Origin of the sequence: uncultured Mobiluncus sp. (assembly GCF_947087965.1) — a bacterium.
Classification (GTDB): domain Bacteria; phylum Actinomycetota; class Actinomycetes; order Actinomycetales; family Actinomycetaceae; genus Mobiluncus.
The window spans coordinates 403,701-459,815 of record NZ_CAMUES010000001.1 but is presented as its reverse complement, the minus strand read 5'-3'; the positions used below and the strand labels follow the sequence as shown (position 1 = coordinate 459,815).

The 56,115-nt window shown below is 57.4% G+C and carries 57 protein-coding genes and 1 tRNA gene (2 of these 58 running past the window's edge); 15 read left to right on the top strand and 43 right to left on the bottom strand.

All coding sequences use genetic code 11. The annotated features are described in order from the left end of the window. The 16 genes from Q0V70_RS02040 to Q0V70_RS01970 form a co-directional block, all read right to left on the bottom strand. Positions 1–40, bottom strand: the beginning of a protein-coding gene (locus Q0V70_RS02040; protein WP_297587743.1) for a hypothetical protein. Its footprint begins 185 nt before the window's first position; 40 of the gene's 225 nt are visible here — the first part of the coding sequence; it begins with the start codon at positions 38–40; its stop codon lies beyond the left edge, outside the window. Beyond that, on the bottom strand, positions 37–1,968 hold the full coding sequence (locus Q0V70_RS02035; RefSeq protein ID WP_297587740.1) for a hypothetical protein: 1,932 nt from the start codon (positions 1,966–1,968) through the stop codon (positions 37–39). Before Q0V70_RS02035 ends, Q0V70_RS02040 begins: the two co-directional genes overlap by 4 nt. Continuing rightward, positions 1,965–4,301, bottom strand: a complete 2,337-nt coding sequence (locus Q0V70_RS02030; RefSeq protein WP_297587737.1) for a hypothetical protein — start codon at positions 4,299–4,301, stop codon at positions 1,965–1,967. Before Q0V70_RS02030 ends, Q0V70_RS02035 begins: the two co-directional genes overlap by 4 nt. A gap of 140 nt (positions 4,302–4,441) precedes the next feature. Continuing rightward, positions 4,442–4,747: a hypothetical protein gene (locus Q0V70_RS02025; protein ID WP_297587734.1), complete on the bottom strand. Its 306-nt coding sequence runs from the start codon at positions 4,745–4,747 to the stop codon at positions 4,442–4,444. Continuing rightward, on the bottom strand, positions 4,744–5,136 hold the full coding sequence (locus Q0V70_RS02020; RefSeq protein ID WP_297587731.1) for an HK97-gp10 family putative phage morphogenesis protein: 393 nt from the start codon (positions 5,134–5,136) through the stop codon (positions 4,744–4,746). Before Q0V70_RS02020 ends, Q0V70_RS02025 begins: the two co-directional genes overlap by 4 nt. A gap of 23 nt (positions 5,137–5,159) precedes the next feature. Next, entirely contained in the window at positions 5,160–5,651 is a 492-nt protein-coding gene (locus Q0V70_RS02015; RefSeq protein ID WP_297587729.1) for a hypothetical protein, read from the bottom strand. Beyond that, positions 5,623–6,015, bottom strand: coding sequence for a hypothetical protein (locus Q0V70_RS02010; RefSeq protein WP_297587727.1), 393 nt, complete (start codon positions 6,013–6,015; stop codon positions 5,623–5,625). The genes Q0V70_RS02015 and Q0V70_RS02010 overlap by 29 nt, the downstream gene beginning before the upstream one ends. Beyond that, complete coding sequence (locus tag Q0V70_RS02005) at positions 6,012–6,320, bottom strand: hypothetical protein (protein WP_297587725.1); 309 nt, start codon at positions 6,318–6,320, stop codon at positions 6,012–6,014. Before Q0V70_RS02005 ends, Q0V70_RS02010 begins: the two co-directional genes overlap by 4 nt. A gap of 2 nt (positions 6,321–6,322) precedes the next feature. After that, on the bottom strand, positions 6,323–7,927 hold the full coding sequence (locus Q0V70_RS02000) for an HK97 family phage prohead protease (RefSeq protein WP_297587723.1): 1,605 nt from the start codon (positions 7,925–7,927) through the stop codon (positions 6,323–6,325). Further along, positions 7,914–9,023, bottom strand: coding sequence for a phage portal protein (locus tag Q0V70_RS01995; RefSeq protein ID WP_297587721.1), 1,110 nt, complete (start codon positions 9,021–9,023; stop codon positions 7,914–7,916). The genes Q0V70_RS02000 and Q0V70_RS01995 overlap by 14 nt, the downstream gene beginning before the upstream one ends. Positions 9,024–9,027: 4 nt before the next feature. Next, complete coding sequence (locus Q0V70_RS01990) at positions 9,028–9,261, bottom strand: hypothetical protein (protein ID WP_297587718.1); 234 nt, start codon at positions 9,259–9,261, stop codon at positions 9,028–9,030. An 8-nt stretch (positions 9,262–9,269) separates the two neighbouring features. Further along, on the bottom strand, positions 9,270–10,670 hold the full coding sequence (locus tag Q0V70_RS01985; protein ID WP_297587715.1) for a terminase large subunit domain-containing protein: 1,401 nt from the start codon (positions 10,668–10,670) through the stop codon (positions 9,270–9,272). Then, on the bottom strand, positions 10,633–11,001 hold the full coding sequence (locus tag Q0V70_RS01980; protein ID WP_297587712.1) for a hypothetical protein: 369 nt from the start codon (positions 10,999–11,001) through the stop codon (positions 10,633–10,635). Before Q0V70_RS01980 ends, Q0V70_RS01985 begins: the two co-directional genes overlap by 38 nt. A gap of 112 nt (positions 11,002–11,113) precedes the next feature. Continuing rightward, entirely contained in the window at positions 11,114–11,416 is a 303-nt protein-coding gene (locus Q0V70_RS09635) for an HNH endonuclease (protein WP_366126460.1), read from the bottom strand. Further along, entirely contained in the window at positions 11,413–12,267 is an 855-nt protein-coding gene (locus tag Q0V70_RS01975; RefSeq protein ID WP_297587710.1) for a hypothetical protein, read from the bottom strand. Before Q0V70_RS01975 ends, Q0V70_RS09635 begins: the two co-directional genes overlap by 4 nt. Next, positions 12,264–12,524, bottom strand: coding sequence for a hypothetical protein (locus Q0V70_RS01970; RefSeq protein ID WP_297587708.1), 261 nt, complete (start codon positions 12,522–12,524; stop codon positions 12,264–12,266). Before Q0V70_RS01970 ends, Q0V70_RS01975 begins: the two co-directional genes overlap by 4 nt. Positions 12,525–12,556: 32 nt before the next feature. Between Q0V70_RS01970 and Q0V70_RS01965 the strand changes: the two genes are divergently transcribed. Together Q0V70_RS01965 and Q0V70_RS01960 are read left to right on the top strand one after the other, a co-directional pair. Further along, positions 12,557–12,943, top strand: a complete 387-nt coding sequence (locus Q0V70_RS01965) for a hypothetical protein (RefSeq protein ID WP_297587706.1) — start codon at positions 12,557–12,559, stop codon at positions 12,941–12,943. 3 nt (positions 12,944–12,946) lie between these two features. Further along, the gene (locus Q0V70_RS01960) at positions 12,947–13,381 is read left to right on the top strand and encodes a hypothetical protein (RefSeq protein WP_297587704.1); all 435 of its coding nucleotides are present in this window, start codon (positions 12,947–12,949) and stop codon (positions 13,379–13,381) included. Here Q0V70_RS01960 and Q0V70_RS01955 read toward each other — a convergent pair. Further along, a complete protein-coding gene (locus Q0V70_RS01955) occupies positions 13,378–13,584 on the bottom strand; it encodes a hypothetical protein (protein ID WP_297587701.1) in 207 nt (68 codons plus the stop codon). The genes Q0V70_RS01960 and Q0V70_RS01955 overlap by 4 nt on opposite strands. Before the next feature lie 102 nt (positions 13,585–13,686). Between Q0V70_RS01955 and Q0V70_RS01950 the strand changes: the two genes are divergently transcribed. Then, complete coding sequence (locus tag Q0V70_RS01950; protein ID WP_297587809.1) at positions 13,687–14,025, top strand: helix-turn-helix domain-containing protein; 339 nt, start codon at positions 13,687–13,689, stop codon at positions 14,023–14,025. Here the strand turns inward: Q0V70_RS01950 and Q0V70_RS01945 are convergent. Together Q0V70_RS01945 and Q0V70_RS01940 are read right to left on the bottom strand one after the other, a co-directional pair. After that, a tRNA-Met gene (locus Q0V70_RS01945) sits at positions 13,985–14,058 on the bottom strand. The two genes, Q0V70_RS01950 and Q0V70_RS01945, sit on opposite strands and share 41 nt — an antisense overlap. 153 nt (positions 14,059–14,211) lie before the next feature. Then, positions 14,212–17,571, bottom strand: coding sequence for a UPF0182 family protein (locus Q0V70_RS01940; RefSeq protein ID WP_366126477.1), 3,360 nt, complete (start codon positions 17,569–17,571; stop codon positions 14,212–14,214). Between the two features lie 247 nt (positions 17,572–17,818). Here Q0V70_RS01940 and Q0V70_RS01935 point away from each other — a divergent pair, with 247 nt between their 5' ends. Then, entirely contained in the window at positions 17,819–18,520 is a 702-nt protein-coding gene (locus tag Q0V70_RS01935; RefSeq protein WP_297587695.1) for a hypothetical protein, read from the top strand. Positions 18,521–18,547: 27 nt separating this feature from the next. Here the strand turns inward: Q0V70_RS01935 and Q0V70_RS01930 are convergent, their stop codons facing one another. After that, positions 18,548–20,107, bottom strand: a complete 1,560-nt coding sequence (locus Q0V70_RS01930) for an ATP-dependent helicase (protein WP_297587692.1) — start codon at positions 20,105–20,107, stop codon at positions 18,548–18,550. 174 nt (positions 20,108–20,281) lie between these two features. On the opposite strand from Q0V70_RS01930, the gene Q0V70_RS01925 reads away from it, so the two are divergent. Next, on the top strand, positions 20,282–21,298 hold the full coding sequence (locus Q0V70_RS01925) for a hypothetical protein (protein ID WP_297587689.1): 1,017 nt from the start codon (positions 20,282–20,284) through the stop codon (positions 21,296–21,298). Here the strand turns inward: Q0V70_RS01925 and Q0V70_RS01920 are convergent, their stop codons facing one another. Further along, complete coding sequence (locus Q0V70_RS01920; protein WP_297587686.1) at positions 21,299–22,816, bottom strand: zinc-dependent metalloprotease; 1,518 nt, start codon at positions 22,814–22,816, stop codon at positions 21,299–21,301. It lies immediately after the preceding gene. An 18-nt stretch (positions 22,817–22,834) separates the two neighbouring features. On the opposite strand from Q0V70_RS01920, the gene Q0V70_RS01915 reads away from it, so the two are divergent. The 5 genes from Q0V70_RS01915 (at position 22,835) to Q0V70_RS01895 (ending at position 26,224) form a co-directional block, all read left to right on the top strand. Beyond that, positions 22,835–24,052, top strand: a complete 1,218-nt coding sequence (locus tag Q0V70_RS01915) for a PDZ domain-containing protein (protein WP_297587683.1) — start codon at positions 22,835–22,837, stop codon at positions 24,050–24,052. A gap of 12 nt (positions 24,053–24,064) precedes the next feature. Continuing rightward, positions 24,065–24,838, top strand: a complete 774-nt coding sequence (rph, locus tag Q0V70_RS01910) for a ribonuclease PH (RefSeq protein WP_297587680.1) — start codon at positions 24,065–24,067, stop codon at positions 24,836–24,838. Continuing rightward, positions 24,835–25,530, top strand: a complete 696-nt coding sequence (gene rdgB, locus Q0V70_RS01905) for an RdgB/HAM1 family non-canonical purine NTP pyrophosphatase (protein WP_297587677.1) — start codon at positions 24,835–24,837, stop codon at positions 25,528–25,530. The genes rph and rdgB overlap by 4 nt, the downstream gene beginning before the upstream one ends. Before the next feature lie 225 nt (positions 25,531–25,755). Continuing rightward, positions 25,756–26,025: a hypothetical protein gene (locus Q0V70_RS01900; protein ID WP_282921871.1), complete on the top strand. Its 270-nt coding sequence runs from the start codon at positions 25,756–25,758 to the stop codon at positions 26,023–26,025. Between the two features lie 34 nt (positions 26,026–26,059). Next, complete coding sequence (locus tag Q0V70_RS01895) at positions 26,060–26,224, top strand: hypothetical protein (RefSeq protein ID WP_297587674.1); 165 nt, start codon at positions 26,060–26,062, stop codon at positions 26,222–26,224. Between the two features lie 18 nt (positions 26,225–26,242). Here Q0V70_RS01895 and murI read toward each other — a convergent pair whose 3' ends face one another. From murI to Q0V70_RS01875, 4 genes are all read right to left on the bottom strand, one after another. After that, positions 26,243–27,052 (bottom strand): glutamate racemase, encoded by an 810-nt coding sequence (gene murI / locus Q0V70_RS01890; RefSeq protein WP_297587671.1) that lies wholly within the window; start codon positions 27,050–27,052, stop codon positions 26,243–26,245. A gap of 18 nt (positions 27,053–27,070) precedes the next feature. Then, a complete protein-coding gene (locus tag Q0V70_RS01885) occupies positions 27,071–27,889 on the bottom strand; it encodes a DUF2017 family protein (protein ID WP_297587668.1) in 819 nt (272 codons plus the stop codon). 15 nt (positions 27,890–27,904) lie between these two features. Further along, positions 27,905–28,207, bottom strand: a complete 303-nt coding sequence (gene clpS, locus Q0V70_RS01880; RefSeq protein ID WP_282921874.1) for an ATP-dependent Clp protease adapter ClpS — start codon at positions 28,205–28,207, stop codon at positions 27,905–27,907. Positions 28,208–28,279: 72 nt separating this feature from the next. Continuing rightward, on the bottom strand, positions 28,280–28,429 hold the full coding sequence (locus Q0V70_RS01875) for a hypothetical protein (RefSeq protein ID WP_297587665.1): 150 nt from the start codon (positions 28,427–28,429) through the stop codon (positions 28,280–28,282). Between the two features lie 150 nt (positions 28,430–28,579). On the opposite strand from Q0V70_RS01875, the gene Q0V70_RS01870 reads away from it, so the two are divergent. Continuing rightward, entirely contained in the window at positions 28,580–29,917 is a 1,338-nt protein-coding gene (locus Q0V70_RS01870; RefSeq protein ID WP_297587662.1) for a nicotinate phosphoribosyltransferase, read from the top strand. Here the strand turns inward: Q0V70_RS01870 and Q0V70_RS01865 are convergent. From Q0V70_RS01865 to Q0V70_RS01855, 3 genes are all read right to left on the bottom strand, one after another. Next, positions 29,914–30,222, bottom strand: a complete 309-nt coding sequence (locus Q0V70_RS01865; RefSeq protein WP_282921877.1) for a DUF3039 domain-containing protein — start codon at positions 30,220–30,222, stop codon at positions 29,914–29,916. The two genes, Q0V70_RS01870 and Q0V70_RS01865, sit on opposite strands and share 4 nt — an antisense overlap. Positions 30,223–30,421: 199 nt before the next feature. Then, the gene (locus Q0V70_RS01860; RefSeq protein ID WP_004008105.1) at positions 30,422–30,706 is read right to left on the bottom strand and encodes an HU family DNA-binding protein; all 285 of its coding nucleotides are present in this window, start codon (positions 30,704–30,706) and stop codon (positions 30,422–30,424) included. A 218-nt stretch (positions 30,707–30,924) separates the two neighbouring features. Beyond that, positions 30,925–31,896 (bottom strand): diaminopimelate dehydrogenase, encoded by a 972-nt coding sequence (locus Q0V70_RS01855; RefSeq protein ID WP_297587660.1) that lies wholly within the window; start codon positions 31,894–31,896, stop codon positions 30,925–30,927. A 288-nt stretch (positions 31,897–32,184) separates the two neighbouring features. On the opposite strand from Q0V70_RS01855, the gene Q0V70_RS01850 reads away from it, so the two are divergent. After that, positions 32,185–33,573, top strand: a complete 1,389-nt coding sequence (locus tag Q0V70_RS01850) for a sodium-dependent transporter (protein ID WP_297587658.1) — start codon at positions 32,185–32,187, stop codon at positions 33,571–33,573. Positions 33,574–33,618: 45 nt separating this feature from the next. Here Q0V70_RS01850 and Q0V70_RS01845 read toward each other — a convergent pair whose 3' ends face one another. The 11 genes from Q0V70_RS01845 to sucC all read right to left on the bottom strand — a co-directional run bounded on the left by Q0V70_RS01845 (position 33,619) and on the right by sucC (position 47,265). Continuing rightward, the gene (locus Q0V70_RS01845; RefSeq protein WP_297587655.1) at positions 33,619–34,251 is read right to left on the bottom strand and encodes an ABC transporter ATP-binding protein; all 633 of its coding nucleotides are present in this window, start codon (positions 34,249–34,251) and stop codon (positions 33,619–33,621) included. Between the two features lie 9 nt (positions 34,252–34,260). Then, entirely contained in the window at positions 34,261–35,469 is a 1,209-nt protein-coding gene (locus Q0V70_RS01840; protein WP_297587653.1) for an ABC transporter permease, read from the bottom strand. Then, positions 35,466–36,869, bottom strand: a complete 1,404-nt coding sequence (locus Q0V70_RS01835) for an ABC transporter permease (RefSeq protein WP_297587652.1) — start codon at positions 36,867–36,869, stop codon at positions 35,466–35,468. Before Q0V70_RS01835 ends, Q0V70_RS01840 begins: the two co-directional genes overlap by 4 nt. Before the next feature lie 240 nt (positions 36,870–37,109). Beyond that, positions 37,110–38,327, bottom strand: a complete 1,218-nt coding sequence (locus Q0V70_RS01830; RefSeq protein WP_297587650.1) for an NADP-dependent isocitrate dehydrogenase — start codon at positions 38,325–38,327, stop codon at positions 37,110–37,112. Between the two features lie 129 nt (positions 38,328–38,456). Then, a complete protein-coding gene (locus tag Q0V70_RS01825) occupies positions 38,457–40,358 on the bottom strand; it encodes a long-chain fatty acid--CoA ligase (RefSeq protein WP_297587647.1) in 1,902 nt (633 codons plus the stop codon). A 51-nt stretch (positions 40,359–40,409) separates the two neighbouring features. Further along, positions 40,410–40,772, bottom strand: a complete 363-nt coding sequence (locus Q0V70_RS01820) for an intracellular motility protein A (protein ID WP_297587645.1) — start codon at positions 40,770–40,772, stop codon at positions 40,410–40,412. A gap of 92 nt (positions 40,773–40,864) precedes the next feature. After that, positions 40,865–42,709, bottom strand: coding sequence for a bifunctional phosphoribosylaminoimidazolecarboxamide formyltransferase/inosine monophosphate cyclohydrolase (locus Q0V70_RS01815; protein WP_297587642.1), 1,845 nt, complete (start codon positions 42,707–42,709; stop codon positions 40,865–40,867). A 115-nt stretch (positions 42,710–42,824) separates the two neighbouring features. After that, positions 42,825–43,469: a phosphoribosylglycinamide formyltransferase gene (gene purN / locus Q0V70_RS01810; RefSeq protein WP_297587640.1), complete on the bottom strand. Its 645-nt coding sequence runs from the start codon at positions 43,467–43,469 to the stop codon at positions 42,825–42,827. Further along, the gene (locus Q0V70_RS01805) at positions 43,466–44,884 is read right to left on the bottom strand and encodes a DUF6350 family protein (protein ID WP_297587637.1); all 1,419 of its coding nucleotides are present in this window, start codon (positions 44,882–44,884) and stop codon (positions 43,466–43,468) included. Before Q0V70_RS01805 ends, purN begins: the two co-directional genes overlap by 4 nt. A 281-nt stretch (positions 44,885–45,165) precedes the next feature. Further along, positions 45,166–46,089 (bottom strand): succinate--CoA ligase subunit alpha, encoded by a 924-nt coding sequence (sucD, locus tag Q0V70_RS01800; protein WP_297587635.1) that lies wholly within the window; start codon positions 46,087–46,089, stop codon positions 45,166–45,168. 15 nt (positions 46,090–46,104) lie between these two features. Then, positions 46,105–47,265 carry an ADP-forming succinate--CoA ligase subunit beta gene (gene sucC, locus Q0V70_RS01795; RefSeq protein WP_297587633.1) on the bottom strand — a complete coding sequence of 387 codons (1,161 nt, stop codon included), beginning with the start codon at positions 47,263–47,265 and terminating at the stop codon, positions 46,105–46,107. A gap of 164 nt (positions 47,266–47,429) precedes the next feature. Between sucC and ppk2 the strand changes: the two genes are divergently transcribed. Further along, positions 47,430–48,416, top strand: a complete 987-nt coding sequence (gene ppk2, locus Q0V70_RS01790) for a polyphosphate kinase 2 (RefSeq protein WP_297587806.1) — start codon at positions 47,430–47,432, stop codon at positions 48,414–48,416. Positions 48,417–48,460: 44 nt separating this feature from the next. Here the strand turns inward: ppk2 and Q0V70_RS01785 are convergent, their stop codons facing one another. The 4 genes from Q0V70_RS01785 to Q0V70_RS01770 form a co-directional block, all read right to left on the bottom strand. Next, positions 48,461–51,085 carry an ATP-dependent helicase gene (locus tag Q0V70_RS01785; protein WP_297587628.1) on the bottom strand — a complete coding sequence of 875 codons (2,625 nt, stop codon included), beginning with the start codon at positions 51,083–51,085 and terminating at the stop codon, positions 48,461–48,463. Further along, the gene (locus Q0V70_RS01780) at positions 51,082–52,218 is read right to left on the bottom strand and encodes a sialidase family protein (RefSeq protein WP_297346028.1); all 1,137 of its coding nucleotides are present in this window, start codon (positions 52,216–52,218) and stop codon (positions 51,082–51,084) included. Before Q0V70_RS01780 ends, Q0V70_RS01785 begins: the two co-directional genes overlap by 4 nt. Before the next feature lie 102 nt (positions 52,219–52,320). Next, the gene (locus Q0V70_RS01775; RefSeq protein WP_297346027.1) at positions 52,321–53,022 is read right to left on the bottom strand and encodes a response regulator transcription factor; all 702 of its coding nucleotides are present in this window, start codon (positions 53,020–53,022) and stop codon (positions 52,321–52,323) included. 40 nt (positions 53,023–53,062) lie between these two features. Further along, entirely contained in the window at positions 53,063–54,322 is a 1,260-nt protein-coding gene (locus tag Q0V70_RS01770) for an ATP-binding protein (protein ID WP_297587626.1), read from the bottom strand. 113 nt (positions 54,323–54,435) lie between these two features. Between Q0V70_RS01770 and Q0V70_RS01765 the strand changes: the two genes are divergently transcribed. Together Q0V70_RS01765 and Q0V70_RS01760 are read left to right on the top strand one after the other, a co-directional pair. Further along, positions 54,436–54,939, top strand: coding sequence for a PspC domain-containing protein (locus Q0V70_RS01765; RefSeq protein ID WP_297587623.1), 504 nt, complete (start codon positions 54,436–54,438; stop codon positions 54,937–54,939). A 6-nt stretch (positions 54,940–54,945) separates the two neighbouring features. Further along, positions 54,946–56,115, top strand: partial view of a DUF3488 domain-containing protein gene (locus Q0V70_RS01760; protein ID WP_297587621.1) — the 5' portion only. The gene runs 744 nt beyond the window's last position; the window shows 1,170 of its 1,914 coding nt (coding positions 1–1,170); it begins with the start codon at positions 54,946–54,948; its stop codon lies beyond the right edge, outside the window.

Here is a 56,115-nt window from a genome sequence, read left to right as displayed (position 1 = left end):
CGCCTGGTTTGAAGATTGGCGGGGTTTCGTCTTCGTTCATTGTTTCCTCCTTGCTTGAATCATGTAATACCTTGCTAGCCAGGTGTAGGGCGTGAGCCGGTTTTCTATGGCATAGATACGGTGTTCTGAGACGTGGTGGTCGAACTCGACTTTCACGTGGTCAAACAACTGGGTTATAACGCTGCGTAGCGGGGCTTTCAGTGCGTTTACCTGCACACTGTTCACGTTCAGAGTGCTCGGTTCGGCGATTACTGGGCGGGCTAGCACATAGTTTGCTAGGGCTTGCGCGCCCTCGGGGGTGGCTACAGTGGCGGTGAATTTTTTGGCTTGCGCCCCGTATGTCTCTAGCGCCGCTAGGGATGTGGCGGTGTAGGTCGTGGTGCTGTCTGACCAGTTTCCCCCGTCGCTGGAAGCTGTGTGGTTTTCTACCTTCACCTGTGAGAGTTCCTCAGCGGAATCAAAGGTAGGGGTCACGTCGAGGTAGTACCAGGGCGCTTCTTTCTTATCCCTGTATCGGTCGGTAAAAAGTGGCGGCTGTTTTGGTGCTGGGATTGCCCAGGCGGTCTTTATCGGGGGCTCACCTAAGATTGCTCCGTCTAGGGGCGATTCTCCGATGGTGAAAAGCGGTTGTAGCGGGCGGGGATCACCTACTGCTAGGTAGTCTTGGTCTAGGTGGGATTTGCCGATGGTGAAGCCAGCAGTAGCACCGGGGGGTGTATCTGCGGGGTCGGTCAATATGGGGGCGATGCTCGCGCCTTGGGGTGCGATGCGGTGCGCGTCTAGGGGCGATTTTCCGATGACGAACCAGGGAATAGGGTTGTGCGGCATAACGTCGCTATCGGGGGTAAAGATCAGTTTTCCGTCTGGCTGTGTCCACCACGCGCCTCCTACTGATGCGATTGCTGCATCGAGGTGGGCTGCTAGTGACGCTTCCATCACGGTAGCCGATAGCAAGTTATTTACTGCGGGAGGTGTATCAATAACTTCGTATGAAGCTGCTTCGCCAATCAGTCGGTCTAGGCGTTCTTGGAGGGTTTCCCCGGATTTGCGTACCCCGTAGCGGGTAGTGTTTGCGAGAATACCCACGATGTCCACGGCTTCGAGGGTACAAGTTGAATATTTGCGTATGTGTCCTTTGCGTGGCTCGTATTTCATTTTTCGCAAATATCCCGTGAAAATTAGAGCACGCGTGAGCCGGTGGTAGCAGCGGATGTGTAGCCCGTGTCGTAGCCAAAGCGCGCGGGGGTCGATGTTTTTTAGAGTGACGGTGAGTGTCCCAGCTTGGGCAACAGGTAAAACGCCTTGTGATGCCGCGCCACGCCGGATTTCTAGGCTCATGGCAGGACCGCAAATGTCGCGCCATGCCAGTTCGGGTAATCCTTGGGGCAATCGGTCTTCATCTAGGCGAGACTGGCCAATGCGGAATCCCTGCGAGTACACCGCACCGCCACCAAGGGGGTCTTGCCCTATCTTAGATTTCCCGATGCGGAAGGCCGGGGCGTGTGTAGGTGCCTCAATTTCTAGCCCGATGAGGTCATAGGGCAATGGCTGTGATTTTGAGGGTTGGTCACACAGCAGTTCCAGCGAGGTTACTTGGATAGTCTTAGCGCCGCTTATTGTCAGCGCCACTGGCAGGATAGCCAGAGTTTTTAATATCAACTGATTTCGACCAGGCTCAAGTATCGCGAGGTCTTCCCCGAAAGAGACTTGTACCACGCGTGGCGCGGGCGGTTCTGCTGGTTCTGGTTGTGGTTCGCCCTCTGGTGGTTTGGGTAGATCCACGGGTTCGGCTGACATTGTGAGTTTCAGGGTGTGCAGTGTGCCGGGGCGTAAAAGGTCGAAGGGCACTGTAACGGTAGGCTCGGTGGTGGCGGTGAACACGCCGCTAGGGAAAAACCTGGTGTCTTGCAGGCCGTGCCACTGGTCGAGGTCTGTAGGCAGGATAGGGGCGGGGTGGTAGCGTCTCATCGGCCTACCCCGTTAACTTCGTGGTATTGATTGAGCGCGTCAGCCACCAGGCGGCCAACCTCCATAGTTGGAGTTAGCGCGGAAACGTTGATGGTGATGTTTTGCCGGGGCTGCGTGGCGATTCCGGCGTAGGCAAGGCGGGGCGCGGCGGGGCTGCTGAAGGCTTGCCCGGCAACATCGGCGGCTACATCATTTAGCAGGTTGCCTAGTTTGTCTCGCTGCGAGGCTATGCCGTTCATTAGGCCGGTCATGATCCATTTGCCCGCTGGCACCAGCAGCGCGAGGTCTTTGCTTTTAGGTCCTTTATGCGCGGCTATCCAGGAGGCTATACCACTGACGAAAGATTTGACGTTCTCGAAGCCTGATTTTATGCCGTTGATGAATCCGTCCATGATAGCGCGGCCTGGGGCGATGAGGATGCCAGCCAGGTTGCCGATAGCGTCCAGGATTTTTTTGCCAAGACCCTTTACCCACTTCATGACGTTGGCGATACCGTCTTTCACGGTTTTCACCATGTTGGCGAAGGCTTTTTTGATGGTGTTCACCAGGGTCATAAAGGCTGTTTTTAGGACGGAAACTATTGCCTTGAACGAGTTTATGAACGTGTTTTTGATGGTGTTCAGCACTGAGACAACGATTCTTTTCATCGTGTTCCAGATGGTCACAAACAGTGTTTTTATAGCGTTCCAGGTCTTATTCCACAGGGCTTGCGTTGAGGTGAGCCACTTTGTAAAGAATGCTTTGAGCGCGTTCCAGATGCCAAGCGCGAAGGCTTTTAGCGCGTTCCACAGCGTAGTAAAGAACACTTTGATGGCGTTCCAGACTTTCTGCCAGATGGTTTGCAGGGCTTTCAGCCACGCGGTGAAAAGGGTCTGGAGCAGTTTCCATATCATTTGCGCGAAGGCTTTTAGCGCGTTCCACACAACGGTGAAAACGGTTTTTATGATGTTCCAGACCGTTTTCCAGTAGTTCAGGACGAAGGTCAGATAGGCGGTGAAAACGGCCTTTATTACTTCCCAAGTGGTCTTAAAGAAAGCAACGATAGCGTTCCATATGACTTGCACCGCTTCGCGGATTGCGTTCCAGGCCGCGATAACGGCGTTCCTGAATCCTTCGTTAGTGTTCCAGGCGTAGATGAGCGCGGCAACCAGCGCGGCAATAATCGCGATGACCAGGCCGATAGGGTTAGCGGCCATGGCGGCGTTCAATGCGAGTTGCGCGATTCTCACGCCTTCCATCACGATTTTTACCCCAGCAAGACCCGCTGAAAACGCCTTGATGCCTCCTGATAGGGCAAGCATCGCGGCGGCGGCGGCTCCGAAAAGCGCAGGGTGCTGGGTTATAAGCCCAGTGAGTTGCGTTAGCGCTGGCATTAGCAGTTGTACAATCTGCGAGATAATTGGCGCAATTGCTGCCAGAATCGCACCTAAAAGCGGTAGCAGCGTTTGCAACCCTGGCAACATTACGGTTATTACCCAGTTCGCTAGTTGCATCGCTACGGGTTCCAGGTTCGTTGCCAGGGTGTTCGTGATCTTCTCTAGTACGGGCATTCCCTTAGTCGCTATGAGCCCTAAGATTTTAGCGACTGCTGGCAGTAGAGCGGTTCCAATTTTCGCTTTGATGTTTTCTAGCGAGGCTCCTAAAACCTGCTGCTGGTGTGCCAAGGTGTCGGATTCGCGGGCGAAGTTCCCGTGAGCATCGGCGGTTTGCTTCATAATGAGCGAAAGCGTTGCCGCCTGGTTGGCTTCGGTCGATAGCGAGCCGCCTACCTTTTCAAAGCCTAAAGCGGCCGCTTCAGCGTCAATCTTTGATTGATTCAGGGAGACACCATAGCGTTCGATTGGATCGCGTTCACCCTTCAAGGCTGATGATAGGGCTTCCACGGCTTCACGGGTCGAGCCGCCAAACATACTAGATAGGTCTGCACCGAGTTTGATTAGGTTGTTCGTTTTCGGTGCGAGTTCCTCCATGGCGGTTCCACCATTTTTGAGCTGCGTACCAATCAGAGTGCCTAACTCGTTGAACTCGTTGCGTGTGAGCCCTACGGAGGTTGCCGCGCCTTTCGCCCAGGTGTGCATTTGCGAGGCTGAGCCCTTGAAAACTGTGTCGATTGCTCCCACGGACTGCTCAAGGTCGCCTGCTGAAGATACGGCGGATTTAGCCAGCGCGGCAACCCCTACCCCGGCTCCTGCCATGGCTAGGCCAACCGCTTTACCGGCTGAGGCAATTTTAGAGAACTTGCTGGATATTCCAGCGTGCAGACTGTTTAATTCCTGCTTGGCTTTGCGCGCGGATGCCAGAATCTCAATGGTGATGGTTGGCCTGGATGCCATGGGGAGTTACCTCCTTTCATTTGCTTGGTTAATTGCGTTGATTAGCGCATTTCGCTCCATGAGCGTTAGCCGGTAGTAGTCTCTTGGGAGTATGTGGATGATGAGCGCGAGACTAGCCCACTCTTCCGCATACCCCTTGGCTATTCCCCCGCTTGCTCTATGTCTGCTGGATGCTTGGCGAGGTATTGGGCTATCTTTTCCGTTTTCTCGCCTCTGTCTGTCCAGGTAGGCAGGTCTTGATAGATAAGCTGGGTGATTTCGTCAATGCTTAGCTGTTCTATGTCGCTCATCTCAACTTGCAGACCGAGACGCTTGGCGATGACGTAGCCGAACGCGCACATGGTGCGCACATCCGCGTTAGATTCGTCTTGGAAGTCTGCGAGTTTCTTGCCTGAGTACTTTTCTATTGCGGCGATTTCACCGAGTGTCAGGTTAGTGATGTTCATGATCCGAGTTCCTTTCTTAGGATTCGCTTGATTTCAGTTTCATAGATGCGGGAGGCTCTCCATGAGGTAGCCAGTTTGGCTTTTTTTACGAACCGTTGAGCGCGTTGGCGCTTCGTTCCGTAGTTCACGAAGGGCGCGTAATGCCGGGGTCTGCGTCCACCGATTTTCACGCGGGCTTTCCGCGCGGTGTTAGCGGTAGTTACGGTGCCTTTCAACGTGCCTGTTCTGACCGGGGTTACTTGTCGAAGGTTTCTAGCGCCGACGTCAGCGATTTCTTGTAGCGGACCTTTCAAGGCATCGAGAGAGCCAACTGTTTTTTTCATCTGGGTCATAGCCCTCGAAAGACCTTCGATTTTCACCCCGGTTTCAGTAATCGTGGATTTAGCCATGATTACGGCCTATCTGATGTCGGTTAGGACGAGCTAGAACCGCTAGCGGGTTTAGCGCCTTCTTTGTCCCATCCAGCCCCGGTAACGGCTTTGCCGGTGGTGACTTTTTCCGGCGTGCCTTCAATGACCCATTCGCCATCAAAGTCAAAGGATTTGTTACCGGCCGCGCCACCAATCTTAGGCTTGGCTCCGACGGTGACTTTCCCGGTGAAATGCGGCTTGTCCGCTGTCGGGGTGGCGTTACCCCAAGGTGCATAGGTGAAGGGCACGGTTTCCCCGGAATGCTCCCAGATGAAGCTCCAGAAGGATTTAGGATCTGTGGACTGGATGGCCTTGAACTTCAAGGAGTAGGAGGCGGTAGCGCTTCCGTTTGCAGCATCGGCAAAGGTCACACTATCTTTGTCTGCCTTGCCGGGCTCAATAGCGCATTCGGAGCAGTCAGCCCAATAGTCGGTACCGTCCACGCTGAGCAGTAACTGGTTACCTTTAATCTGAGGTGAGGATTTGTAGGTCATTGGTTTTTTTCCTTTCGTATTCGGAGGTTACAGTGAGTTCGTAAGCGAGTAATTGTTGGCTGTCTGGCTGGGAGATGATCAGATGCCCTTGAGTGTTTATTTCCAGGTTTCCTAGCGCGTCAAGGGTGGCGTCTAGGAGCCTGTCGAGATTCGCTACTTGAATCCCGAAGTCAGCAGCATAGGCAACCAGCAGCGTTAGCTTGAACGACAGGGAGAGAGCTCCGAAGGTTTCGGCTTCTTCCAGCCGTGGCGCGGTATCGATAACGATGCAAGGGGCTTCAATTCTTTCCGGCGGGTAGGGGTACACCCTTACCTTGGAAGTCTCCAATAGCTCCTTGAGGTCTTGCCTGGCTTGGGCAATCATGCCATCACCACCTTTAGGAAGGGCGCAAGAATTGCCTTCGCGGGGGCTAGCGGGTCCAGCCGGATTCTTACGGGGCTTGCCCCGTCCAAATCCCCAAAGGCTTTGATGCCGTTGGGGGCTGAACGGTGTCCGTAAAGGTCAGCGGCCGTCTCAAGAATCGCCCTGTCGGTTATTACCTCGGGGATTTTTTGCGCGCCGATGATTGCGGTCACCATGGCTTCCGCTTCGGTGATGACCTGAGTTAGCACCTCAGCGGGCGCGCTTGTCCCTCCGAGGTGTTCACTCAAAGACTGTGGCGTTACCATGTTTAGGCCCCGGCGGTTCCAGTAAGCCCGGTAACAGGCACCAGAGCATTCGGCATTTCGGGCGCAAATGCGCCGTAGAAGTAGACGCTGAAATCTTTGGTCAGGTTCAGAATGTTTTCATCTTGCAAACGCACCAAAGACGACACATAGGAACGGATAGCAAGGCTATTAGCGAAAACTGCGGCGGCGGCTGTGGCATCGGTGTCGAGTTTAACCGGAATGTTCAACAGGTTTCCTTGCAACCCGGCAACATTCATGGTCCCAACCGTGTTAGCTCCGGTGTTGTTTAGCGCCAACAATGGGCGACCATCGGCGGCGGTCAAGGTGGCAAGATGCTTGAAAACTGTTGCATCAACAATAAGTTTTTCAAGCCCCAAGCCCTCTTGCTCAAAGATTTGCGCGGCATCAACAAGCATGGAAACCCAATCAGAATATTTGAGGTTAGCCAAGGTTTTGCCAACGATTTTGCCCTCCCCGGCGGCTTGCGTTGTCACGGTGGATTCATAGACTTCATGGAAGGATTGGCGGGCGCGTTTCCCGGCGGCAATCGCCATGGCGCGTAAATGATGATCAAGTATGCGCACATGGCCGCGTTCAATCTCTTGGCGTGAAAGCGTGGTTGCCCCGCCGAAAGTCTCAATGTCGCAAGTCTTGGTTTCAACCGCAACATTGCCCATTGCGAGCGCGTCACCTTCCTTGGCTTGCTTGGCAACTCGCACGGTATTGGTTTTAAGTTGCGCATATTCCAAGGTGAAACCCTCGTTTGGAAGGCTACCGGTGGAAAACTCTTTACGGATGCCCGCGCCTTGGTCAACAATTCGAGTCAAGTCGCCTACCCATTGCGGCAAAACAACGTTATCAGCCGATGTTCCCCCGCTATAGGCGCGTTTATTCAACTCTCCAAGCATTTTGGCATCGTCTTGATTGCCGTACTTCACAATAGATTGCAAAAGGGTTGCGGCGCTTCGAGTGTCAACCGGGTTAGCGGTTTCCTTCAGCCAAGGTTTGCCGGTTTGGATTAGGTTTACCGAGCGTTCCAAATCGGCAATGTTTTCTTTCAACTCGTTTAACTCCACGTTATCCGGCGGTTCCGGGGCAGGCGGAGTGGTTTCGGTTTCATTTTTTTTGGTATCCACGGTAGTTTTTCCTTTCTGTCGAACATTGGTTACTGTGGCATCGTCATAAGCGGGGAAAGGGGTCAGGGACACCTCACGAACTAGGGCGCGGGTAACGGTGCGATGCAACCCGTCTTCGGCGTTCGCATCTTCATAGCTGAGCATCTCGAAACCGATGGAGAGACCGGAATAAACACCTGAGCGGGTGAGCTCCAGGGCTTCATTGCCGCGCTGAGTGTTAGCCACTTTCGCTCGGATTTCCCAGCCGTTTTCGCTGTCAGAGCCTTCCACGGTTCCGATGGCGTTCCGGTGCTCGGTGAGCAGCTTGCAGCCCTGCTTGGGTACCTCGATAGCGCCGGGCGCGAAAGTCTCGAAATAGCCTTCGAGAATCTTCTGCTCACGGTTGAAAGGAACCGCGATTCCGCTAATGGTGCGTTCACCATCGGCGGACGTGCTGCGGATCTCGATGCTGCGGATTTCAAGCGTTTCCAAGGCTCATTCCTTCCATTTCTTGCGGTTGCGGTGTTTCGTCGAGCGGGTCAAGGCCTTCAATCTCCCTAACCTCATTCACGGTGAGGAACCCAGCCTTGATCGCAATTTGATGCGCCTGGTAGCGGGTCAAAGTATCAGCTCGCAGTAGCCCTTCCAGGTTGAAACGCGCGGTTTGCCCGCGTGGCAAAAGGTCTGTCAGAGCGGCTTCAATCTCCCGAAGGTAAGCGGTCAAAGTCCACTTGACCAGCTGCAGATCTTCCTGTTGGGAATTTGCGTAAGTGGTGGATGAGCCTTCAAGCGGGGCAAGCATCAGGCGGGCGGGGATTCCGAAAAGCCTAGCAATCTGTGTGACATTGAAGTTTTGATTGTCCAACAGTTGCATCTCTGAAGGTTTGAGGTAAAGCATTTCAAAATGTGTGCCTTTGCCCAAAACGGCGGTGCCATTGCCTAAAGACTGGTGTTCATTCCATTCTTTCTTCAACTGGTCGGCTTGGTCTTGCGTTAGGGACTGGTCAGATGTCAACAGGCCGCGCGGGATACCCTGTGTGAATTTGGATGCGTAATCGGCCAGCGTTAGCGCCCCGCCAATCGAGCGGGCGGCGGCTTGAATCGGCCCCAATCCCTCAATCTCACCTGCCACGGTCATAAGTTTCAGGTGAATAATCTGTTTTGAGTTATAAAGGCGGCCCCGATAGGCGAAATCAATAATGCCGGTTTCATGGTCTTGTTTCGGCTGAACTTCCAGGGCGGGAAGCACATCAAGGTTAATGACTTCCCCGGTTGGTTCACAGGTAACAAGCCAATAAGCATTCCCGCGTTGTGCCAAAGATTGCACAGTTTGGACGATGAAGGCGGTTTGCGTTTGATGAATGTTAGGGCGGCGGATAAGTGAAGGCGCCGGGGTTAGCGGCTGATTGCCGCGCCACGCGTCAATTGTTAGTTGCTTGGCGGCGGTTTCGATGATGAAAAGGCACCGGTAAACGGCTTCAAGGTTCATGGCCTGCCGGGGAGTTACTGCCACAAGGGCTTGCCGCGCGGGTGGCTGAACCGCTGGATTAGTGGCGGCTTCACGCTTAAACCATTTCGCAATGTTCACGCCTTTAGCGTGGCGGATGCCCGTTACTTTTAACCGTGCGTCCGGCGTGTCGCGTGTCGTGGCGGGCTTTCCAGTTCATCGCGGCGATTCGGGCGGTGCGCCGTCCTGGATGCGCGCGGGCTTCATGTTTCATAAGCGCGGTGTAGGCACGTTCCTTGCTCAGCTCCAATCCACCAGTCCAACCGCAGGTGCATTTCGGTATATGAGAAAAGTCTGATGAATCAATCCACTTAGTCATTGTTCCTCCTAGAAAAACACTTGCGGGCTGGAACTGAAGTATTGCGCTCCGTATGCCGCGCCTATAGCGGCTTTTAGTGAATCTATTGCCCCCGTGGAATGCCTGGCTGAGAATGCCAAGCCACCCGCTACTGGCTTTTGAACTGCGAACCCCATAGCGGTTTCGATTTCCTCGTTTCCCTCGTGCGTGATTGCTGCGTCCGTGATGCGAGCCAAGAAGTCAGCGCAAGCGGTTTGGTATTCACGGGGTCGCAAGGCGTAGATTTCCAGACCGCTTTCCTGTAGTTGCGCGGTCACGGGGCGGTTAGTCCCGGAATCGTCAGCGACGATGACGACCGCTAGGCGGCGCTGTAGCTGCGTAACGATTTCGGGCACCCACGCAGCGCCAGCGCGGGTAAGCGCTAGGTGCAGATGCGGCTTATCATTCCGCATCCAAGCGAGGTAAACAGTCGCGCCGGATCTGTCATCCGCGATGTCATAACACAACGCGCAACCAGAAGGCGGGTTGATTGGATCTACTTTGAGTTTTCCCCATGCTTCCAGGTCAATAACCGAGGTGGTAGCGGATGTTGGCCAAAGATTCAGATAGGAGCGCCTCCACAGATGCAGCGGATTGTTCTTTGCTTCTGCTCTGAGTTTCCACGGCTCTTGAGTAATCCCGATAGCGGGATGAAAGCTAAGCGTCTCATCACTGTAGGGGTCAGCGGCGGCAGTTTCCTCATCCGCTGACCATTCAAAGAACGCCATAGTAGAAGCCGGGTCATTCACGGATTCCCGGCCGCGCTCCACCAAATCCTTCAACCACTCCGAACGGGTATCACCGGCGGTGGAAATAATCCAGACCTGGGATTCAGGCAAGGTGATTCCCACGGGGCTAAACGAAGCCATCAGGTCATCGCCCTCTGCCTGGTTGAATGCCCAAGCCTCATCAACTACCACCAAAGGTGAAGTTTTCCCGTGGATACCTTCAGGGGTAGGCGCGAAAGGCTGAATCAAGGAATCAGTTTTGAGGAACTTCAACTGCTCATTGCCCGTGCCTTCCAGGAGTTTGACGCGGTTCTTGCCGGTAGCTGCTAGGGGCTTGGCTAATTCCTTCCATTTTTCCACCGCGTCCTTGCGGGTCTGAGCGGTGTAGAACACGGAGCAACCGGGCTTTGATTGAGCGGTAGCGCTCATTAACGCCTTAATCATGGTGGTTTTGCCTGCTTGCCTAGGCACCGTGACAACAACGGTTTGATAGCGTGAGCGTTCATGGTGCGAGGCTTGCCGCTCTAGCCCTACCTGGCAGACGTACTGCTGCCACGGCATTAGCGGCGTGTTCAGAAAACGGGCTTGTAGGGCAACCGCTTTCCAGGTTGAGGGGTTTTCAAGGTTACGCTGGGTTGCGAACTTCGGTTTGGGCATTTGCATCGTTCATTAGCTCCTCTAGGAAACGGTCATAGGGGTCTGCCTCGGCCGCTACTTCCTTGACTGGCAGAGTGGCTAGCAGTTCTCGGAAATGCGTCATCATGTTGGTATGGGCGATAGTCATTCTTGGAGCGGCAAAAGCCACATCGAGTTCATGAGCCAGGCTGTAGAGCATCTGGATTTCAGCCGCGTGAGCTTCCAGCTCTGCCTGGGATAGTCCTAGTGATTGGATCTTGGCATCTGTTGCTTTCACCATTGCTTTTCTGGGGTAAAAGGTTTCTTCAAATCCCGGTAGCTCAGGTTGCCAGATTTCAACCTTCTGGTTTTCGCTCATAATCCTTGCCTTTCCGCATTTTTCGGTTTCTCTTTTCTTGGTTTTCCCCGTTTTTTCCAGAGCCTTAGTAAATAAATGAAAATGGGGGGGCGGGTCTGCCTGGGGGCGTTCATCAAAAAATCCCGGCAGGTAGCAGCGTTGCGTCTCCGTTGGTGGCTCTGCGTGGTCGGCGTTTAGCGCCTCTTGCGGCGTTACAGCCTAGGTGGCAGGGTCGGAGATTTTCGATACTGTCAGTCCCACCACGAGACCGGGGCACTAGGTGCTCAAGGCTCAGCCGCTTTGGGTGGTTGTGCCCATAGAGCTGCTCATTGGAATAGGCCAAATCAATCGGCTCTTTACAGTAGGTACAGCGTAAGCCGTACACAGAGACTGCCAATCTAGCCAGGTCTTTGACCTTCCTTCCACCCCAACTCATGACTTCACTCCGGCAAGCAGTCGATTGATATAGACACGGCCCCAATCGGCAGGGTCTACATCAGGCGGGCATGGATGCTCACGTCTAAACTCAGCAGCGGCAAGCTGTCTATCTTCCCGGGTGCGCCGCTCTAGTTCAGCCCAGTTGCGCCTGGCTCGCTCATTCTCATAGGCCTTACGCTGCGCTTTGGTCCACCTCTTGCGTGTATCATCACTGTTGCGGTTGTCCTGTATTGGATGGCAATGTGGACACGTATCGCTATCTTTTAGATAGCCGTGGTCACAGAGCAGAGCGTCAGCATCTTCCATTGTTTCTTCCTTTCCTACAGCCCAGGCGGGCGGGGGTGTCGTGGTGTGTATCTCTCTCTCAGCGCTGGGCGCTGAGAGAGATACACTGTTAAGGTCAGCACTCAGTTCCGTATGGCGTGACCTGCGGATATTAGCGTCTTGCTTTTTCAGCAGAGCCAGCCTCCGGGCTGTAGCCTCCCGGCGCGCGGCCCATGCCGCTTGTCCTTGCTTCCATGCTTGGCGCACTAGGTCGAGTAGGACATGGCGCATTATCTGTACGTGTCCAGGTTTCGGCTTGCCTTCCTCGATAAGACCACGCTGCCAGCGGATTAGCCCTAGTCCCTCCAGAATGTATAGGCAGCGTGCTGTCCATTTCTCCGATAGCCCCGCCGATTGCGATACCTGCCAGACGGTGACATCCAGCCCTTTGCGGGTATGCCGGGCTACGAGCGCCCCGAGCGTGGAGCGCACTCCCTGCCATTCAGCACCTGCCAGAGCACCCCAGCCACCACGAGCCAGAGAGCGGTACAGCACGGGTAAAGGGGTTTCAGCCGTTAGGCTCATTTGCGGCCTCCATCTTTCCATCCGGCCTTTTTCAGGCACAGGCCTACAAGGTTTTCTGAATTGGAGATTTCCGAAGCTGCAAATTCCAGATTTTCCAAGGCATCTATCTCATCGGGAAGAATTTTGCTGAAATGTGTTTGAAGTCTGTAAAGCGATTTGCTTATTTTTCCGAGATTCTCAGCTACAAGCGCAATGGCGGCAAGGATATCTATTTCATATCTTTGCTTGCTCCATGGAATTTTTTCCATTACAGCCACCAGCTCTCAATGAACGCCTCTGAGGCATTGATTTGGACGCGGATTCGCTTGAAATTGCGATGGAGATTCGCCGTGAAATTGCTGGTAGGTATTTGCTCCAGGATTGCAGTCATTGCTTCCACTTTTTCGCGGCATTCTGCCAAAGTTGTAGCCAGTCTCTCAACGGTGTCGGCGGTCAGTTGCTGCATGATGCCTCCCTGGAATCCATTGCTGAATCCATCGCATCATTAACGCAATCAAGCGCCAATCTGCACCTTTCGACTGTTTCCGGGGATTCCAGCCGTTTTGCCTGCTCAATTGCAGCATCGACATTGCGCGCGGCAAGCCTCAAGGTGTTAGCGGTGCGCACAGCGGCAATCGATTTGAAAATTGGTGATCTGGATTCACTCACAGTGTTTTCCTTTCCGGGTAGCCTTTGATTTATGGGATTTCTGAAAGATTTTCGTGAAGAATGGGCCAAAGCGAGCCAGCAAGCCGATGAAAAGGCGAAAGCGAAAGCGCGAGAGCGTGGGGCGCGCCCTATTGACTGGAATACCTGGGATTCGGGCAATTACGTGGCCGGGGTGACCTTCAGGCAGAAAGAGATCAAAATTCTGCTTGCCAGCGAGGGAATGCGGGGCGACCCCGGGAAAGGCCAAGCTTTTTACCTTCAAGGGATTATCCAACCGGAACCGACCAATCGGCATGACCCCGGCGCAATCGCGTGCAAGGCCTCGGGAATAAGATTCGGGTACATCCCAAAGGAGCATCAAGCGGCGATACGGGCGCGTACTCCTAAAGGGAATGGATGGAGCGCTAAAGCCACCTTTGCCTTTTGGCCAAAAGAGGGTACCTGGGTAGCCAAATACTGGGTCTAGCACGATACGCCGCCTAAATTTATCGGCACCCCGGCCTCACGAAGCCGGTCGATATCCTCAAGCTTCCAAGGTGTGTGCCCGCGCATTCGCCTATTGAGCCAGGACTGCCGGATGCAATGCTCACGTGCAAATCTGACCTGAGATTGACCGGTTTTAGTCAAATAGGCTTCCATCTCGGAAATCACCAGCGCATTTAAATTCATGCCCTTAGCTAATCATTTTAGGATTAGCTTAGTCAAACGACACACCGAGGGGTTTAATCATTGAGATTTACAAGCTAGTCATTTTTTGATTAGAATGGGTACATGAGTATCACGCAAATCGCACCATCTACCTTGAACACTGCTGACGTAGTTGCTTCAAATATTCGTGCCGAAGCTTCACGCTTGGGGTACACCCAGATTGAATTCGGGCGTGCACTTGGGATTAGCCAAAATCAGATTACCCGCCGGTGGAAGGGTCAGATTAAATGGCAGCTTGATGAGCTGGATGCTGTTGCTGCACTTCTTGGACTTACAGTAAACGACCTAATAACCCCACCTAGAGGCGGTCTAGGGTATGAAAAGGGCCCCGGTGCAAAAGCACCGGAGCCCTTCGGAGCAGTAGCGGGGGCCGGATTTGAACCGACGACCTCCGGGTTATGAGCCCGGCGAGCTACCGAGCTGCTCCACCCCGCGTCAAGCGACCCGTACACTTTACCAGTTCTGAGGTTTTACCTCAACTTGGAGGGCGTCACGGGTCGAGGTCACAAGCCCGTTGCGGCACTTTCCGGGGCCGCTGGAGGTTTTCCGCGGCCGGCCCTTACCGCGTCAGCTAGCGGATTTCCGGGGTTACGGACGGACACTGGCTGCTGCGGTGGATTTCGCCTGGGGACCAGCCGCGGAAGCCTTCACCTTGGGACTGGTCGCCGGGGTCGCTGCGCCGCTGGGCTGGGTAGTCGGCTGGACGCTCGGCTGAGCACCGGGCGTGTCGCCGGGATTCGCCGGCTGGGTCGCATCGGGAGCCTCCGGCAGTCCGCCGCCGAAGGTCAAAGCCTGCTGCAGCTGTTGCTTCAGCTCGGTTTGGGCCTTGCCGTAGGCTTCCCAATCGCCCGCTTTCATGGCTGCATCCGCGTCGTCCATCGCCTTGCGTGCGCCCTGTAGAGCCGCCTGGAGCTGCTGCTGCGGCGTCAAACTCGGTTCGGCAGGGTTCTCGCCATTGCCCTCAGCACCAGCTCCTGGCACCTCATTTTCGGAAGTCTGCACCCCGGCGTCTCCGCCGAAGAGCTGATCGAGGGAAGCCTGCAGAGTCGGGGCGAATCCAATCTTGTCACCGAACGACGTCAACACGAAGCGCAGCAACGGATAGGTGGTACCGGATTGGGCCTGGACATAGACCGGCTGGACATACAGCAGCCCCCCGCCGACCGGCAAAGTCAGCAAGTTGCCGCGAACGACCTCGGTAGACTGCTGGGACAGCAGGTTCAAGGTCTGCGAAACCGTATCGGTGGTCTTGAACTTGTTGGACACTTGGCCCGGACCGGGAACTGCCAGGTCCGAAGGTAGGGACAGCAGCCGTAGCTTGCCGTAACCGTCACGTACCTTGCCGGGCTCTGACCCCGTTTCCGAGTCCACCGTCAAATACCCGGTCAACACGTTTCGGTCTGACTGACCGTAGGGAATGTAGGTCGAATACAGCGAGAACTCGGTCGATTCCTGGCCGGGAGCTTTCATGGTCAGGTAGTAGGGAGGCTGCAGCGCCGACAGGACGGTTTGCGAACCTTCGTGAGTCGGGTCGTCAGGCAGTTTCCAGAAGTCAGAACCGGAATAGAACGAACGCGGATCGGTCGTGTGGTAGCGCGCGATGAGGTTTCGCTGCACCTTGAACAGGTCCTCGGGATACTTAAAGTGCGCCATCAAATCGCCGGAAACCGAACTCAGCGGCTCAATCTGGCCGGGGAACACTTTGCCCCAAGCGTTGACGATGGGGTCTTTCGCATCCCACTGGTACAGGTGAACCGAACCGTCATAGGCATCAACCACGGCTTTCACGGAGTTGCGCATGTAGTTCACGCTGTTCATGACTTGGTAGCCGGAGCCGATGTTGCGCGAATCGGAAATGGAAGCGTTCAAATCCATGTGGTTTGAATACGGGTAAGAGTTCGAGGTCGTGTAACCGTCAACAATCCACACCACCCGTTTCGGCGTTTTCGGGTCACCATCCATGTCCACGACCGCGGGATACGCCCGCGAATCCAAGGTCAGGTAAGGGGCGACTTTCGCCACGCGCTGTTCGGGGGAACGGTAGAACAGGATTTGCGAGGAGTTATTGACCTGTTGAGAAAAGAAAATCTCGGAGGAGCGGAACTTGAGGGCATACATGAGCCTCTCCCACAAGTTACCCACACTCGGCCCGCCTTGACCCGCGAAAGTGTTGTTAACGCCCTTGTCCTGAGTGACATCTGAGGGGTAATCAAACTCCCGTTTCGGGGCACCCTTCGGCGCACCCACGATGGAATAGTCCGGCGAGAACTGGCCGAAGTAAATCCGCGGCTCATATTCACCCAGCTCACCTTGGGAGGGGATACCTTTTTCCCAGAAGGCCGGGGAACCGTCCCCTTCAACCTTAGAACCGTAAGCGGTGACGACCCCGAAGCCATGGGTGAACACTGTGTGCTGGTTGACCCAGGACTTTTGGGAATCACCCAACTGGTTCGTGTCCAGCTCACGCACCGCAATCACGGTATCTTGCGGCTTGCCGTCAATGGTGTAGCGGTCCACCGCCAGGTTGGAGGCGAATCGGTAGTATTGCCGGTTTTGCTCCATCTGGCCAAAAGTGCGGGACACGACCGAAGGGTCCAGCAGACGAATCGAGGCGGTAGACTCGCTGTCCGACCGGAGCTGGCCGGCAGTAGCTTCCGTGGTCGCTTTATAGGTTTCTTCCTTGACGTCAGCGATTCCGAAGGCGTCACGAGTCGCTTTGATGTTGTTGGCGATGTAGGGCGCTTCGAGTTCCTGTGCGGACGGATCGACTTGGAACCGCTGCACCAGCCACGGGTAAAGGCCACCCACCAGTAGCGAGGACAGCACCATGACACCGACCCCGGTAGCGGGAATGACCCAAGACTTCCGAAAAGCCCCGATGATGAACAACACAGCAATGACCAGGGAAATCCCTACCAAAATGTTCTTGGCAGGCAGAACGGCATGAATATCGGTGTAGGACGCCCCCGAAAACTTATCGTGCACCCCCAGCAGCAGCACGAACCGATCCAGGTAGTAGCGCAGGCCGATAATAGCAGCCAAGATAGCCAGTAAAACCGAGATGTGAATCCGGGTGCGGTTGGGAATCTCAGCAATTTTTGTGGACAGGTTGCCCTGCAGGTAGTAGCGGGCCAACGTAAACAGCCCGGCGGTCACCACCACGTAGAACAGCAGGGTGGTCAGCTCGGAAAACACCGGCAGAGAGAACACAAAGAACGAGGAATCCCGAGCGAAAACGGGATCCTTAACTCCAAAGTCACTCCGGTGGAACCACGCGGCAAAGAGCTCCCACTGCGAAATCAACGGGGTAGCCACCATCAGACCCACCACCAGAGGTAAAACCACAATCAGGAACTTGCGCCACGGCTGCAAAGTATCGTGCAGGGCTGCCACCGCGGGACGCTCGGAGCGACGGGTAGCCCGCCGGAATTCTTCTTCCAAATCCGCCGTGTCAAAGACCGTGTCGAACTCGGCGTCCAGGTCAATAATCTTTTCCGAATCGGAGGGCTTGTCAGCGCCTTTACTATCAGCCGACTTTTCCCCAGGATAGAGTGTTTCGTCACTTTGCTGATCCGGTTTTTTCTGTTTAGCGGAATCCGGGGTCGTTTTTTCGCCCTCACGCTGAATCTTGCGTTTCGCGCCGCGGCGTTTCTTAGCTTTGCTGCGCTGCGAGGCATCGGGGCTCGCCTTCGCTGCAATCAGCAAGTTCACCCAGGTCACCACGGCCGCCAGCAGCATCGCCACAAACACCAAGCCAATGCGCCAACCCCAAGCCGTCAACACCACAGAAATCCGACCGAGCTGCTGATACCAAGCCAGTTCCGCCCAAACTTTGGACATGACACCCACCACGGCGATAAGCACCACGATGATTGTGATGACTATCCCCAAAGTCTTGGTTCCGCCCTGGGGGCCGGGATTTGCCCCACCAGCGGCGGGACGGGGCATACGGGGCGGCTGCACTCCGCCCGGACCACGCGAGGCACCTCCCGGAGGACCAGCGAAAATATTGCCAAAGAACGAACCGTTAGAGGGATGCCCTGTACTCACTTAACACCTCAGTTTCGAATTTGTACTTAGGTGCCATCTTTCCACAAAACCCCGGTGTTCTTCCATTCGGGAAGTTTTTATCCCCAGTCCCCGCTCGCCTAGCTAGTTCCCCGAAGTTTCAACTTTTGATGAGATAATAGAAATCATGAGTGAACCAAGCAACCCTTTGACGAATTTTCCCGGCGGAACCGTAATGGGGATGTCCTTTACCCCGGATGGAAGCGCCAGCCCGAACCCTACCGGGGACGAGCCCACGCCCTCCGCGTCTGAACAGGTTCCTGTCCCGGCTGAGATTCCCGCGATTGTGCGGGTGGTATGGGAGATTGATGCCCACGCCGAGCCGCTGACAGAGCTGCAAACCGGTCAACTCTTTACTTTGCACAAGACCGGGGAGGCCGCCGATATGCTGACGGGACACGCCCCGGATGAGCTGGTCGCCGCCATGCACGAAACCGCCGCGTCAGACCCCGAATCGTTGACGGCACTACCTTTCCAGCTACCCCATGACGATGGTTTGGATTTCTTAGCCCAGCTGGGACGCGTGGTGTGGAGCGATGAAATCGAAGGCGTGGCCGTACTCTACGAAACGGACGCCATGGTGACCGCCGAAGACATGGCTAGCGCCCCCGCTGACCCCCAGGAACGGCAAGCCTTCCTAGAGAAAAAGACGGCAGGTCAGGAACGATCCCGTTTTGTCGTGGCCGCCACCCGCACCGAAGCCTGGTCAATCGTTCACCCGCACTTCGACACCGACCCGGAGCACATTGAACAGGGTCCGGCTTTGGTCGCGGACTTGCTGCAACTCATCACCAACGGCATGAACGGCGAACCGACCCCTGCCTCTTGACCTGCACTAACGCCAATCAAACCCGGTCTAGTGCCTACCGGAACGCCGCAGCATTTCACTGCGGCGAGGCCAAAATGGCGCCAGGAAACGGCACGCCTCGCGTTCTCGGGCGGCTCCGTCGCGGCGGGCTTTGGCAAAAGACACGATGAGCCGGCTACGCGCCCGTGTCACCCCTACGTAGCACAGGCGGCGTTCTTCCTCGATGGCAGCGGCGGTTTTGGCCAGGCTAATGGGCAGCAGCCCTTCGCTGGCTCCCGCCAGAAACACCGCTTCCCACTCGAGACCTTTTGCCGAGTGTAGGGAAGCTAAGGTCACACCGCCGGGTTCTTCGTCCTCCGTCTGCGTCCCGCTATCCGCGGTTTCTCCTGCAAGTTTCGTGACCTGGTCCTTGATTACGAATGGAATTCGTTTCGCCCCCAAAGCCACCCCGAACAGCGCGGCTTGGGCGTTGGTGCGGAACAGCACCGCAATCTGGCTGGGCTTCAGGCCCTCCGCCAGCAGGTCTTGAATGCGGTGCGCGATTTCCCTCGCCTCGGTTTCGTCGTCCGGCGCCGCGAACCAAGACACCGCCGGGCCGGATTCGCGTTGAGACACCAGCCGGACGGTACCGCCCAAAGGTTTGCCGTCCGCCCCTTTTGCCTGGGATAGAACCTGATTCGCCAAGTTCACAATCTGGGGGGTGGAGCGATAGTCCCGGATTAGTTCCACGACTTTCGCCTCGGGATAGGTCTGGGTGAACTCGGTCAAGTATTCCGGGGTGGCGCCAGCAAAAGAGTAGATGGTTTGCGCCGCGTCCCCCACCACCGCCAGGTCGCGGCGGCGTCCCAACCAGCTCATCAACAGGTAGTTCTGTAGCGGGGAAACGTCCTGATATTCGTCCACCACGAAATAGCGGTACTGGTTGCGGATTGCCCGCGCCACGTCCTCACGCTCGTCCATCATGCCCGCGCACAGCAGCAAAATATCTTCAAAATCCAGCTGTTCCGCCGCTATTTTCGCATCCTCATAGGCGTCCAGCAGCTCCGCAACCCGCTCGGTACTCAAATCGGCTACGGCTTCGCGCCCTGCCGCTCGTGCCGCCGCGGCGTAATGCGGCGGATCCACCAGCGACACCTTCGCCCACTCGATTTCCCCGGCAAGCGCCCGTACCTGCGCTTTTCCGAGATTCAGCCCCAATCGCATCCCCGCCGCCGTCACCAGGGTCGCTTTCAGTCCGGTCAGGGTCGGCATGGTTCCGCCCATGACCTGCGGCCAAAAGTGCTTGACCTGCGCCAGCGCCGCGGAGTGGAAGGTGCGCGCCCAGACTTGCCCCACCCCCAGGCCTTCCAGTCGGGTTTTCATCTCTGTAGCGGCTTTTTGGGTAAACGTCAGCGCTAACACGTTTTCGGGATCGACCTGCCCGCTGCGCACCCCGTAGGCAATGCGATAGGTAATCGCCCGGGTTTTCCCGGTGCCCGCCCCCGCCAGCACACACAGTGCCCCGTGCTGATGCTGGGCGACCTCGCGCTGCTGTTCGTCCAGTTCATCCAGCAGTTCGGCGGCACTCAGTTCCGCACTGGGCGACGCGGCGTAGCGTTTGGCGTTCACGGTTACCTCCCCTCGATTCCGCGTTTCATTGCTCCCCCAAGTTTCCCACGCAGGGCAACACGGCACGAAACCGGGGTCCTGTCCAGCGCGGATACGAAGTTATCCACAAGCAGCAAAGTGTTATTTGAGTTTATTATATATCTTTTGAGATGCTTTGAATAGAGGTGAGAGATTATGAAACTAAATGAGGGTATTCACTTGGTTAAGCTACCCGATGGTTCAGTCGAGCTGTGCGCCGGGCTGGAAACCATGTTTTGTTTTCCGCAGTGTTCCGAAAAGGAGTTCCAGCTACTGCAACGCCTGGTGGCGGGCTGTACCCGCCCGGACTTGTCCGACTTTGCCAAAGCCTGCCGCATTCCCTTGACCAGAGTCTCGGAAATCCTGCGAGCCTTGGTTGACGTCGAGCTGCTGCAGTTGCGCAGCCCCCGTCTGCACGGCGGACCCGACGACGGTTTTTGGTCACGAGCGGGGGGCGCCAAGATGCGTCGCGCCTATCGGAATCGTCAGGAACTGAGCGTTTCTCTCAATCGGGCCGACCGCATGGCTCAGCTGCTGGCTCTAGAACTGGGCGCCGCCGGTATCGGCAAGATTCAAGTCCCCGCCACCACCCGCAGCCCCGAACCGGACTTGGAAACCGCCCTTGACACGCGGCACACCACGAAAGACCTGGTAGAACAGCGCCTGCGACACGCCGCGGTCACAACCCGACGCATCCCAGCTGACTTGGCGATACAGTTCAGCTGGGGTATTCCCGACCCGGTGGCGACGCAAAAAGCGATGCAGGCCAATCAACCATTTCTGGCGGTGGTGGCAGGTCATGATTTTGTCGAGGTCGGGCCGCTGGTTGTGCCCGGTTTGACCCCGTGCACGTCCTGTATCGCCCTGCACCAGGCCACCGAAGTGGCACACCTGGCAGAACGCGCCGCAAACCTGCACTGGGCAGCGTTTCCGCGGGTGGAAACCGCGTTGGCAGGCGCGGGTGCGGCGATTGCAGCGGTGCAAGCCTTGGCATTCTTAGATTGCCGCGCTCTGCACCCCGGTGATGTCACGCGTATCTCGGTGGACGGAATCGTCACCACGCGACACTTCGAGGCTCACCCGGAATGCGACTGCAGTTACCTTCCGGTCGAACTTGATGTTCCCCCGGAGCCAGCGTTTGCGAAGCGAGCCCGCGCGGTTACAGCCGCCTGATTAGGCGCCAGGAGTGGGATTATCCGGACCGTCCGGGCCTGTCCCCGGTTGACCGGGACCGTCGGGCGAATCGGCATCGGGACGGTCTTGTGACACCTCCGCATCACCTTCCGAATCAATGCCGGGCTCCAACCCTTTGGCGTATCCCAAAGTCCCTTGTAGCATAGCCTCCAAATCAGCTTCCAGCTGGTCTTTCGGGCCTTCTCCGGCCAGGCGCGCCACGAACTCGTCCGGGGCATCAAAGTCACTTTCCTCCGGTAGCAGGTCCGGGTGATCCCACAAGCCTTCCGCGCCGGCTTCGCCGAGCTTGGCCACCAGTTTGGACCACAAGGCGCTGGCTTCACGCAGTCGTTTGGGTCGTAGTTCCAAGCCGATGAGCGCGGCGAACGCTTTTTCAGCCGGTCCTCCGGTGGCGCGGCGCCGATTCATCATCTCTCGCAAGGCTCCCATCTGGGGTAACGTCCCTGCCAAACAGCGCGTGGTCACCATGTCGACCCAGCCTTCCATAATCGCCAGCAGGGTCTCCAGGCTTTGTTTTGCGGCGGTTTGGTTATTGGTCTGACTGGGAGTCAGCACCCCTTGCGCGATGAGTTTGTGCAGGGCGTCTTGATCCATCGGGTCCAGGCCCTGCAGGGCTGATTCCATCGCTTGTAAATCGAAGCTGATGTCCCTGGCATAGTCCTCAATCGCCTTGGTGACATGCATCCGCAGCCACGGCACGGCGTGATAAAGCCGCACATAGGCGGCCTCGCGAGTCGCCAGGAAGGACAGTACCGGCTCAACTTCCAGGCTAATGTCGGCAGCGAACTTTTCCACGTTTTCCAGCACTATTGCCGCTTGATTCACCTCTGCAACCGGCAGCCCGATGTCGGTCGAGCCAAAGCTCTCGGCCGCCAAGCTTCCCCAGGCCTGGCCAAACTGTAGCCCGAACAGATTTGAACTCAAAACCCCCAGCAGGGAGTCCAAGTTTAGCGACGCCGGATTGCCGTCCTTGGAAAACAGCCCCATCAGCTGTTGCAGTTCGGGCGGTCCGGAAGAAATCTCGATGTGTAAGTCGCCGTCCGCAATATGCGCAGACAACGCCTGTTTCATGGACTCGGACGTTTTGGCAGCCACCGGGGTAACCAAAATTTTCCAGACTTCGGACGAGGCGTCCAGCCACTTCGGTGCAGATAAGGCGGTATAGCTGGCAGGCGGCGGAGTGAGCGAAGTGACCGGGTCTAGGCGCAAATTCGCTTGAGACAGGGCTTGACGCACCCGGTCGGCATCAGCGGCAGTCACCACCCGGGTTGCACCGCCCAGACGCCCCAGGGCAGTCATACGTGCCAAGTCCCAGTTCACCGGCTCATCAGAGCTGGACAGTAAGGACTGTAGCGGGAAAGCAAAAATACCCTCCCCTCCGGAAAACGCCGAGAACGGGGTGCCGGAACGGAGTTTTTCCTCCATCTCGCGGGCTTTTTCCTCGCCAAAGACCTGGCGCAGCATTTCGGCCCAGTCAGGCATCTCACTTTCATCCATGAGACTATAGTATCCGTGATGAACACCGATGCGCTGGATAAGGGAGCGGATACGCCTCCCCCCAAAGATTCGCTGACGCTCGAATCCAAAACTGATTCGCTGCCAGAAAACCCCGCTGACGCGCCCGCTTGCCCCCGCTCCCGATGGTCTTTGAGCCGTTGGGTCCTGAGCTTTGCCCTCATCGTCCTGGGCGGGTATTTTCTGTTCCTTCATTCCTATCCTGTGGTCATCAACTATCCGGGACCGACCTTTGACGTGCTAGGCAAGGACGATAAGCAAACCCCCCTCATCGAGGTAAAAGGCGCGAAAACCTATCCAGACAACAACGGAGAACTGCGCATGACCACGGTTTCCTCCCTGGGAGGACCCGGCTCGATGGTCAGCGGTTGGGACCTGATTGTGGCGGCGTTTAGCCCAAATACCACCATCTTGCCCGAAGAACTGGTCTATCCACGCAATGTCTCCAGCAAAGACATTAAGAAGCTCGGGGTGCAACAGATGGACCAATCCCAACTCTCCGCCGAAGCGGTGGCGCTGGAATCCTTGGGGTACGACGTGAACATCACCTGGTCTGTCGCCGAGATCGCCAAAGACTCGCCCGCGGCCGGCATTTTACGTAAGAAAGACGTGTTGCAAACCATTGCCCGTCCCGGTCAAGCCCCGCTGAAGGTCCATACTGTTGAGGACTTACGCAAGTTCTTGGACACAGTGCCGAGCGGCGACACTGTTGAACTCGGTATCATCCGCAACGGCGAGGCCCAGACTGTGAGTATGAAAACTGCTCCTGTCAGGAAAGCGAACGGAAAAATCGGGAAAGGCTCACAGCTCAGCATCTATTTAGCTTCGGACGTGGACGTTCCTCTGGACATCACTTTTCACCTCCAAGACGTGGGCGGGCCTTCTGCGGGCACCATGTTTGCCCTGGGAATAGTGGAGCAGCTCACACCCGAACACCTGACCGGGAAATCGGTGATTGCCGGGACCGGGACTATCGATCTGGCCGGTAAAGTCGGCCCCATCAGCGGAATTGAGCAAAAGATGGCGGGGGCAAAGGCTGACGGAGCCAAGTTTTTCCTGGCCCCGTCAGAGAACTGCAACGAAGTTGTGGGCAACATCCCGAAAGGACTGACGGTAGCGAAAATCGGGACGTTTTCCGAAGCACTGGACGCGTTGCAAAAGATACGCGACGGAAAGACCTCTGAACTGTCCCAATGCACTCTCCCGACTCAGAAATAATAGACTGGGATTATGACTGAGATGATTGAGCGTGCAGACGGCCGCCGGGTGGACCAGCTCCGCGAAGTGACTCTACACATGGATTGGGTCAGTGCCCCGGAAGGGTGCGTGTTGGTATCTTGCGGGAACACCCGAGTGTTGTGTTCGGCCAGCTTGACGGAAGGGGTTCCTCGATGGCGCAAGGACTCTGGTTTGGGCTGGGTCACGGCTGAGTACGCCATGCTCCCCCGCGCTACCGATACTCGCAATACCCGCGAGTCGGTCAAGGGGAAAATCAGCGGGCGCACATCAGAGATTTCCCGGCTCGTTGGACGGGCGCTGCGTGCTTCGGTGGATTACACCGCGTTGGGTGAGAACACGATTGCGATAGACTGCGATGTTTTGCAAGCCGATGGGGGCACTCGCACCGCCTCGATTACCGGGGCTTGGATTGCCTTGCAGCGCGCCATTGCCGTGGGCAGGGACGACGGTTTTATTCCCGGCAATCCCACACGCGACTCGGTTTGTGCCATTTCCGTGGGGATCATTGATTCCACGCCGCGCCTGGATTTGCCCTACGAGGAAGATTCCCGTGCCGAAACCGACATGAATGTGGTGATGACCGGCTCAGGAACTCTGGTGGAGGTACAGGGAACCGCGGAGGGCGCGCCGTTTAGCCGCGCCGAGCTGGACGCTTTATTGGATTTGGCCCAGGCCGGTTGCCGTGATTTGACCAGATTGCAGCGCGCGGCAGTAGACAGCGCGCCCGGTGCGGTATTGACGCTAACAGATGGAGTAATCGCGTGAGTATTTTGACTTCTGTGCCGGATTTACGGGATAAGGACGCTCAGAAACTGAAAGTGCCGCCGGAGGCACAGGTGGTGATGGCTACGGGCAATGCCCACAAGGTTCGGGAAGTAGAAGAGATCTTGCGTCCCTTGGTGCCGAGCCTGCACCCGGGGGGAATCGTCGCCTCGGGTACGCTGGGGGCTCCTGAACCGCGCGAGGACGGTACCTCGTTTTCCGCCAACGCCTTGATTAAGGCGCGTGCCCTAGCCAGTCTGGTGGACGTGCCGATTCTGGCTGACGATTCGGGTTTGAGCGTGGACATTTTGGGCGGCGCCCCCGGAATTTTTTCGGCTCGATGGTGTGGACACCACGGGGACGACCGGGCCAACCTGGAACTGCTGTTGAACCAGCTGCAGGACATCGATGATGGCTATCGCACGGCGGCATTCATCTGTGCCGCGGTGCTGTTGGTTCCGGGAGGCGGAACATACCTGGGAAACGGGGTTATGGGCGGACGCCTGGTGCGCAAGCCGAAGGGCAAAAACGGTTTCGGATACGACCCGATTTTTATGGCGGACGGCCAGGATGTCACCAATGGTGAACTCAGCCAGGAGACCAAGAACACTATTTCGCACCGCGCCAAAGCCTTCATTCAGATAGCTCCACAGCTCGAAGCCATGCTGGGAATCCGCACCCGAATCACCCTGTGATTGCACTGCGAGGTCAGGGAAAGCACTACGCTGCGGAACACAAAAAACACAATCACCTCCATTGTCCTGACAAAGTCTGAAAATCGCCTGAAGGGATGGGGAATTTTTCTTTAATTTTCCCCCGAAGTCTAGCCTTTCGCGGGGCGAAATGGCACAATAGTCAGTGAGAGCAAAGGATTGCCCTCGCGGAGTTGTTTAACTTCGCCAGAGTTTCAGGAGGAAAAAATGCTTTCAACTGATGTAGTCGGGGCTCTGAACCCCGCATTGACGAATCAGGCTTTTACGCGCCCTGCCCCGGAGCCGAGCGCGAAAGCAGACAAGCCAGAACCCATCTCGAACACCTCGAAAACCGAGGCTGCGGCTACTGGTACTCACGGTGCGTTGAACGGCAATGTTGCTGAGTTCAAGCCCGTCGTTGGCGCCTCGCAACCGACCCACGCGGATCTGCCCCACACCTACAAGTCATCGAATTCAAACCTCGATGTCATGCTGTGACGGCTCTCCAACGTACTAAGGAAAGGATGGAGCCATGAACCCGATTTCTGGTGCTGCGCCGATTATGGACGCAGAAACGATGAAAGCCCTGATGGTGACCGCGGTCGCCGCTCAGACAGCCACCGCGACGAAAGCTGCTACGGCAGCCGCTGCGCTAAAGGTAATGAATCCACAAGGCAGTCTCGACGTTTACGCCTAAGGGTCGGTAATCTGATTCTCACACGCGTTCGACCGCGGTGACCTCTGGTCCCAAGAATCTGCGAGCCAGCCGCGTGAAGGTTTGTGTGTCCCCCGTTGCCAAGAACTGGTAGCGGGGGTTTGGTGTACCTGCGCAATCCTCAGTATTCAACCAGTCTTTGTCCAACAGCTGACGATAGACATCATGGGCGGTTTCCTCGGCAGAAGAAACCAGAGTCACCTCCGGTCCCATAACGTAGCTGATGACACCGGAAAGCAGCGGATAATGGGTGCAGCCCAACACCAGGGTGTCCACCCCGGCATCGCGGATTGGTTCCAAGTATTCTCGCGCTACCGCTAGCAATTCCGGACCCGAGGTAATGCCGCGTTCCACGAAGTCCACGAATGCCGGGCAGGCTTTCGCGCTGACCTGCACTTGCTGATAGGCGTGCAGGGCGCGTTGATAGGTTTCGGTTTCAATAGTGGTGTGGGTGGCGATGACCCCGATATGTCCGTTCCGGGTAGCGGACACGGCGCGATGCACGGCGGGTGAAATGACCTCCAGGACGGGAATCCCCAGGGCATCATACTTTGAACGCGCCGCAAATACCGCCGTAGCCGAAGCCGTATTACAGGCGATAACCAGCATTTTCACCCCACGTTCCACGAGTTTGTCCATGACGTTCAGGGATAATTCTTTGACTCGTTCCACGGGTTTAGTGCCGTAGGGACTGTTGGCGGTATCCCCGATATAAATCACAGATTCTCCGGGTAACTGGTCGATGATAGAACGAGCCACGGTCAGCCCGCCCAGCCCGGAATCAAAAATCCCAATGGGTGCGTTATTCACTATCAAATCCTTTGTGTTTCAACCGTCAACGGCATGCATCAACGTTTCCAGCCACCATGACAAAGCATTATAGATGCTGGCTATGGTGATTTCGTAAGCCGTGTAAACCCCTGCCTCCGAGTCAGATTCAGCCATCAGCTCGACTTCTTCGGCCCTAGTGTCGTTATCGATATCCAAGGACCACCCCAGAGCCAGTCGCGCATCGTTAATGGCGGTAACCCACACTTTCAACGTCTCCGGTTTCACCACCACCGCACCATCGCCGTTGGCGGCCCACCGCAGACTATCGGCGACCACTCGCATGGAGGCAGCCTTTTTCGCCGCCAAGTCCGGGGTGGTCAAGGCGCGCAGTTCCGCCGCTTCCTCCGGATCTTGGCTCATCGGGCGCAAGATTGCCGCAATGTAGGGGTTTGCCGGGCACGGACGCGGACCCAGGGGGTCAAAGTCCAGCGCCGCCAAGGTTTGGTCATCGGTCATGCCCCGTGAGTTCGGTTCAAAGCCAGTGTTTCCTCGCTGGGGAGCGGCGGGTTCAGAAGTGTGTTCGCGGGGCTGTTCAGGTTCCGTCTCCGAGTCCTCGCTCGCGCTGTGCATTTCAGGACGGGACGAGATAGAAGATACCGTGTCCACGCCCAGGAGCTTCTCAAACATGAGAGTGTGCTCTTTCGGGGAGCTCGGATCCAGGTCCACCCCCATCATGTCCAGGACGTCGCGCTTTTCTTCGGCCTCCATCGCGTCAGCCAGTTCCTCGAAAATCCCCGCTAGCAAGGCCGCCTCATGCGGTTCAACCCTGCTGAACCACCCTTCTGAAGGCACGTTCAGCGCTGCAAATGCACGCATCGTGTCCGACTCCCCTCAATCGGCTTCCTGTTCGAGCGTCGCCCAAAGACCGTATTCGCTCATGGCCAACACATCGGCCTCCATTTGTTCACGGGTTCCGGCACTGACTACCGCCCGACCGTTAAAGTGAACTTCCTTCATCAGCCGCTCAGCGCGCTCGTGCGAGTACCCGAAATAGGTTTTAAACACCCACGTCACATAGCTCATCAGGTTCACGGCATCATTCCACACCACCGTGTTCCACTGACCGGGAAGCACCCGGTCCAGCTGGGCGACCGAGGACGGAGCGTATTCGGTACCGGGTTCGACAATACTCACGTTTTAAGGTTAAAGGTTTTCTCCCAGGCGCGCAGGATTACCGCGCCCCGAAGCAAAAACGCCGGGGCTATCCTAGAGCACCAGCAGACCTACCAAACCGGCCAGGAGCAGCAACACCAGGAGGGCGACAACGACCCTGGTCACCCGGCCGCTACCGAACTTATGCGAGTTTGACACTCGGGGAACTACGTTTTTTCGAGAAGCAGCATCGTCCTTGCTCATAACTTTATGCTACCGGCTCTCGCCACCGCTGGCCGGGATTAACAGAATCTGGTTGGACCTAACACCCTCGCGGCACATCAAAGGCGCTGAGGGCCAGGGAGCTTCTGGGCGAAAACGGAAAACCCGGCGGGCGCGACTATAGTTATACCTATGAATACGCGCGAAACGACTTCTCTGCTAACCGATATGTATGAGCTGACCATGGTTGACTCCGCTTTGGAACACGGGATGGGGCAGCGCCAATGCGTGTTCGAGATTTTTACCCGGCGTTTTCCCTCCTCCCGGCGTTTCCTGGTGATGGCCGGAGTAGCGAGGATTTTGGAGGGACTCAAGCGGTTTCGTTTCGATGACTCCCAACTGAAGTACCTGTCTGATAACAAAATAGTCGGACCGACAACGATTAAGTTCCTGGAAAATTACGAGTTCTCCGGCGACATTTTCGGCTATCCCGAAGGCGAAGTATTCATGGTGAACTCGCCAATTTTGACGGTACGCGGGACTTTTGCCGAAGCCTGCCTGTTGGAAACCTACCTGCTGTCGATTCTCAACTTCGACTGCGCGGTAGCATCGGCGGCTTCCCGGATGACCATCGCCGCGCACGGTCGGCCCTGCCTGGATATGGGCGCGCGCCGGGTGCATGAGCGGGCAGCCGTTTCCGCCGCCCGCGCCGCCCAAATTGGCGGTTTTCAAGGCACCTCTGACTTGGAGGCCGGAAAACGATACGGGATTCGCGCTATCGGCACCGCTGCCCACGCCTTTACCCTGCTGTTCGAGGATGAAGAAGCCGCCTTCACCGCTCAGATTGAATCGATGGGTCCGGACACCACACTGCTGGTAGACACGTACAACGTGACCGCAGCAGTCGAGAAAGCGGTGCGGATTGCTAGAGCCGCCGGCGGGGAGCTGGGCGCAGTTCGTTTGGATTCGGGCGACCTGGTGGCGGGGGCATTTAAAGTCCGCCAACAGCTCGATGATTTGGGAGCGACTTCCACCAAGATTACGGTCACCAACGACCTGGACGAATACGCTATCGCCGGTTTGGGAGCGGCTCCGGTAGACTCCTACGGAGTGGGCACCAAACTGGTGACCGGTTCGGGAATCCCCACCGCCGCCCTGGTTTACAAGCTGGTCGCCCGCGAGGACGCAAACGGAAATCTGGAATCTGTGGCAAAACAGTCGGCTGAGAAATCGACTCGGGGTGGACTGAAGTGGGCAGGACGTGCCATCGAGGATCACACCGCCACTACCGAGCTGCTGGTGACGGCCCCGAACCGGGAGGCCGCCGTGGAATACTTGGCGAGCCGCGATGCCCGCCCGCTGCAACAGGACTTTGTGGTCGGCGGGGCTATCGACAAATCTTGGATGGGGCCCGATGCCCTGCAGCGCGCCCAACAGCGCCATATCGAGGCCCGTAATGAGCTGCCTTATCAGGCATGGCGCCTGAGCGAGGGCGAAGTGGCTATCCCCACGGAATACGTGGAACTTTAACTGTCAGAGCCGCCAAAGAAAGGCCAGCCGGGTTGACCGTTGTGGTCTCCGTTCATGGATTTCATGATTTCTTTGCACGCCGGACAAATCGGGAAATTTTTGGGGTCACGCATCGGCACCCAGACTTTTCCGCACAGGGCGATGACGGCTTGACCGGTCACCGCCGAGGCAGTAATCCGGTCTTTGCGCACGTAGTGGGCGTAACGTTCATTGTCACCAGGGTTGCGTTTCAGCTCGGTTTCGGTGCGTTCCAGCACCGCCGTGCCGCCTTGAGTCAGGGGTTGGCCCGCAGTTGTTTCGCTCATACGACCATTGTAGCCGCCCTGGCAAGCCGCGAAGCTCAACCTCGGGCGTTGCAAATTGGCGATTAAATCGGGGTTGCTGGTCTATATAGCCACCAACCCCGATTTAATCGCGGATTTCAAACCACCGCCCAACAGAAAACCCGCATAAAAACAAAGCCGGCCGCCACTGGGGCGGCCGCTTTTGTACGAGATTAGTCGATTACTTGTTGGATACAGCCTTCTTAAGGGTGGAGCCAGCAGAAATCTTAACACCGTAGCCAGCGGGAATCTTGATTTCTTCGCCGGTGCGGGGGTTGCGGCCGGTGCGGGCAGCACGAGAAACGCGCTCCACGTTCATCAAACCAGTCACCTTGACAGTTTCGCCCTTCTTAAGGGAGTCAATCAGGATTTCCTGGAAGGCGGACAGCGCACCGTCAGCTTCGGTCTTGGACAGGCCAGCCTTCTTAGCAATCTCAGCAACAAGTTCAGTACGATTCACAGACATGTGATTCCTTTCGGATAGATCGTCGATTTCACTTAGGTGAAATCCTCCATTAGAGACTACGCAAATTTAGCGCATTTGTCAGCGAGTTAGCAAACAATTCTCGAATTTTTCGCGGCGTTTTCCCCTTTGGATTCACTTGTTTCACAACGGTCACAAAAGCACCACGTTTTTTATCTCGACCACACTGCACAAGGGCGGGTCGGCGCCGCACACTTCCCCTACAGCATTTCGCGGCGCAGTTCCCCCGGATTACGGGGAGACAGATCGCTGAGGGTGATATCCAGCATGGTGAACGCTCCAGTTTCGCCTCGGGCGGCTTTCCGGGCGCACGCCCGAGCCACTGCGACCAGCACGGAGCCGGTGAACTCGGGGTTGGAATCAAGTTCCAGGCTAAACGTCAAGGATTGCCGGACCTCCGGCGAAGTGTAGCCGGTGCGAATGACCCGGCCGGCGTGGGGCATCCCGCTATGGTGCTGCGCCATCTCCGCGGCAGTAATAAAAGTCACTGTGGTGTCATAGTCGGCAAAATAGTTGGGCATGGCTTTGATTTCCGCTTCAATCCGGGCGGTATCCGCTCCCGGCTCGGCCACCACGAAACACTCGCGGGTATGCATCTGGCGAGCGCTAAGATCCCCGGCATGCCCCGCCTGCACCGCCGCCACGGTATCGGGAACCGGAACGGTGTACTGGCGGGCATCCACTACCCCATCCAGGCGGCGAATCGCATCGGAGTGCCCTTGTGACACCCCGCGTCCCCAAAAGGTAGTGGTGCGCCCTGAGGGTAAAACGGCATCCCCCAGCACACGCAACATCGAAAACAGCCCCGGATCCCAGCCGCAGCTGATGATGGCGCAATGTCCCGCGACCTGAGCCGCCGCATCAATGCGGGAAAAATATTCAGGAATGCGCGCGTGGGTGTCAAAAGAATCCACGGTGTGAAACCACCGGCTGGTCGCGACCCCCTGTTCCATCAAATCCGTGGCAGAGCCGCCGCAGTTAATGCAAACATCCATGTCATCGGTGTAATCGGGCATATCCTCCACGCTGGCCACCGGAGCACCAAGAGTTTTCACCGACTGGGGATCACGGCGGGTAAACACCACCGCCAGCTCTAAATCCGGAGCGAGCCCCAGAGCTTTTTCGACGCCGCGTCCCAAATTGCCATAACCGTTGATTGCTACGCGCTGCATTGATTGACCTTACTTTCAGATAACAATTTTTCGATTATCCTACAAATCGGGCATATCCCCTGCAAGTTGGCGTATCAATACATGACACACCACCCTGATTACCGGGCTGATGCGCCCCTGACCGTACTTCGAGCGCACCCCGACCACACCCCGGACAAACCCGAAATACGGTCTTTCCGGTTTTGGAATGTAAGATTTTTACGGAGAGAACCTGCGGTGAGTTTCAATAACCGAAATACCTCCGGCTGTCCCCGCCGAAAACCGAGAGAACAAAAAAGGAAGATTATTTTGGTTGATGTCAGTGTGGTCCCTGAGCAGAGAGCCTCGTGGTCAGGAAAACTAGGTTTCGTCCTCGCGGCAGCCGGTTCAGCAGTAGGACTGGGCACTATCTGGCGTTTCCCTTATCTGGCGGCGCACTACGGCGGGGGCACGTTTATCTTCGTGTTCTTCATCTTTATGCTGACCCTGGGCGTTTCGCTGCTAATTTTGGAAATTTCACTAGGGCGGAAAACGGGTGAATCAATCATCGTAGCGTTCACGTCTTTCGGCAAAAAGTACCGGTTCATCGGCGTGTTTATCGCCGCGGTTCCTTTCGTCATCGCCTCGTTTTACGGGGTGGTTGGCGGTTGGGTGACCCACTATATGTTCGCCTACGCGGCCGGAATGACAAAAGAGCTGGCTGACGGGGGCGAAAACTTCGGGGCGTTCATTTCTGACGGTCCACAATCCGTGGCGTTCATGCTGCTGTTCGGAGCGATTACATTCATCATCGTGGCACTGGGAGTCAACGGCGGGGTGGAACGGGCCAACCTGATTATGATGCCGGCTCTGATTCTGGTTTCGCTGTTGATTGGCATCTTTACTTTGACCCAGCCCGGCGCTCTGGAGGGCCTGAAATACTTCGTGGTCCCCGATTTTTCCAAGTTTTCACTAGAGCTGCTCATCGCCGCCCTGGGCCAGACGTTCTTTGGCCTGTCGCTGGCCGCGGCGACGATGGTCACTTACGGGTCTTACATGAAAAAGGACGTCTCTATTACGTCCTCGGCTTTCCAAACGACCGCCACGACGCTGGGGATTAGCCTGCTAGCAGGGCTGATGATTATTCCCGCTACGTTTGCGACCCTGGGTTCCGCTGACGAGGTGGCCAAGAATTCGGGGCCATCCCTGATGTTCTTGGTCATCCCCAAGGTGTTTGAAAAGTTTGGTGGCATCGCTACTGCCATCGGTTTCGTGTTTTTCCTGCTGGTCATGTTCGCGGCCCTGACCAGCATGATTTCCCTGGTCGAGGCTTGCGTGTCCATTCTGCAAGACACCTTGGAATGGAAACGGCGCAAAGCGCTGTTAGTCACCGTTATCGTGCTGAGCGCCACGGGAATCATCGTAACCCTGGGCTACAGCTCCCTGTCCTTCATCCAGCCTCTCGGGGCCGGTTCAACCATACTGGACTTCCTGGACTTCCTGACCAGCTCGGTGATGATGCCTCTGGGCGGATTGCTGATGTGCCTGTTCTTTGGATGGATACGCAAACCTGAAGTCCTCATCGACGAGGTGAGTGTCTCCGGAGACTTCAAGCACTCGCGGCTGTGGAGCGTGATGATTAAATACATCGCTCCCATCCTGCTGGTGGCCATCTTTATCACCAGCGTACTGAAAACGTTTGGCGTCATCAGCTTCTAAATATAGTTTTGCCCCCGGCGAGTCGCTCACCGGAGGCAAGAACTATTACAGCTCCACAAGTTTGCGCCGCTGCAGCCGCAAGGTCACGTCGGCGTTGCGAGCCAGCTCTTTCGAGTGGGTTACCACGATGACGCACTTGCCTTCCTCGTGAGCGGCCTTCTGGAGGATTTCCGTCACTCCCGCGGCGGTCGTCTCGTCCAAGTTGCCGGTCGGTTCGTCAGCCAAAATGACCGGCGCTTGTGACACTAGGGCACGCCCGATAGCGACCCGCTGTTGCTGACCACCGGAAAGCAGCAGGACGTTACGTTTCGCTTCTTTCGCGTCCAACCCCAACTTTTCCAACATCTCCGTGCTGGCTTTCGAGTTGACCAGGCGCAAGTTCTCCAGCGGGGTCAGGTAGTCAATGAGGTTGTAGTTCTGAAACACCAGGGAAATCTGGTGCTTGCGATGGTACGAATAGCCCTTTTTCGCGATGTCCTCCCCGTCGAAACGGACCGTGCCCGCGGTAGGGGCATCGAGTCCGGCCAACAAACTCAACATGGTGGATTTGCCGGCCCCGGAGGCTCCCAGAATGGCATAGAACTTGCCCTTCTCAAACTCATAGTTGACGTTGTCCAGAACTTTTGCCCCCGCCCCTTTGTAGGTGTAATCGATTTGATCCAACTGTAAAATGCTCATTTTTTCTCCTTAACTCAGCTTGGAAAGAATAGTTTTCGGGGTTTGACGCATGATGGGGAACAGCGCCAGCCCCAGCGCGATGATGATGACCAGGAAACCAAGGCCCAGGGACATCGCATTCCCCGCGACTCCGTTGACGGGCGCTAACGCCGCTAACGTCTCATTCCCGGCTTTGGCCAGCACCAGCTGACCCAAACTGTTTGACAACAGCCGTCCCAGAATGACTGCCAGCACGGCACCGATGGCCCCGAACATGACCGCCTCCAGGAGGAACTGCAGCCCGACCTCCAGTTTCGTCTTGCCCAGGGACAGCAAGATACCAATCTCGGGCAGTCGCGAGCGCACCCAGAACGTCGCCACCAGGGCCAAAACCAGGGCTCCGGCCAGGCAAAATCCCCACAGCAGCATTCCCAGCATCTGGTCGACCCCGGAAATGGCTTGGAGGACATCGGCGAACTGCGCCGAGTTATTTTCCAGGCTCAGCTTCGGGGCCGTGGCCTGGGCCGCTTTCAGGACCTGGGGCAGCTGGTCGGCTCGTTCGGTGAAGTACCGGGCCGTGCTGACCTGACCGCCGAGCTTTTGCAGGGCGTCAAGGTTTGTGAACACCTGGTTTTCCGAGTTCCCCGAGGGCATGCCGGTAGGGTTTTCGGCTTTCCCGGAATAAATCCCCCCGATCTTTAGCCGCACCACGGTGTTTTCGTGGCGCAGTTCCAGGGTGTCTCCCAGGTGCAGGGAATTTTTCTGGGCGAAGTCGCGGTGAATCATTGCCTCAACACCAGGTTTGCCGATGTGAGAGCCCTGTTCCAGGGTATAGATTTTCCCCAAGAACTCCGGGTTCAGCGACGAATCGCTGGTGCCTTTGATTCCCAGCAAATCCCCACCAAACTCGGGATCCAACTGAATCCCGCCAGCGGCACTGACCAGGCTCGCGTTCTCCGGTTTCGCCGCAGCCTCGCCCTCATAAGCGTGGCGTTTCACCCCCGGCAGGTCCGCGAGTTGTTTCCGGGTCTGGTCGGGGAGCTGACCGGTTTGGCTGGTAGCGGTGAATCCCGCCAAAACGTTGGAACTGATGGCATCACGCACACTCAACATGGTGGATTTCACCCCGGATTGAGCCACAAGGGCGGTAAACACCAAGGTGATAATCGCCACCATCAGCAGGCTGCGCCGCGGCCGACGGACGACCGAACGCCAAGATCGTGACCACACCCCGTTCATTTGTTATCCACCAACAGGGCACGCGGGCTCTTGCGCAGCATCGGCAGGGACGCAATGACCACGACAATCGCAATCAGCACCAGCACCATAACCGCAACCTGGGTAGCGGAGGCCAGGCTCAGGTCAACAGTGAGTTTCTCTAGCGTTTTCATTGACGCCGAAGATTCCATATCTGCCCCGAACTGGCCAGCCTTCGCCATTTCTTGGGCGGCTTGGTGATTGACCGAGGACAGTACGGAGGTACCCATGCCCTGCGCCAACATTCCCGCCCCAAAGTAAGACAGGACGAAAGCAGGAATGGCAATAAAGATAAGCTCCAGGCCGTACTGCGCCATAATGCTCGCTTTCGTCACCCCCATCGACAGCAGGGTTCCCGTCTCTTTCTTGCGTTCGTTGAGCCACAGGCAAAGCACCAGCGCCAAAATCGCCCCGGCCAGCACAAAGGTAGCGACTGTGGTAGTGCGCATGACGCTGCGAATCCCGTCAATCGCACCGGTGATACCGGCGAGATATTGGGTGGAACGGGTCAGCTGGTAGCTGCGCCAGTCGATGTCTTTGGCAGAGGCGGCTTTCACCACGTCGTCAAAGTTGGCGCCCTTTTTCACAAAGAAATTCGCGTCTTGATAGATTTCGGTGGCAGGTGTGACGTTGTACAGCGTCCGGGTCGTGTCCAGGTCGGTGAACACGGTGTTAGAGAACAGCTCGTTGCGTGATACCGCCCGGTCCGCGTTCGACCCAGATACGAGTCCGACGATTTCGGTGGTGACTTCATTAGTCGAGTGGTTTTGGTTATCGGCGTCATAAGGGTTGCCCTTGAGTTTCAGTTTGCTGCCGATAGTCAGGTTATTGGCTTTCGCCAAGTCCTCGTTGATGATGGATTTGTTTTTGTCCTGAGCGTTCAGGTGGCGGCCCGCCACCAGCTTTAACGCCCCGGAGCGGAAGTTATTGTCCATCTTGGTGTCATTGACTCCCCACACGTTCACGGCGTTGCCGAACTGGGCTTCTTTAGTTTCGTCATAGTCTTGACGGTCGAGCTTTTGGGCCTTCGCATCCACCAGGTCCGCGGTGACGTTCTGGCGGGCGACGTAGTTCTCTACCCCGTCCATCCCGGCAATCTTTTTAATATCCGCGGGCTTTACGTTCCCCGCGCCCCGCGGGGTGCCGGTGTTGAACTGGGGATTGTTCCCCAACACGAAGCCCTGCCCGGTTTTCGCATCGATTTCCGCCGCAGTGGCGTCAGTGGCGCGAGACACCGCGTTAGCGGACATCAGCACCGTAGACATCGCCAGGAAAATAGCGAAAATGATGATGGTTTTGATTCGTTTCCGGGCGACGTAACGCCAGGATCTTCCTACGAACGACAATAGATTCCCTCCTGTCGTGGTATTTAGCGTAAGCATAGTGATTTCATCTGCTTAGTAAGCATAAGCAACTGCGGCTCCGCACCAGCACCCGTAACCTCATACCTGGGTAGTAACCTGCAAATCCGTCCTCAGACCGGGGAACCAGGCAAATCCCGAAATGGGGAGGAGTGCCCACCACAAAGGACTTCGGGCTACCGGAGCAACACCGAGCCGCAGCAAAATCACCCTAAAAATGGGGAATTCCGCGGAGACCCGCGGAATTCCCCCAGAAGAGTGCTAGCCCAAGCGAGCCTGGAGATTCTCGTCCAACGCATTCATAAAGTCATCGCTGGTCAACCAGGGGGTGTCCCCGCCGACCAACAGCGCCAAATCCTTGGTCATCTGACCGCCCTCGACAGTCTTCACAATGACATCCTCGAGGGTCTCGGCGAACTCAATGACCGCCGGAGTGTTATCGAGCTTGCCGCGATGCGCCAGCCCGCGCGTCCAGGCATAGATAGAGGCAATCGGGTTAGTGGAGGTCTTTTCCCCACGCTGCCAAGCCCGGTAGTGGCGCGTCACCGTGCCGTGAGCCGCCTCGGCCTCAACCGTGCGCCCGTCCGGGGTCATCAGCACGGAAGTCATCAACCCCAGCGAGCCGAAACCCTGCGCCACCGTGTCGGACTGGACGTCGCCGTCATAGTTCTTGCACGCCCAGAGGTAGCCGCCGTGCCACTTCAGGGAGCTGGCGACCATGTCGTCAATCAACCGATGTTCATAGAGCAAACCGGCGGCCTCAAACTTGTCCTTGAATTCGGTTTCATAGATTTCGGCGAAAATGTCTTTGAACTGGCCGTCGTACGCTTTTAGAATCGTGTTCTTGGTAGAGAGGTACACCGGATACTTCCGGACCAGAGCGTAGTTAAAGCAGGCGTGGGCGAAATCCCGGATGGAATCGTTAAAGTTGTACATCCCCATGGTGACACCGCCCGCTTCAGGCATGTGAATAACCTCATGCTCAATCGGGGCGGAACCATCATCAGGCACCCAGCTCAACATGACCTTGCCGGCGCCGGGAACCTTAAAGTCGGTCGCCTTGTACTGGTCGCCGAACGCATGACGCGCCACCACAATCGGCTTGTCCCAGCCCTTCACCAATCGGGGGACGTTTTGCATAATGATGGGTTCGCGGAAAATGACCCCGCCCAGAATGTTGCGGATAGTGCCGTTGGGGGACTTCCACATTTTCTTCAGTCCGAATTCCTCCACGCGGGCCTCATCAGGGGTGATGGTCGCGCACTTCACGCCCACCCCGTACTTCTTAATGGCATTGGCGGAATCGACAGTGACCTGATCCTCAGTCTTGTCGCGATTTTCGATACCCAAGTCGTAGTACTTCAGGTCCACATCCAGGTAAGGCAAAATGAGTTTTTCGCGAATCTGTTGCCAAATAATGCGGGTCATCTCATCGCCATCGAGTTCGACAACCGGATTTTCCACTTTGATCTTCGCCATTTTTACTCCTTGTAGAGGTCAATTTTCCGGGCTTATCGCCACCACCGAAATTTTACTCGATATCGAGATAAATTTCCAGGAAAGTTCCCCCTGGAGTTGCGGTTGTCTTCCCGAGGAGACTCAGCGGCCTTACTTCACCAGTTTGTCAGCGTAAAGTTCCTCAATTTCAGCAGCAAACGCCGCGGCAGCTTCCTTACGCTTCACCTTCATCGACGGGGTCAGCAGACCGTTCTCTACGGTAAAGGCGGTCGGCAAGACCTTAAACTTGCGGATAGACTCGGCGCGGGACACACGGGCGTTGACTCGCTCCACGGCTCGAGAAATCGCCTGGAGAACCTGGGGATCCTTGGAGGCGGTCAGCGCGTCCATCGTAGGCATACCGTGGTTCTTTAGCCAGGTTGGCAACATATCTGCATCTAGGGTAATCAGGGCAGATACGAAAGGCATCCCCTCACCTACCACCAACACTTCGTTAATCAGGGCATACTGACGTAGCGGATCCTCCAGCACGGAAGGCGCCACGTTCTTGCCCCCGGCAGTGACGATAATATCCTTGGCGCGCCCGGTAATTCGGACGAAACCTTCCTGGTCAATAGCCGCCAAATCACCGGTCTTAAACCAGCCATCTTCAAAAGCGGCCTCGGTTTGTTCCGGATTATTGTGGTAGCGGTGGAATATGGCCGGACTCTTTGCCAGTAACTCACCGGTGGGGGAAATCTTAAGATCAGTAGCTGCCACGGCAGGACCGACCGTACCGATACGGTAATTCTTAATGTTGTTGAAACACAGCGGCGCACAGGTTTCGGTCAAACCGTAGCCCTCCAACACCGGCATTCCAATGCCGCGGAAAAAGTGCCCGAGTTCTTCGCTCAACGGTGCCCCGCCGCAAATCACAAACTTCAAATTCGGCCCAAACAGCGACAAAATTCGGCGATATACCAACTGGGAATACACCAAGCGTTTCGTCCGCAGCCGCCGGCTGGGACCTTCTGCGGTATCCAAAGCCCGTGAATACGCTTCGGCGACCTTTACCGACCGAGAGAACAAAATCCGGGAAATCCGGTGCGCTCGGGCTTGAACCTGAGCCGTGTTGTATATCTTTTCCAATACCCGCGGCACCACCATCACGTAGGACGGGGCGAATTCCTGCAGGTCAGTAATGAGGTTGCGGATATTGGGAGCATGACCCAGGGTGCCCGCCCCCCATACCTGAAGCAACTGCAGGTATTGAGCCAAAACGTGAGCCAGAGGTAGGAACACCAGCAGCCGAGAGGACGGATACCCAGCAATTTCTGGCATCCACTTCATACCGTTGGCCAGCAGTTCCATCCAGTTCCCGTGCGTGATTTCCACGCCTTTGGGCTTTCCGGAAGTCCCGGACGTATACACAATCGTGGCCAAGTCGTCGATGGTCACCGCACGGGAACGCTCATCAACCTGGAAATCGGGAACGTCCATACCGGCCTTTTTGATTCTGACTACCGCGGAATCCTCCAGGCACAACACGTGTTTCAGGCTGCGGCCGCAATCCTGTTTCGAGCTAACCAGCTCACGCATCGCGTTCGTTTCGCACACCACCAAAGAGGGGTCGGAATCCTCTAGAATCCACGCGATTTGTTCCGCAGAATCCGTCTCATAAATGGGAACCAACACCAGTCCGGCGCAGAATCCCGCGTATTCCAGCAGCATCCAGTCATATGAGGTGTGACCCATGATGCAGAAGCGATTCCCGGGCTGTAAGCCCATCCCAATCAATCCGCGCGCTACCGAGTGAACGTCCTCATTGAACTCCACAGCCGTCATTGACCGCCACCCGCCGAGCTCGGTCTTGCGGTCTAACAGTTTCGCGTTGGGCAGACGACGCACCCGATCCGCTAGGGTCCAAGGTAAAGTTTGGTGCTTCTCGGCAGTAAACAACCGCGGGCAATGCCAAAACCGCTCGCCGCCCATTTCCACCCATCCGGGCTTGTCCATAGGATTTTGCGCCCGCGTGGTAATCTCATCTCGATTGTTACGTCTCTCATCAGCCATAGGGTTAGCTTACCAACTTTCTAAATTTTCCCGCTACCAAGTTCTCGCAGTTCATTCCGGCAATACCAACATCACCAGGGTAATACCTGCCGCCGCTGCAACCAGTACCGTCACATCAAAGATAGTTCCCCGCGCCCTGGTCCAAGCGTGGCGGTTAGTCAGGCGAAACACCGCCAGCGCCAGCAGTGCCACAACCAGGCCCCAAACCGCCGCTTGCCACCATCCGACTACGGACAACACCGACAGGACCACTACCGCAGCCCCCAACAGCAGCACTTGGACACGGCTGGGGGCATCAAACGGATGCGGACCCGAGTCAGGCACCAAGACGGGCTGGTCAGGCGTCACTGAATCCAATGCCTGCCAGTCCGGCGTGGCGGGTTCGGGGGTTTGTGGCGGGTTTGTGGTGTTCAAAAGAATCCCTCGACGGTTTGCAGGGTCGGTTACAGTAATCGGACGGGACGGCGAGACCGGCAATCGCCAAATCACCGCTCCCGCCAGTGATTCTAGTGGAAGAAGTGACGCACCCCGGTGGTGAACATCGTGACCCCGGCCTTTTCACACACATCAATGGTTTCCTGGTCACGGATAGAACCGCCGGGCTGCACGATGGCTTTCACACCCGCGTTAATGAGGATTTGCGGCCCATCGGCAAACGGGAAGAACGCGTCGGAAGCCACGACCGCTCCGCGAGCTCGCTCGGGTGGAGCCGCCACCGCCAAATCCTCGGCACGAGCGCCCCCGGCCACATCGCTTTGATTCGCAGCGGCGTCTCCGGTTTCACGTCCGCCCAGGGTGTTGGCACGTTCCACCGCCAGTTTGCAGGAATCCACCCGGTTGACCTGGCCCATGCCGATGCCGACCGTCGCCCCGTCATGTGCCAAGAGAATGGCGTTAGACTTCGTGGCGCGGATAGTCTGCCAAGCAAACTCCAGGTCGTGCAAGGTCGCTTCGTCAACGTCAGGACCGCACACCTTGGTCCAACCGCTGGAACGGTCCCCCGGCTCCGCCACGTCATCACGCTGCTGAGCCAGGTATCCCCCGCTGACCTGGCGCACTTCCAGGGCCCCTCGGGCTGGCGGGGTGACGCGCAACACGCGCAGGTTCTTCTTTGCCGCCAAGGCTTTCACCGCTCCCGGCTCATACGACGGAGCCAGCACTACCTCGGTAAATATCGGGGCGATCTGTTTCGCCAACTCCACCGTCACCGGACGGTTCACCGCGATAACACCGCCGAAGGCACTGACCGGGTCACAGGCGTGGGCTTTGCGATGTGCGGTAGCGACATCAGCGGCTACCGCAATGCCGCAGGGGTTGGCGTGTTTGATAATCGCCACGCAAGGCTCCGCATGGTCATAAGCTGCGCGTATCGCCGCGTCCCCGTCCGTGTAGTTGTTGAACGACATTGCTTTGCCATGCAGCTGAATCGCGTTGGCGATGCCGGGAGCCGGCTTGGACTGGGGGTCCGAACCGGCCCGGTCACAAGCCTCGATATCGTCCAACTCGGGGTGATGAGCGCAGGCGGGACAGTTGCAATCCCCGTCGGGATTCTCTTCCATCATGTCCGCAATCTGTTCAAGGTCAACGTAAAGAGCCGCAGACTGATGCGGGTTTTCCCCGTAACGCAGGGTGGCAATTCGATCCCCAGAGAGCTCCACCCATTCCGACATCACGGAATCCTCATCCGATTCATCTTGCGACGCCACCGCGCCGATACTTTCCATGGCGAAACGAGTAATCTGGTCGTCAAACCAGGTGGCAATGGCAGCGTCATATTCAGCGGTATGCGCGAAAGCCTGAGATGCCAAGATTCGGCGTTCGCGCAGGTCAAATCCACCTGCTTGGACTGCTTCGATGACGTGGGGGTACATGAAAGGCGCGGTGACCACCGCCACCGAGGGGTGGTTCTTTGCCGCGGCACGCACCATGGAAGGCCCGCCGATGTCAATCTGTTCCACACAGGCGTCAAAGTCGGCACCGCTGGCTACCGTGTCCTCGAAGGGGTAAAGGTTGCACACCACCAGGTCTATCGGCTCGACCTGCAGGTCCTGCAGCTGCTTGACGTGGTCAGGTTTGCGCCGATCTGCGAGGATACCGGCATGAATGTGCGGGTGCAGGGTTTTGACCCGCCCTTCCAGGCATTCGGGAAAGCCCGTCACGTCTTCTACCGGGGTGACGGGGAGACCCGCTGCCGCAATCTTTTTTGCGGTGGAGCCGGTGGAAATGATTTGCACACCAGCTTCGACCAGAGTCCGTGCCAGTTCTTCCAGTCCGGTTTTGTCCCACACGCTAATCAAAGCCCGCTTGATGGGAATCTGAGTTTCCCTATTCCGATTTGTCGTTTCCGCCACCTTGCTTTGCCTTCCTTCATCAGGTTTATCGTTTTTACATAAAAATCAACAGTTATTCGAGCCTCTGTCGGGAGCCGCAACCGCGGTGCCGCAAAATAAGCCTCACGGTTCAATCCTAGTCACTTTCAAAACCGGCACGAACTTCGTCAATCCACCAGCCGTGCTGCACCATCCTGCCGATGCTGTCGACTAACTGGGCACGTTCGGCGACTTTGATTCTCTCAGTCAACGAATCGAGGTCATCATCGTCGTGGACCGGAACCGCCACCTGGGCCAAGATTGGGCCGGTGTCCATGCCCGGATCGACGATGAACAGCGTCGCCCCCGCCAGTTTCACTCCGGCTCGCAGCGCATCGCGCGGTCCGTGAATGCCCACGAACGAGGGCAGCAACGAATTGTGGGTGTTAACCACGCGGGAGGGCCACTGAGCTAAGAATTTAGGACCCAAAATTTTTAGGAATCCGGCGCTGACGATTAAATCTGGTTCCCAGGACTGCACTGCTACCGTCAGCGCGCTATCCCAGGCTTCCCGATCGGGAAAGTCCCCTAAACAAACCGTGGCAGTGGGAATCCCTTGCGATTGTGCCCATTGCAAGCCCCCGGCTGTTTCCCGGTCGGAAACGATCCCCACTATTTCCGCGCCGTAAGCGGGGTTCGCGGTCGCTTTGTAGAGCGCCTGAAGATTAGAACCTTCCCCGGAAATTAGCACCACCAGGCGGGAGGGGCGGTCACCGGGCAGCGTTAAGACTCGCTTCGTCATAAGTCGATTCTAGCAGTGGGAAGGGCCTCCGGATTCTTGCCCGAAACCCGCACCGCGAACCGCCGGGTTGCTTCGCGCGTCCACGGATGATTCAGCAGGGCGGTCACCACGAAAGGCACCCCCCAAGCCAGTACCCCCGCGTAGAGGGTCGAGCCGAGAGGACCCACGTTAACCAGGCGGCCCGGCCCTAGTGAACCGCTGACAAACCACACGATGAGCAGCCCACCCAGCAGCAATCCCGCCAGGAACAGGGCCAGAGACAACGCGGTGTCAGCCAGTCCGAGCTGATGACGTCCACCAAGGTAAAGACCCAAGCCAATCGCTAGTACCACCGGGAAAATCAGAGGCCACCACCCTACCGGCATATCCGGCAGCCACGCCAACACCGGCACCGGCGGCAAGTCGCCCCCAATGACCTGGCCGGGAGAAAACACTGTCCCTTGCCCCAGACTGATGCCCGGACCGGTGATCCACGCGGCACTCCACACCAGCAAAGTCGGCAGGTAAGCAAGGATGACCAGTACCATCGCCACGGAACCGAGCGCGTCCGGTTTCAGTCCAATCCAGATGGTGCGCATTTGCTCCCAGCCGGTAAACATGGCCGTAACCAGGAAAACTGCGGAAAGCGCCGCGCCGCCTACAGCGAGTACCCGCAGGCAGCGGCTCGCCAAACTCAGCCACGGCCACGGCTCACCCTCAGGAAAGAACGCGGTCACATTCCACCAGATTAGATGTCTGGCCACAGCAAAGAACACTATTACTGCGAAAAATAGCGAAAAAATGACCGCACGCCACACCACCAGGGAAACCGCGGCAAACCCCAGGCACACCCAGCACGGAACCAGGAAGGCCAACAGACCCCACGCCAAAGCCGCGGCGTTCGGCGGTTTTGCCGCCCGCAAACTCGCTGCCAGCATCAGCCCAATCAGCAGGGTGAGTCCCCACGGAGTGAGGGAGAAACGCATCGTTTCGCTGAAAAACTCGGCGCGGAATGCGGCAGCAAAAATAGCGTTGCCCACCGCCAGGGCATCGCTCCACTTCGTACCTTCTTCGGAAGGTGTGGTAGCTGTGGGTATCCACACCGCAATCGCCAGAAGCACCAGCACTGCCCAGCTGATCGCCCAAGTCTGGAATCCCAGCCACAGGGAGCGCCAAGTTCCGGCAGGGAACAGTTCGTCGCGGGTAGGTTTGCGGAATACGGAACGGAAAACAGAGCGGAAATCGAAGCGGCGAAAACGTTTTGTCGCGTTCAGTCCCGCGGAACCGGCGCCGGTCAGGGACGCGGGCGAACCTGTGCGTTCCTCGCTGGGCTCGGTCGGCAGAGATTGGCCGTCAGGAGCGGTGTTGACGCGACGCTGACGCCTCCCCGGACGAGTCGGGGGACGCTGACCAGGACGGTTAGACCGTGCGTCCATAACTCTCCTCCCCGGCGCCGTGAGCCGCGCCTCGTCCCACCTAAGTATAGAAAACCCACAGAACCGCGCGGACTTGCCACACCGAAGAGGTCACCCACGAAGGCAAGACAGGGTTTCGGCTTGAGCGATAGAAATTCGCGATTAAATCGACGTTGCTGGCCTATATAACCACCAACCCCGATTTGAAAACAACCCCTGCCGGAGCACCCGGGCAATCAGTCAAAAAAGGGCACGGCCGAAACCTCAGTTCCGACCGCGCCCGTGTAGAGAACTAGGAAAAACTATTTGCTCTGCATGATTTCGCGGGCAATGCGCGCGGTTTCGCTCGGAGTCTTGCCGACGCGCACCCCCACAGCCTCGAGGGCTTCTTTCTTTGCAGCCGCGGTGCCGGAGGAACCGGAGACGATAGCGCCCGCGTGACCCATGGTCTTGCCTTCGGGTGCGGTGAAGCCCGCCACGTAACCCACTACGGGCTTGGTGACGTGCTCTTTGATGTAGGCAGCTGCGCGTTCCTCGGCGTCGCCACCGATTTCGCCAATCATCACAATCAGTTCAGTCTCAGGATCCTGCTCAAAAGCCTCGAGGGCGTCGATGTGGGTCGTGCCGATAATCGGGTCCCCGCCGATGCCGATGCAGGTAGTGAACCCCAGGTCACGCAGCTCGTACATCATCTGGTAGGTCAGCGTGCCGGACTTGGACACCAAGCCGAGCTTGCCGCGCGGGGTGATGTCGCCGGGGGTGATGCCGACGTTAGACTTGCCGGGGCTGATGATACCGGGGCAGTTCGGGCCAATCATGCGCACCCCGTGAGACTTCGCGTAGGCAAAGGCGGCATTCGTGTCCTGGACGGGAATGTGCTCAGTGATGACCACCACCAGCTCCATGCCGGCATCCACAGCTTCGATGATGGCACCTTTCGCACCCGCCGGGGGCACAAAGATGACCGAAGTGTTCGCACCGGTAGCGGCCTTGGCATCGGCAACCGTGCCATACACCGGGACGCTGACGGTACCGCCCTGGACCGAGTCAGCCAGCGGACCATAGGGAACGACGTCGAATTCGACGGCGGTTCCGGCCTTTTTCGGGTTCGTGCCGGCGACCACTTTGGTGCCGTAGGCGAGCATCCGAGTCGTGTGCTTGCGGCCTTCCGAACCGGTCATGCCCTGGACAATTACTTTGGAGTTTTCATCAAGAAAAATCGACATTGTGGTGCTTCTCCTTTACTTCGCGGCCAGCTGTGCAGCCTTGTCGGCGGCTTCGTCCATCGTTTCCATCATGGTGACCAAGGGGTGATTGGCGGCTTTCAGAATCGCACGCCCCTCCTCGACCTTGTTGCCGTCCAAGCGCACCACCAGGGGTTTCGTCGCCTGGTCGCCGAGAATCTGGAGCGCGCCGATAATGCCGTTTGCGACCTCATCGCACGCAGTGATACCGCCGAAGACATTGACGAAACAGGATTTGACCTGCGGGTCGGTCAGAATCACATCCAGACCTTTTGCCATCACCTCGGCCGAGGCGCCCCCGCCGATGTCCAGGAAGTTTGCGGGCTTTGTCCCGTACTTTTCCCCGGCGTAAGCCACCACGTCCAGGGTGGACATAACCAGACCAGCACCGTTACCAATAATGCCGACCTGGCCTTCCAGACGAACGTAGTTCAGCCCGGCCTCCTGCGCCTTGAGTTCGCGCTCGTCAGCCGCCTTGTGGTCGACCAGTTCAGCGTGTTCGGGGTGACGGTAGCGGGCGTTGTCATCCAAAGTGACCTTGCCGTCCAAGGCGATGATGTCGCCCTGTTGCGTTGCCACCAGCGGGTTTACCTCCACCAGGGTGGCGTCCTCGCCGGTGTAGACATCCCACAATTTCAGGAATACCGGGACGACCTTCGCGGCGGTCTGCGGGTCGAATCCAGCTTCGTCGGCAATCTGGCGAGCCACGGCCTCGTCCATGCCAGAAGCGGGAATCGGCACCTTCGCCAGCGCTTCGGGCTTTTCTTTGGCGAGCTGTTCGATTTCCATGCCGCCTTCAACCGAGCACATCGCCAGGTTTTGGCGGTTAGCACGGTCAAGCAGAATCGAGAAGTAGAACTCCCGGTCGATGTCGGCACCAGCCGCCACCATCACGCGGTAAACAGTGTGGCCTTTAATGTCCATACCCAAAATCGCCTGGGCGTTAGCTTCGGCTTCCTCCGCGCTGCGAGCCAGCTTAACACCGCCAGCCTTACCGCGACCACCGGTCTTAACCTGGGCTTTTACTACTGCCAGCGGAGCACCCAAGGCAGTGAAAGCAGCCTTGGCCTCCTCCACAGTGCTTGCGACTTTGCCCGGCAAAACCGGGACTCCATGCTTATCAAACAGGTCACGCGCCTGGTACTCGTAGAGGTCCACGCTGTTCCTTTCGCTCTAGAAATTATGTCTCGACATCGAGATATTTCTAGTGTATCGAAAAAAAACAAATTTTCCACCCCGATAACTCCGGACCAGCCGCGAAAAATGCGTCTATGCTGGAAGCGTGTCTTTTTGGGACGTTAGCGGAGCAAAGGAGCATCGCCATGCAAGACCACGGCAATCCGGGGAAAGAGTCGATAACCAGACCGGAACCACCCCTCAAGGTTCCCAATAAAATCTATGAAACTGAGCTATATCGGCTGCAAACCGAGCTGGCAAAGCTGCAGCGGTGGGTGAAACAGACCGGAGCCCGAATCGTGGTCATCTTCGAAGGCCGCGATGCCGCCGGAAAAGGCGGCACCATCAAACGGCTGACCGAGTACCTTTCACCGCGTGTCGCCCGGGTCGTGGCGCTGCCCACCCCTACAGAACGCGAGAAAACCCAGTGGTATTTCCAGCGCTACATATCCCACCTGCCCGCGGCCGGAGAAATCGTAATTTTTGACCGTTCCTGGTACAACCGTGCCGGGGTTGAGAAAGTCATGGGGTTCGCCACCCCGATTCAGGTACAAAAGTTTATGCAGCAGTGCCCGACTTTTGAACGAATGCTGGTCGAGGACGGCATCATGTTGCGCAAATACTGGTTCTCAGTGTCCGACAAAGTGCAGTACGAACGGTTTTCCCGGCGTTTGCACGATCCCTTGCGCCAATGGAAACTGTCCCCCATGGACTTGGAATCGATTACCCGGTGGGAGGACTATTCGCGGGCAAAAGACGAGATGCTGGTGCATACCGACACGACGGAATGCCCGTGGTATCAGGTGTCTTCGGACTCTAAGAAAGCCGCGCGGCTCAATATGATTGCCCACTTCTTGTCCACCATTCCCTATACGGATTTGCCCAGCGATACCGCCCCCATTACCTTGCCCGAGCGTCCGCCCTCGAGCGGGTACGTGCGCACATCGTTCGATACGGTTCGTTCCGTGCCTAATCATGCCGCCGAAGTGGTGAGCCGCGCCAAAGACGGGGAGATTCCGTTTGTGACGTTGGACGCTTTGCCGGCAGAGATACAATTGCCGACCGACGGAAATTGCGAGGGCGACGCTGGCGACAAGCCCAAGAAAAAGAAAAAGAAGAAAAAGAAGAAGTAGCTCAATTGCGTTGCAGACCGGCCACATCCGCCGGTCTGTAGCGTTTAATCGACTGGAGTGAGCGGCGCAAAGTTCAACAGCAGCCGTTTAGCGGTGCCCGTGCGGAACTTCACGGTGGCGATGGTGCCTTTGCCTTGACCCTCCAAGCCGGTAACCTTGCCCTCACCGTAAATGTCGTGGCGGACTCGCTGGCCCACGTGAAGTTCGGGGATTGTGCCTGCCGGCTTCGCTTTCGCCTTTTTCGCCGGTGCGGCTGCCGAGCCTTTACCGCCGACCAAGTCGCGCGCCGTGGTGAGCCCAATCCGGGAGTTGGCGAACTTGCCACCACCCGCAGAGCTCGACCCTCGAGACCCGGACGGTCCCCGACCACCACGGTAAGTGCCGTAGCCACCCGCAGCTCCCCCACGGCCACCGTAACCATAGGCGGAGCTGGTCGGTTCACCGTAGCCACGGGACGCCAATCCGCCGAAATAGTCCACAGTGGTGGCTTCGCGCCGGTTATCCACCAGTTCGGCAGGGATGTCATCCAAGAAACGCGAAGCCGGCATAGTTACCGTCTCACCAAACACCGTACGGGCGGCGCAACGCGTCAGATACAGCCGCTGGCGCGCCCTGGTGACCGCCACGTAAGCGAGTCGACGCTCCTCCGCCACGTCCTGGGGATTTTCCAAGGAACGCGAGTGCGGGAACAGTCCATCCTCCATCCCGGTCACGAACACGGTGTTGAACTCCAGTCCTTTGGCGGTATGCACCGTCATCAGGGTTACTTCCGGCGAGGCAACGGGGGACGCGGGGTCAGCAGGGTGTTCGAGCTGGGCAGCGGTGTCAGGGAGCTGGTCCGCGTCTGCCACCAGGGAGATCCGCTCTAAGAAATCTGCCAGGCGGGCATCGGGCTCGGAAAGGGAAAAGTCTTGCGCCACGTTACGCAGTTCCGCCAGGTTCTCCACCCGCGCATCGTCCTGGGGGTCATTAGACTTCCGCAGTTTCGGCAGATAGCCGCTGTCCTCTAGGGCCGTGTCCAAGATTTCATCCAACGGGGCGCCCGCCGCGTCCAGAGCCCGCATCGCTTCCAAAACGCCCACAAACTCAGCAATCCCCGCGCTGGCTTTCGCGCTCAAGTCGCCGTGATGGGTTCCTCCCGGCAGGAATTGGCGCAACGCCTGGCCAAAATCGAGGCTTTCACGCTGCGACACTTCACGAATAGTCGCTACGGCTTTGTCCCCCAAGCCGCGTTTTGGTTCGTTCAACACCCGCAGCAGGTTGCCGTCATCGGCCGGGTTCGCCGCGGCACACAGGTAAGCGATAGCGTCCTTAATTTCGCGCCGGTCATAGAACTTGGTGCCCCCCACGACCCGGTAGGGGATGCCCTCCCGCGTCAGCATTTCCTCCAGGGAACGCGACTGGGCATTGGTCCGGTAAAACACGGCAAAGTCGTCCCAAGACGAGCCTTCCTGGCGCAGCGTGAGCAGTTCTCGGACGATGAAAGCGGCCTCGTCCCGGTCTGTGTCAGCCGCATACATCACGGCCTGCACGCCCTGTCCGGCTTCGGTCCAGAGACGCTTTTTCCGCCGCCCCTCGTTTTCCGAGATAATCGCGTTAGCTACCGACAAAATCGTGCCGGTCGAACGGTAGTTTTGTTCCAAATAAACCGTGGTGGCGCCGGGGAAATCCGACTCAAATTCTTCGATGTTGCGGATTGTGGCACCACGGAACGCATAAATCGACTGGTCCGAGTCCCCCACCACCGTCAGTTCGGCAGGTGGCTGGGTATCGCCCGCCGCGCCCACCGTGAGCAAGCGAATCAACTCATATTGCGCCGGGTTCGTATCCTGGTATTCGTCCACTAAAACATGACGGAATTTCGCTCGATAGCGCGCCAAAATGTCGGGATGGGCTTTCCACAGGTAGACCGTGGATGCAATCAGGTCGTCAAAGTCGAACGCGTTGGCGCGGCGCAGTAGCTGCTGATATTCGGTATAGATTTCGGCCGTGAGCTGACTCATTTTGTCGATACCAGCGTCTAGGGCAAACGCTTCGGGAGTGATGAGTTCATTTTTGGCTTGGGAAATTTTGGCTGCAAAAGACTTCGGGGTGAAACGTTTCGGGTCCAGTCCCCGGCCCTTGATGATGCGGTTCAGCAGGGCTTTCGTGTCGGCGGTGTCATAGATAGAAAAGGATCGGGTCACCCCCAGGGTGTCAGCTTCGGAGCGCAAAATCCGCACACAGGCGCTGTGGAATGTCGACACCCACATGTATTTCGCGGCGTTGCCGACCAGAGCTTCGACTCGTTCACGCATTTCCGCGGCCGCTTTGTTGGTGAAAGTAATCGCCAGAACTTCCCAAGGGCGGATTCGCTCGGTCGCCAGCAGCCACGCAATCCGCCGGGTCAGCACGCGGGTCTTGCCCGAACCTGCTCCTGCCATTACCAGGAGCGGACCGGACTCGTGGGTCACCGCAGCTTGCTGTTCCGGGTTCAAACCCTCCACAATCGCGGCAACTTTGCGAGACTTCCAGTCCTCGCGGCGCGCCGCATCCACCCCGGACCAGTGCGCAAAATCGGAGGATGCGTCGGGGGTATCGGGCTGGGCGACTGCCCCGCGCGGCAGAATCGCCGACACGGGAATCTCGCCGCCAGAACCTTCGGCAAGGGTAGAAAACAAATCATTCATGCTTGTTGGGCCCACTGTTCCGCTAATGCTTTGATGCTGCTGAGTTTGGAGAATGGCAAGATTTCACAGACCACACCATCGGGTCCTTCGTAAGCTATGGCGAATTTAGCCTGGTCTGCCATAGAAACGATATCGATAGCGCCGTAGGTTTTCACATCGAAAATCGCCGCCTCCCGGAAAGACTGCGCGCCATCGGTAGACAGCATCAACACGGTGCAATCCCCATTGCACACTGTGCGTTCTCCGATGTAGCTGAACACGTCCGCATGAGGAGTGCCGGGGCAAGCGCCGTGAAACACTTCCTCCAGCGGGCTCATGATGTTGATGAGCCGTGAATCCATCGCGGCGGTGGGTTGCCCAAAAGTGTGGCCGCCATCGGTCGATTTTGCCCACGTTTTCACCGTCGAGCCTTGGGTTTTCATCAGCAGCATAACTTCGGTTCCGTCGCTGTTGGACACTGCCGAACAATAATCCACATTCGCTCCCACCGGGGGCGAGGACCACCAGCTGGCACCGTGATCGTCCGAACCGATAAACACCGCTTTGCGATCCCCCGATTCGTCCACGATGACACCTGCGTGGCACAGACGCTGCGCCCATTGCCCTGCAGTCAGCTGTGTGCCGCGCCCGCGCGGAATATACGCCATCGTAAAATCCCGTCCGGCAATAATCATGGAAGTAATGTCTTGATGTTCCCAGGTCAAGCCGTCGTCATCGGTCCAAGCGACAAAGAGCGCCGTTTGCGCTTGGCGTGGATCCCAGCCCGGCACCAAGGAACGGGTATAGAAACAAAACATGCGCCCGGTCACGCAGTCATGCAGGAATGACGGGACATGAAACCCGAGGAATTCTTGCGGGTTGCCTGCCGCCAGGGTGCGCGGTTCTTCCCAGGTCAAACCGTTATCAAAAGACCGCGATAGGCACAGACTGGTCGGGCATAACCGACGATAGTGCGGTTCCTCAGGACTGGCTGGGTTTGCGTTGGCGAGCTCAGCCTTGGTGCGGGCGGCACACTCTGCGGGCAGTGCCTCCCACATCATCAGCAAAACCCGGCTGGAAGTGCGGGCAATAGCGGGATAGCGCGCTTGTGAGAAACCGGAGGTAACATGGGGGGCTACCACGGTGCGCTGCATCAATAATCCTTTTCTATCCCGATAACAATTGCGCCTTTACGTTATCATCTCGCAGCCGTTCACTTCACCTTGCGGCGCTCCCCGGGAGGTTTCCCCGCCCCTTCAACCGATGCGCCGGTCTTGAGCCCATTTAGACAGTTCGTAACGATTGGACAGCTGCAGTTTGCGCAACACGGAGGACACGTGAGATTCGACGGTCTTCACCGAAATATACAGTTCAGAGGCGATTTCTTTGTAAGCGAAACCGCGCGCGATGAGGCGCATAACTTCAAACTCGCGCTCCGTGAGGGAATCGAGTTCGGAATCGGTGCCCACCATGTCAGTACGCGCCGCCCCGAACGCATCCAGCACAAAGCCTGCCAGTCGTGGTGAGAAAGCTGCGTCTCCCCCCGCCACCCGGACGATGGCATCAACCAAGTCAGGCGTGGCAATAGTTTTGGTTACGTAGCCGCGGGCTCCCGCCCGAATAACCGCCACCACGTCTTCGGCGGCATCAGACACCGACAGCGCCAGGAACCGGGTCGGCACCCCCATGCACGCCGCCGCAACTTCTGCGCCCCCGCCGCCATGACCGCCCGGCAGATGCACGTCCAGCAATGCCACCGCGGGAGTGGCCTGGCGGACTGCGGCAATAGCGTCCTCCACGCTCTCCGCCTCCCCCGCGACTTGGACTTCATCAGGGTATTTGCTCAGTTCCGCAATCACTCCTGCCCGGAACAGTCCGTGATCGTCAATGACCAGCACCGAAATGGGACGCTTCGGGTTTTCCCCCGCAGCGGCTGGGTTCGCGTTTCCGTCACTCATCGATTGTCCTCCCTCAGTTTTCCCCTCAGTTGTCCCCAGTTTAGTGGGGCACTTTCATCGCGACCTCGCAGCCGCTGGGTCCCGACCGAATGGTCGCGGTGCCGCCGTGGCGCTCCAACCTCTCAATAATGGAATGTTTCACGCCTTGATGCCCTTCCGGAATTGCCGCAAGGTCGAATCCGGTGCCGTGATCGCGCACGAAGCATTCCACCGCGTCTGTCCCGATTTCCAGATAGACCGAAAACGGAGGCTTCCCGTGGCGAGCCGCGTTTGTCAAGGCTTCCCGGGTCGCCGCCACCAGCGGCTCGGACCACGGTCCCGGAACCGCGTCGCCCACCGTGACCGTGTCCAAAACCACTCCGTAGCGGTCCTCAATTTCGCCGGCCAGCTCCTTGATAATTTGGGACAGAGATGCGTCCGCGTGGCCCCGATCTTCGTAAAGCCAAGAGCGCAACTGACGTTCCTCGGCGCGGGCTAGTTTCGCAACTTCCGGGGCATCGTCGGCCCGCGCACGAATCAGCGCGAGGGTTTGCAGCACTGAATCGTGCAGGTGAGCGGCCATATCGGCGCGGACAGTTTGGCGAGTCTGCTCGGCCAAAGACGCCTTGTAAGACATCCAAAACCGCGCCCAAAGCGGCAAAACGGCCAAGCTCAACACCGCGAGGACTACTAGGGTGATGAGTCCCCCACGCAGTGCGTCCCCCAAGCTTATGGTTCCGGAAAATCCGAACATGACCGCAAAAATCACCAGGAGGGCTCCCGGAATGGCAAAGCCCAGGAATCGCCCCATTCGCAACTCGTTCAGAGATGCCCCTGCCGAAGCCCCGACCCAGATGAGGGTAATGCCGGTGATGAGGATGACGATTGCAATGAGGGGACGTAAATCGCTCATGATTTTCGGGCCGGAATAGGCACCAAGTACGGCTATGGTAATCAACCCCAGTGCCAACAAAATTGCCGGAACCGTCACGTTTTGCCAGCGGTCATTGCTGCCAAAATGCCCCTTGAGCTGCGCATTAGGATTAGCCAGCCGTGAATCTCCGGTAAATGGCATCCCCGCCTCGACCCCGGGGTTTCCCCGTGGCACAAAAATCCACAACCAGGCGTAGAGCAGAATGCTGACCCCGGTGGGGGCTAAAACCACCAAGATTAGCCGTACCAGCCACAGCGGCATTCCCAGATGCAGCGCCAGCCCTGCGGCTACCCCAGCCAAAACCCCGTCTTTACCGGACGGGACCGTCCCGGGTAGCGGGCGGCGTAGCGGAGGGCGCGCGAGGGGGGCTGCATCAAACGTTGCCATAAATCCAGTTTGCCACGGTTTCACGGGGCTTCGCCCCACTTAAGGGATTAATCAGGGACAAATCAGGGATAACCCCCATAGCCGCCGGGCGCGACAGCGGCAATGATGGAAACATGGACGAAAACATGAACCCAGAACAAACAACAGACTCAGTTCTGCCCTCCGGAGGTGAGACTTCCCACGGGGGCGAGACTGCCGGAGGGAACGCGACTGCGAACGTTTCCGCGGCTGCCGGGGCGGCCCCCTCTAGTTCCGCGGGCCCCAACGGAGCAGGTAATGCCGGTTTTAACGCTCCTCACCAGGGAACCCCTAACTCACAGGCACCTAACCCAGGAGCGTCGTATCAGGGCAACTCGAACTACGGCTCCGGGGGCTACCCTGGGTCGGGTAGTTTCCCGAACAATGGCACAAACTATGGAACAGCGGGCATGGGAGGCTACCCCGGAGGCCCGGATTCCACCGGACAGGCGTGGATGCGGTCGAATAACCGGGTTATTGGCGGAGTTTGTGCGGGAATTGCCTCACGCCTGAACATCGACCCCGTAATTGTGCGCGGTTTAGCAGTGGTCGGTTTGCTGTTCTTTGGATTCATTCCCCTGCTTTACGGGGCGCTGTAGCTGTGGATGCCTAGCCAAACTACCGGACGCAGCTTGTGGACCGATTGGCGCGCCGGCTTACCCAACCAAGGCGGTGGCGTCGCCGGCTCGATTCTGTTGATGTTTTTCGGGGCGATGCGGATGCTGCCCCAAGGTATTTTCCTGTTCAACATTTTTGACATTTGGGACGGCGGGAGCGATTTCGGAGATATGCTCGCTGTCTTTTTCATACTACTCATGGTTTTGTGCCTACTGCTGGCGCCCCTAGCCGTGGTGGTGCTGGTCATTGTTCACTTTGCGAACCGGAACAAGGCCGGTGCTCTGCCAGCCGTAAACACTTACGTTCCCGGTCCCACTGGCTTCGTTTCCACCCCCCAGGCAGCCGCGCCTGCCGGATCAACTCCCGCGGATGGCATTCACAATGACTCCGCTTTCCCCGAAGCACCCACCACTGGCTTTACCCCGCCAACCACCGGCTTTGCGGCGCCCGCCACCAACTTTGCGGCTCCAAACCCGAGCTTTACCGTCCCCGCTGCTGGCTTCGCAACTCCCACCAGTACCACCTCGACCGGGTCTGCTCAGCCGGCGGGTATTCTGGCGCCACGCATTCCCGGACCGAGCCGCACCCTCAGTCTCACCGTCGGCGGGTTAGTCCTGCTGTCGATTTTCACCGGCATCCTGCTGCCCCTGTTAGGGGTACTTGATCCGCTAAGCTCTGGGCTTTTGATTGTCGGTCTGATGACGATGGTGCTGGGAGGCGGCATGCTGGTGACAGCTCTGCAAAAGCGACGGACGGGCTGGCTCGCCGTCGTCACTCCGCTGGTGATTTTGTTCGTGACGCTGCCTCTGGCAACAGTGGGAATGTCCGTGATGCCCCAGCTGCGCGAGCTGCGTTCCAGCATCGACTGGGGCGATCTTCCCGAAACATTTAACTACCAGAGCAATGATTTACGCCCCGGCGATGAACTCAGCGCCCTGCGGGGCAGCGCGGACATCGACCTGCGTGCCACCACCCCGGGGAAACCCATCAAAGTCAATTTGGCAAACGGGAATGTTTCGATTTATACGCTCCCGGAGCAAAACGTTGACCTGGAAATCAACTTAGCCCAGGGCAACGTGACGACTTCCACCCTGAAAGACAGCAAATGGGACATGAGCGAAACCTTTTTACAGTCCTCATCCGTTGAAAAACACCGT

Bases quoted from the DNA above. Each gene is read 5' to 3' on its own strand.
- Q0V70_RS02035 (WP_297587740.1), bottom strand. From the start codon at position 1,968: ATGAGACGCTACCACCCCGCCCCTATCCTGCCTACAGACCTCGACCAG.
- Q0V70_RS02030 (WP_297587737.1), bottom strand. From the start codon at position 4,301: ATGGCATCCAGGCCAACCATCACCATTGAGATTCTGGCATCCGCGCGC.
- Q0V70_RS02025 (WP_297587734.1), bottom strand. From the start codon at position 4,747: ATGAACATCACTAACCTGACACTCGGTGAAATCGCCGCAATAGAAAAG.
- Q0V70_RS02020 (WP_297587731.1), bottom strand. From the start codon at position 5,136: ATGGCTAAATCCACGATTACTGAAACCGGGGTGAAAATCGAAGGTCTT.
- Q0V70_RS02015 (WP_297587729.1), bottom strand. From the start codon at position 5,651: ATGACCTACAAATCCTCACCTCAGATTAAAGGTAACCAGTTACTGCTC.
- Q0V70_RS02010 (WP_297587727.1), bottom strand. From the start codon at position 6,015: ATGATTGCCCAAGCCAGGCAAGACCTCAAGGAGCTATTGGAGACTTCC.
- Q0V70_RS02005 (WP_297587725.1), bottom strand. From the start codon at position 6,320: ATGGTAACGCCACAGTCTTTGAGTGAACACCTCGGAGGGACAAGCGCG.
- Q0V70_RS01990 (WP_297587718.1), bottom strand. From the start codon at position 9,261: ATGACTAAGTGGATTGATTCATCAGACTTTTCTCATATACCGAAATGC.
- Q0V70_RS01985 (WP_297587715.1), bottom strand. From the start codon at position 10,670: ATGCAAATGCCCAAACCGAAGTTCGCAACCCAGCGTAACCTTGAAAAC.
- Q0V70_RS01980 (WP_297587712.1), bottom strand. From the start codon at position 11,001: ATGAGCGAAAACCAGAAGGTTGAAATCTGGCAACCTGAGCTACCGGGA.
- Q0V70_RS09635 (WP_366126460.1), bottom strand. From the start codon at position 11,416: ATGAGTTGGGGTGGAAGGAAGGTCAAAGACCTGGCTAGATTGGCAGTC.
- Q0V70_RS01975 (WP_297587710.1), bottom strand. From the start codon at position 12,267: ATGAGCCTAACGGCTGAAACCCCTTTACCCGTGCTGTACCGCTCTCTG.
- Q0V70_RS01960 (WP_297587704.1), top strand. From the start codon at position 12,947: ATGGGATTTCTGAAAGATTTTCGTGAAGAATGGGCCAAAGCGAGCCAG.
- Q0V70_RS01955 (WP_297587701.1), bottom strand. From the start codon at position 13,584: ATGAATTTAAATGCGCTGGTGATTTCCGAGATGGAAGCCTATTTGACT.
- Q0V70_RS01950 (WP_297587809.1), top strand. From the start codon at position 13,687: ATGAGTATCACGCAAATCGCACCATCTACCTTGAACACTGCTGACGTA.
- Q0V70_RS01940 (WP_366126477.1), bottom strand. From the start codon at position 17,571: ATGCCCCGTCCCGCCGCTGGTGGGGCAAATCCCGGCCCCCAGGGCGGA.
- Q0V70_RS01935 (WP_297587695.1), top strand. From the start codon at position 17,819: ATGAGTGAACCAAGCAACCCTTTGACGAATTTTCCCGGCGGAACCGTA.
- Q0V70_RS01925 (WP_297587689.1), top strand. From the start codon at position 20,282: ATGAAACTAAATGAGGGTATTCACTTGGTTAAGCTACCCGATGGTTCA.
- Q0V70_RS01920 (WP_297587686.1), bottom strand. From the start codon at position 22,816: ATGGATGAAAGTGAGATGCCTGACTGGGCCGAAATGCTGCGCCAGGTC.
- Q0V70_RS01915 (WP_297587683.1), top strand. From the start codon at position 22,835: ATGAACACCGATGCGCTGGATAAGGGAGCGGATACGCCTCCCCCCAAA.
- rph (WP_297587680.1), top strand. From the start codon at position 24,065: ATGACTGAGATGATTGAGCGTGCAGACGGCCGCCGGGTGGACCAGCTC.
- Q0V70_RS01900 (WP_282921871.1), top strand. From the start codon at position 25,756: ATGCTTTCAACTGATGTAGTCGGGGCTCTGAACCCCGCATTGACGAAT.
- Q0V70_RS01895 (WP_297587674.1), top strand. From the start codon at position 26,060: ATGAACCCGATTTCTGGTGCTGCGCCGATTATGGACGCAGAAACGATG.
- Q0V70_RS01885 (WP_297587668.1), bottom strand. From the start codon at position 27,889: ATGCGTGCATTTGCAGCGCTGAACGTGCCTTCAGAAGGGTGGTTCAGC.
- Q0V70_RS01875 (WP_297587665.1), bottom strand. From the start codon at position 28,429: ATGAGCAAGGACGATGCTGCTTCTCGAAAAAACGTAGTTCCCCGAGTG.
- Q0V70_RS01870 (WP_297587662.1), top strand. From the start codon at position 28,580: ATGAATACGCGCGAAACGACTTCTCTGCTAACCGATATGTATGAGCTG.
- Q0V70_RS01865 (WP_282921877.1), bottom strand. From the start codon at position 30,222: ATGAGCGAAACAACTGCGGGCCAACCCCTGACTCAAGGCGGCACGGCG.
- Q0V70_RS01860 (WP_004008105.1), bottom strand. From the start codon at position 30,706: ATGTCTGTGAATCGTACTGAACTTGTTGCTGAGATTGCTAAGAAGGCT.
- Q0V70_RS01855 (WP_297587660.1), bottom strand. From the start codon at position 31,896: ATGCAGCGCGTAGCAATCAACGGTTATGGCAATTTGGGACGCGGCGTC.
- Q0V70_RS01845 (WP_297587655.1), bottom strand. From the start codon at position 34,251: ATGAGCATTTTACAGTTGGATCAAATCGATTACACCTACAAAGGGGCG.
- Q0V70_RS01840 (WP_297587653.1), bottom strand. From the start codon at position 35,469: ATGAACGGGGTGTGGTCACGATCTTGGCGTTCGGTCGTCCGTCGGCCG.
- Q0V70_RS01835 (WP_297587652.1), bottom strand. From the start codon at position 36,869: ATGCTTACGCTAAATACCACGACAGGAGGGAATCTATTGTCGTTCGTA.
- Q0V70_RS01830 (WP_297587650.1), bottom strand. From the start codon at position 38,327: ATGGCGAAGATCAAAGTGGAAAATCCGGTTGTCGAACTCGATGGCGAT.
- Q0V70_RS01825 (WP_297587647.1), bottom strand. From the start codon at position 40,358: ATGGCTGATGAGAGACGTAACAATCGAGATGAGATTACCACGCGGGCG.
- purN (WP_297587640.1), bottom strand. From the start codon at position 43,469: ATGACGAAGCGAGTCTTAACGCTGCCCGGTGACCGCCCCTCCCGCCTG.
- Q0V70_RS01805 (WP_297587637.1), bottom strand. From the start codon at position 44,884: ATGGACGCACGGTCTAACCGTCCTGGTCAGCGTCCCCCGACTCGTCCG.
- sucD (WP_297587635.1), bottom strand. From the start codon at position 46,089: ATGTCGATTTTTCTTGATGAAAACTCCAAAGTAATTGTCCAGGGCATG.
- ppk2 (WP_297587806.1), top strand. From the start codon at position 47,430: ATGCAAGACCACGGCAATCCGGGGAAAGAGTCGATAACCAGACCGGAA.
- Q0V70_RS01785 (WP_297587628.1), bottom strand. From the start codon at position 51,085: ATGAATGATTTGTTTTCTACCCTTGCCGAAGGTTCTGGCGGCGAGATT.
- Q0V70_RS01780 (WP_297346028.1), bottom strand. From the start codon at position 52,218: ATGCAGCGCACCGTGGTAGCCCCCCATGTTACCTCCGGTTTCTCACAA.
- Q0V70_RS01775 (WP_297346027.1), bottom strand. From the start codon at position 53,022: ATGAGTGACGGAAACGCGAACCCAGCCGCTGCGGGGGAAAACCCGAAG.
- Q0V70_RS01770 (WP_297587626.1), bottom strand. From the start codon at position 54,322: ATGGCAACGTTTGATGCAGCCCCCCTCGCGCGCCCTCCGCTACGCCGC.
- Q0V70_RS01765 (WP_297587623.1), top strand. From the start codon at position 54,436: ATGGACGAAAACATGAACCCAGAACAAACAACAGACTCAGTTCTGCCC.